The organism is Nonomuraea sp. NPDC004702 (genome assembly GCF_053601695.1).
On record NZ_JBSGCE010000003.1, the window covers coordinates 387,212 to 434,538 of the forward strand.

A 47,327-nucleotide genomic window follows, 5' to 3' on the forward strand; every position below is an offset into this window, starting at 1 on the left:
GGCTACCTGCTCACCGCGATGATGCTCGGCGTCGTCCTCACCTCCTACGCCTCCACCAGGCTGATCACCCGCACCGGCGCCTACCGCCGCCATCCAGCCGCCAGCATGGTCCTGTTCGCACTGGCGGGGCTGCTGTGCGCGGTCGTCGACGCCGGTCCGGTGCTCGCGGCCGTCTTCCTGCTGCTGTTCGGCATCGCCGCCGGGCTCAACTCCCAGGCCCTGAGCCTGGCCGCCCGCGACGCCGCCCGTCGTGACGACCTCGGCGCCGTCCAGGGCACCGCCGCCATGGCCCGGCAGACGGGCACCGCGCTCGGCACGTCCTTCTTCGCCGCGCTCGTGACCGGCAGGCTGCCGGTCCACCCCGGCCCGGCCGACTACGCCGACGCGCTGCACCTGGTCTTCCTCGCCGTCATCCCGATCGCGCTGATCGGGCTGGCCCTGTCCCTGCTGCTCCCTGACGTCAAGCTCTCCCGTTCCTGAACCACGCGGAAAGGACCCTTCATGTTCCTCATCACCGGTGCCACCGGCACTGTCGGCTCCGAACTCCTCGCCCTGCTCGCCGGCCGGAACGTGCCTGTCCGGGCCATGACCCGCGATCCCGCCAAGGCCGCGTTCCCGGCCGGCGTCGAGGTCGCCACCGGCGCCCTCGACCGGCCGGACACTCTCGACGCCGCCCTCGACGGCGTCGAGAAGGTCTTCGTCCTGCCGCCCGGGTACGGCCCGGACGGCCCCGTCCAGGAACGCGACCTGGTCGCCGCGGCGGCCCGGGCCGGGGTCTCCCACCTGGTCAAGCTGTCCACCAGCGGCGTCACCTTCGACGCCACCGATCCCATCAGCACCGGCCATCGGCTCGGCGAACAGGTCGTCATGGACTCCGGCCTGCCGTGGACGATGCTGCGCCCCGGCACCTTCATGACCTACCTGCACGGCTACGCCCCCACCATCGCCGCCGAGCACACCATGTACGTCACCGAAGGCGACCCCGTCTCCGCGATGATCCATCCGCGGGACATCGCCGCCGTCGCCGCGCACGTCCTGACCACGCCCGGCCACGACGGCCGGGTCTACACCCTCACCGGTGGCCAGGCCCTCTCACCCCGTGACCAGGCCGACGTCATCGGGCAGATCCTGGACCGGCCGATCAAGCTCGTCGAACGCAGTGCAGCCGAGACCCGGGCGGAGTTCGACCGTCTCGGCTGGTCGGGGCCTCGTCTGGAGGCGCTGCTGGAGCTCAAGCGCCAATCGGCGGCCTGGGACCGGAGGGTCTTCGACACCGTCGAAAGGCTCACCGGCCGGGCTCCGCTGACCCTCCACGACTGGGTCCGCGAGAACGTCCACGTCTTCCGGTGACGGAACCGTCCCGGCGCGGGCCGTGGCGTGCCTCACACGCCCTTCAGCACACGATCGAGCGCCGCCCGGCCCGCAGGCCCCCAGTGCGGCTTGCCGCCGGGCAGGCCGCGATCTCCGTTCTGCCCCATGAGCAGCAGGAAGAGGCTCTTCATGGCGGCCAGCCCGCGGGCGCGCCGGATCGTCGCCTCGTCCGCCTGTCCGTACGCGTCGAAGAAGCGTGCGGCCGCGCCCGCGGGGAGCAGCACCCATGCGGCGGCCAGGTCCCACGCCGGATCGCCGGCGAACAAGGAACCGAAGTCGACAACGCCCGCGAGCGTTCCGTCCGAGACGACCACGTTCGCGGGATGCAGGTCGCCGTGCACCCACACCGGCGGCCCCGCCCACTCGGGGGCGGCGACCGCATCGGCCCACACGTCACGGACGGCGCCGACATCACCGACGGCGCCGGGGTCGACGGCCTGCAAGAAGTGTTCGAAGCCGCTCGTGCACCTCTTGGGGTGAGCGCCGAGGTCCGCGCTGGCGGGGGCCTCGGCGGGCGCCTCCACATGAAGCGCCCGCAGGAAGCCCGCCAGCGTGTCGGCCGCGTGGGCGCCCCTGCTGATCGAGCCGTGGTCCAGCGGCTCGCCGGCGACCCACGTCATCACGGTCCAGTGCTTGGGGAAGCGCCCGGACGGTTCGCCGAACCGCACAGGGGTCGGCACCGGCAGCGGCAGGCGCGGGGCCAGCACAGGCAGCCACCGCCGCTCCTTGAGCTGGAGCTCCGGAGTGGGGTCCATGCGCTGCATGCGCACGGCCAACTCGTCCCCGAGGCGCCACATCTGGTTGCCCCAACCCCCCGCCACCTCCCGGACGGCCAGCCCGGCGAGGTCTGGATGTTGCTCCCGCAGCAAGTCACGGACCAGGTCAGCGGTGATCTCGATCTCGGTCATGCGAAGCCACAGTACCGAGGCGGCAGGCGTCGGACGTCAATCGAGCGCTCCAGGAAGAGCGTCAGGGGCGCTGGGGCCTCTGCGAGTGCCTCAAGGCGGCGGCGCCTGCCTTGCGCGTCCTTCCAGAACGTGACCGCCCGATCGATGTCGGCCGGGGAACCGGCCGGTCAGCACCCACTCGATGGTCATCGTGTGCGCGGCCGCCGAGCCGCTCGAACACGATGGCTGTGCGGCAGGCCGTCAGTCGATGCGCTGGCAGATCGTCACCGGCAGACGCGGCGACCAGGTACGGGTGGCCTCGTCGTAGGCCTGCGCGTAGCCGTTCTTGCTGCCGGAGCAGGGGGCGGCGATGGTCGTCTCCACGTAGACGGCGCCGCCGGGGGTGACGGGGTGGGTGCGGGCGATCACCCACCTGGAGAACTTCGTGACGCCGTTGTTGAACTTGACGGTCACGAAGACGCGGCGGTCGACGGTGAAATTGCCGCCGGCGACCTTGAGGTGGTTGTTGAAGGTGTAGGTGAACAGGAAGGAACGCGCCTGTGCGAGATCCCGGGCGTGGCTGGTGTTGCCGAGGCCGGAAGGCGAGGCCGGCGACGCGTTCGCGGCGCTGCTCATGGCCGGGACGGTCAGGGCGATGGTCGCGGCGGTGGCGGTCAGGCCGAATAGGGCGCGCAAGCTGCGGTTCATCGGAACCTCCTGTTGTATGGGGACTTGAGCACCATTGAGCGGCCGACCGCCTGCAACGCGCTTTCAAGCCCCCGGACATCCGCCGACCGGCGCGGGCTGACCCCGCTGTTCTGGTTTACGGGTGGTGGTGCGCAGGTGGTGCTGAAAGGTGGGATGACGGCCGGTCCCCATGTGACACATCATCACGGGGGCGAGGTCGTCGCGCAGTTCGGCCTGCCGGAGCATGAGCTCGCACGTCAGCACGGCGAGGGCGCGCAGGCTCGGCCGCCGGCCGAGACCGTCGGGCACCCGCAGATCGGCGTGGACGTGATCGACCATGAGCTCCGGCAGGCCGTCCTTGCCGGACACGTGACCGCAGGGCGCCATGGGGGCGACGCCCAGGTGGGTGGCCAGGCGGCGCATGGTGATCGCCCCGGGTCCGCCCGGGAGCGGCTGTCGTCACTGAGCCGGGTGGCCGAGATATCGGTGCAGGGCTTGTCGTCCGGCTGGGACGAAAGGCCCTCGATCGACCACCTTGCGCAGTTCGGGCTTCGTGACCCAGGCATGCCAAGCGATCTCGGACGGGTCCGGAGCCAACGCCTCGGCGACCAAGGCCTCGTGCACCCCGAACCAGACAGGGCTGATCCCCGCCTGGCACAGGAACCTGAACAGAAGACGGACCGGAACGCCGACGCTCAGTTCCTCGACCAGTTCCCGGGCCGCCGCGTCCTCATACGATTCCCCTACGCCCACGGCGCCGCCGACCAGCACGTCATAGTGGCCGGGAAAGCGAACATGCTCCTCGGCCCGGCGCAGCACGAGGATGCGCCCCGTCGGATCGCGGCAGATCGTCGTCGCGATCCGATGCATCCACCGCCGGCGCACCGCCTCTGCGCGCTCCACGACCTCCAGCACGCGGTCCTGTTCATCCACCCGCTCGACCAGCTCACCCACGCGGCACACCGTCGCAGACGCCACTGACAATCCTTACCGAGGTGCGCTGTCGGAGAAGTCGACGGCCGGGACGAGCCGTCAGCGGACGCTCGCCGACTGCTCGGCCTCCTGACTGTTCGCCCGGACGCCGCTCGGCGTCCGGGCCGCGGCCAGCCACAGGCCGGTGAAGACGGCGCAGGCCAGCGTCACGGCACCCGCCACGAGGAAGGCGCTGTTGAGGCCGGACTCGAACGAGGCTCCGCCAACCTCCCGCGTGTGCACGATCGCCCCGAGCACCGCCACGCCGAGCACCGCGCCGATCTGCCGGGTGGTGCTGGCGACGCCCGAGGCGAGGCCGCCCTCCTGCGGGCTGACCGCCTGGATGGCGGCCCCGGTCAGCGGTGACATGGTGAGAGCGAACCCGATGCCGACGACCGCCAGCCGCCACCACACGTTCCCGTAGCCGGTGTCGGCGTGGACGAAGCCCAGCGCCAGCAGCCCCAGCCCGGCCAGCGCCAGGCCGGTGCCGGCGACGACGCGGAAGCCGTACCTGGCCGCGAGCCGGCCCGCGTACGGGCTGACGATCACCATGGCCAGCGAGACGGGCAGCGTCTGCAGGCCGGCGACCAGGATCGAAGTGCCCTGGACGTACACGAAGAACTGGGAGAAGAAGAACGACGACCCCATCAGCGCGAACCCGACCACGACCATCGCCGTGTTGGACACCGTGAACAGCCGCTGACGGAACAGCCGCAGCGGCAGCATCGGCGTCGCCACCCGACCCTCGACCACGACGAACGCGGCCAGGAGCACCAGCCCGGCGGCGAAGCTGCCCAGGATCACCGGCGAGGTCCAGCCTCGGGAACCGCCCTCGATCAGGCCGTACGTCACAGCGCCCACGCCCGCGGCGGACAGGACCGTGCCGGGGACGTCGATCGGCGGCGCGCTCGGGTTGCGGGACTCCCCAAGCACGCGCAGCCCGGCCAGCAGCAGGACCGCCCCGATGGGCACGTTGACCAGGAAGATGGCGGGCCAGCCGAAGGACTCCACCAGGATCCCGCCCGCCAGCGGTCCGGCGGCCAGGCCGAGGCCGCTGAACCCGGCCCACAGCCCGATCGCCCTGACGCGTTCCTTCGGGGCGGGATACGCGGCGGTGAGCAGCGCCAAAGAGGCGGGGCTCAGCGCCGCGGCCCCGACGCCCTGCAGCACCCGTCCGGCGATCAGCCAGCCGATCGAGGGCGCGAGCGCGCACACCACCGAGGCGGCCGTGAACACCACCACCCCGGCCAGGAACACCCGCCGGCGGCCGAACCGGTCGGCGAAGACGCCGCCCGACAGCAGCAGCATGGCCACCAGCAGCACGTAGGCATCGACGATCCACTGCAGACCGGTCAGCCCGATGTGCAGCCGCTGCTGCATGTCAGGGAGGGCCGCGCCGACGATCGTGTTGTCAAGCAGCACCATGAACTGGCCTGCGCAGGTCAGGGTGAGCAACGCTCTCACGTACATCTCTCCTAAAAGCAGTTGGTGACTGCGTTAACGTAGACCCTCTGAAGCTCTAACGCAAGTCCCAACTGCGTTAAGGTGGGACGCATGGATGAGCAGGGGCGGGCCAAGCGGCCCGGCGGGCGCAGCGCCCGGGTCCGCGCGGCAGTGCATCAAGCCGTGACCGAGCTGGTCAGGGAGCGCGGCTACGGACATTTCACGATCGGCGACATCGCGGCCCGCGCGGGCGTGGCCGACACCAGCCTCTACCGCCGGTGGGGCAACCTCCAGGCCCTGCTCAGCGATGTGCTGCTGACCCGGCTCAACGCGCAGTCGCCGATGCCCGACACCGGCAGCCTGGCCGGCGACCTGCGCACCCACGCCGCCAACGTGGCCCGGGAGGTCACCGGCCCCGACGGCCTGGCGCTGGTGCGGCTGACCCTCGCGCTGTCCGGCGAGGGCCAGCAGGGCCTGCAGGCGCGCGACGAGCTTCTGGCCGACCGCACCAGCCAGCTGCAGGCCGTGCTCGACCGCGCCCGCGCCCGCGGCGAGAACCCGCCCGACGTGCTGGAGGTGCTGGACCACCTCCTGGCGCCGATCTACATGCGCGTTTTGTTCAACGCGGGGCCGCTCACCTCTGACTACCTCGACGGGCTGGTCGACCGGTTGCTCGCCTGATCCGGTCCGTCGCGCTGTGGAACCGGCGACCGAAGGACCGATGCGTGGCCCCGGCCAGCCCCGACCGGCGACCTGCCCGAGCACTACTGGCGACCGAGCCCCTGCCCCGGTGACGCCGCCGCCGGAATGCATGAAGACTCTTCATGCATTCCGCCTCATCCACAAATCCCGCCCGCTACCTGCGCAACCGCCCGGCTCCTAGCGTTGACGGCATGAGAGCGATGGTTGCAGAACGCCTCGGCGAACCCGATGTCCTGACCCCCGCCGACCTTCCCGACCCGACGCCGGGCCCCGGCCAGATCCTCCTTGACGTCGAGGCCGCCGGTCTCAACTTCGCCGACGCCGAGCGCCTGCGCGGCACCTACCTGCCGCCGCAACTGCCGTTCATCCCGGGCGGCGAGGTCGTCGGCCGGGCCCCGGACGGTCGCCGCATGCTTGCCTTCGCCGGCAGCGCGTTCGCCACCAAGGCGCTGGTGCAGGATCCGGTCGAGATCCCCGAGGACCTTTCCGCGGGCGCCGCGCTCGCCCTCCTGGTCCAGGGGTTGACCGCCTGGCACCTGCTGCGTACGGCCGCGCGGGTCCGCCCCGGCGAAACCGTCGTCGTCAACGCCGCAGCGGGAGGGGTCGGCCACCTGGCGATCCAGCTGGCCAAGGAGTTCGGCGCCGGACGGGTCATCGGCACCGCTTCCAATCCCGACAAGCGCGCCCTGGTCCGCCGGCTCGGCGCCGACGCCGCGATCCCCGGCGACGCCGACGGCTACGCCGAGCGCGTCCGCGAAGCCAACGACGGCGCCCTGGCCGACGTGATCCTCGACGCCGTCGGCGGCCCCGTCTTCGAGGCAGCCCCCTCTGCGCTGGCGCCCTTCGGGCGCCTGATCACCTACGGCACCTCCGGCGGGATCGACGCCGCCCCCATCGACCCCGGCGTCCTGAGCGAGCGCAACATCACCGTCGGCGGCTACTGGCTGGGCGCCCACCTGCGCCTCCCCGGCAGCCGTGCCGCGGAGCCACTGCACGACCTGCTCGCCCTGGCCGCCTCGGGACGCGTCCACCCCACGGTGGGCGCCGAATACCCGCTCGACCAGGCCGCCGCCGCCCTCACCGCCCTGACCACCCGCCGCACCACCGGCAAGGTCATCCTCCGCATGACGTGAAGCCCTGCCGCGGCGGAAGCCCTTCAGGGCACTCCTGGACGCTCAGTCGCGGACGGCTCGTTGCAGGACGGCCTGGATGTGGTCAGGGTCGGCGGGCGCGTTGTCGAGGAGGATCGCGGTGCACAGGCCGTCGGAGGCCGCGACGAGGGCGGCGATGGCCGCGGGGTCGTCGGTCAGCGTGGTGGCGAGTTCGGCGATGTTCTGCCGCCAGCGTCGTGCCACGGGGCGCAGGGCGGGGCGGCGGGCGGCCAGGGTCGCCAGCTCGCGTTCGGCCAGGGCGCGTTCGCGTCCGGTGCCGGCGGACTCGGCGATGAGGTGGGCCAGGCCGCTGAGCTTGTCGCCGGGGGTGTCGATGATGTCGCGGATGCGGGCGGTGTAGGCGTCGGCGACGGTCGTGAGGGCGGCGACGAGCAGGTCGTCGAGGGTGGCGAAGTAGTAGGTGCTCAGGGACGTCGTGGTGCCGGCCTGCTTGGCGACCGTGCGATGGGTGACGCCGGCCGCGCCGTCGCGGGTGACCACGGCGAGGGTGGCCTCGATGATCTCCGCGCGTCGCCTCTCGCCGCGTGCGCGGCGTCCGTCGACGTGCTCGCCGTCGTCGGCGGTGTCGTCCTTGCTGCTCCTCGGCACGAGCCCCAGGATAGTCGGACCATCGTTCAAACGTCGGTGTCGCGAGGCCGCTCCGCCCCGAGCGGGGGCACGTGGCGCAGCATCGCGAGGCACAGCGCCGTGGCGGCGGCGATGGCGACCCCCGCGACCAGGGAGGCGACGTTGAGCCCGGTGGTGAAGGCGTGCCGGGCCGCCTCGACGGTCCCGGGCGGAAGGCTGTCGGTGATCGCCACGGTCGCGTTCAGGCTGTCGGTGAGGGGGCCGGAGCTCTCCGGCGTCAGACCTTCGGGCACCGTCACCTGGGCGCGGTAGACGGCGGTGGTGAGGCTGCCGAGCAGGGCGACGCCGATGGCGATGCCGAGTTCCTGGACCGTCTCGGAGATCGACGCCGCCGACCCTGACCGCGCGGCCGGCACCGCGCCCACCACCATGTCGGTGCCCAGGGCGGCGAGGGCGCCCAGCCCGAGGTAGACGAACGTGAAGCCGGCCGCCACGGGGACCGCGTCGTCGAGCCCCGCGGTGGCGAGCAGCGCGTAGCCGGCGAGGGACGCCCCCAGGGCGGCGCCCATGACCGAGCCGGGACGGAAGCGCCGGGCGACCAGCGGAGCACCGATGGCGGCGGCGAACATGGCCAGCGCCGGCGGTCCCATCCAGAGCCCCGCGTCGAAGGGGGTGAGCCCTTCGACGAGCTGGAGGTACTGCGTGACCAGGTACATCGAGCCCCCGACCCCGGCCAGGCCGATGAGCAGCACGCCCAGGGCCACGACGAAGGCCCGGTTGCCGAACAGCGTCACGTCCAGCAGCGGGTCGGGCAGGCGGCGTTGGCGGCGTACGAACACGATCGCGGCCAGAACGCCCGCTCCGGCGCAGGCGAGGACCGGGCCGCCGGGCCCCTCGGAGGCGATGTGCTTGACGGCGTAGATGACCGGCAGGATCGCCGCCAGGGACAGGCCCACGCTGACCAGGTCGAGCCGCCCGCCGGACGGGGCCGCGTACTCGGGAAGCAGGGCGCGCGCCCCGGCCAGGACGACGAACGCGACGGGCACCGCCGCCAGGAACGGCGCTCCCCACCAGAAGGAGTCCACCAGGGCGCCGCCCACGATCGGCCCGGCGGCCATGCCGAGCGCGAACATCGTGGCCCAGACCCCGATCGCGACCGCGCGCTGACGCGCGTCGGGGAACATGTTCGAGATCAGCGACAGCGTGGAGGGCATGAGCGTCGCCCCGGCCACCCCCAGCAGGGCTCGCGCGAGGATCAGCAGCTCGGCCGTGGGGGCGAACGCGGCGAGCACCGAGACCGCCGCGAAGGCGATCATCCCGGCCCGCAGCAGCCGGCGCCGTCCGATCCGGTCGCCCAGCGTGCCCATGGTGACGAGGAACCCGGCGACGAGGAACCCGTAGGCGTCCATGATCCACAGCAGCTGGATGGCTGACGGTGACAGGTCGGCCGCCATGCTCGGCGCCACCAGGTACAGGACGGTCACGTCCAGCCCCAGCAGCACCGTCGGCATGGCCAGCAGGCCCAGGCCCGCCCACTGGCGCGCCCCCGCCCGCGTGAACTGTCGCTGCGTCATCGGGTCCCCCTCGTTCTCATCATGTTGAACGCTAGTACAACTTGTACGCACGTTCAACATGATGGTCGTTTCACGAAGGGATCAGGCCGAGCTGTTTCAGCTGGGCCAGGACGTCGACGATCCCCCATGTCTCGACGATCCGGCCGTCCGCGAAACGGACGATCATGATCTCTCTGTAGGTGATGGATCTGCCGGTCGGCGGGACGCCCATGTACTCGCCCCGGTGAGTCCCGGTGACCGTGTTGCGGAGGACGACCTTGTCGCCCTCAGCGATCACGTCCTCGACCTCGATGTGCAGGTCGGGGAACGCGTGCAGGAGCATCGCGCCCACCTGTTTGAGGGCTTCCGCCCCCGTTGCGGCGATCGGCAGCGGAGTGCGGATCAGCACGTCCGGATGCACGACCTCGTCGACCGCCCTGCCGAAGGCCTCGACGTCGCCGCTGCTCTGGGCGTCGTGCAGCCGGGCGAACGCCGCCTTGTTGCGTGCCACCTGATCCATTGACATGTCGCTCCTGTTCGGGTCAGTGGGAAACGGTTCGCGGGAGCCGCCTGGCCGCGGTCGCCCGGCCGGCGGCGCGGGCCGCGGTCAGGGCCTGGACGTGGAGGCCGGCGGCGAGGTCGCGCAGGTGTTCCATGCCTGGGCTGGTGGCGGCGAGGGTGAGCTCGCGTTCGACGATGGTCAGGTCGGCCTGCCACATGTCGGCGAGGACGCGCCGGAGGTACGGGGTGGAGTGGTCCCAGCCCTCGCGCGGCGTGCCGGGGGCGTAGCCGCCGCCGCGCACGGTGGCCAGGACGGTCGGCTTGCCCTTGAGCACCGGGCTGCCCAGGGGCGCCCCGGCGATGACCAGATCGACCCAGGCCTTGAAGTGCTGGGAGACGCCGAAGTTGTACAGCGGCACGGCGAGGAGGACCGTCTCGGCGGCCGCCAGTTCCGCGACGAGCGAGACGGCGAACGCCAGCGCCTCGCGCTGGGCGGGCGAGCGGTCGGGCTCGGGCGTCAACGCGCCGAGGTGGGCCTGGGCCCAGGCGTCGGCCGGCAGTGGATCGGTGCCCAGGTGCCGGCGCACCACCGGCTCGTCCGGGTGGGCGGCGGTCCATTCGGCTTCCACGATGTCGGCGAGTTCGGCGCTGGCCGAGGTGCCGGGAAGGATGCTGGCGTCAAGCCGGAACAGACTCAAAGTGGCTCCCGAGGTGGGGCCGCGACGACGCGGCGTGGTCGAACGAGGTCCGGACGTGCTGACCCGTATGCGGCGGCGGCGCTTGGTGCGCCTCCCGTGGTGGTCAGGACGTCCGCGTGCAGTTCGACAACACAGCCCCCGGAAACGTCAGGTGACGGCATCGGCCTCACATTCCGGCACGCTGTCTTGTCGAGCAGGAAGAAGGCAGACACGACCGAGGGAGCCGTCACGATGACCAGCCAGAACAGGCCGGATGCCGTTGGGTCAGCAGGAGGGTGGCTCGATCCGGGCCTGGACGTGGTCATCAGTGAGCGGCGTCACCTGATCAACCTCGCCTACCGGCTGCTGGGCTCGCTGGCCGAGGCCGAGGACGCCGTGCAGGAGACCTACACCCGCTGGTACGCCATGTCCCGGCGGGAGCAGGAGGCCATCGAGTCGCCCGGCGCCTGGCTGACGACGGTCGCCAGCCGCATCTGCCTGAACCTGCTCGCCTCGGCACGGGTCCGGCGGGAGACCTACGTGGGCGAATGGCTCCCCGAGCCGCTGCCCGAACCTGCGGACGGCGGGACGGTCTCCGATCCGGCCGACCGGGTCACCCTGGACGAATCGGTCAACCTGGCCTTCCTGGTCGTCCTCGAATCGATGACGCCGGCCGAACGCGTCTCGTTCGTCCTGCACGACGTCTTCCGCTACTCCTTCGCCGAAGTCGCCGAGATCGTCGGCCGCACCCCCGCGGCATGCCGCCAGCTGGCCTCCTCGGCCCGCCGCCGCATCCGCGCCGCCCAGCCCGCCGCGGCCCCGGCGACCCGGCAGGCCGGCATCGTCCGGGACTTCAAGCGGGCGTGGGAGGCCAAGGACATCAACGCCCTGATCGGACTGCTCGACCCCGACGCCGTGGCGATCGGCGACGGCGGCGGCCTCGCCGTCACCTTCCTGGACCCCATCGAGGGCGGCGAACAGATCGCGCACGCCTGGATCGAGATCGCCCACCGCCGGCCCGGCAACATGACGTACCTGGAACGCACCGTCAACGGGCGGCCCGGGGTGGTGGCCGAGCAGGACGGCGTCATCGTGACGGTGTTCGCGTTCGAGGTCGCAGGCGACAGGATCAAGCGCATCTGGGTCGTGCGCAACCCCGAGAAGCTCCGTCACTGGACGACGGGCTGAGACGTGCCTTCAGGAATGACGTGGGCGATGGAGGGCGAGATCGTCGGCGGCATCGACGCCGCGGCCCAGTACTGACGCCGGCGCCGGGTCGGCACGTGACCGTGAACGTCGGGCCGGTCAGCGCGGTGGTGCCGCCGGCGACCACGCGTTCTTCGCGCGTCGCCCGGCGACCTCACGTACCGCTTGTCAGGCGCTTCGCTGGCCCGGAGGCGGGAGCGCCGGTCCTGGCCAGCCGCGCCGTGACGGCCAGCAGGGCCACCGTGGTCGCAGCCACCGCTGGAAGGTTCGCCGGATCCCCCACCCAACGCAGCCAGTTGAGGGTGACGGTCATGAGCGGCAACACGATGAACGCCGCCCGCCGCCCGACAGGCGAGCGCACTGCCATGACCGCCGCCACCGCGAGCACGAGAAGGAGGAGGTGGTCCCCCTCGGGCGAGGGGGGAAGCCGACTGCTCGCCACCGCGCCGACGAGCGAGACGGCGGCCCATCCGGCCATCCGCCGGGCTCCCAACGGAGCAGGACCGGATGAGGGAGCGAACGTCAGCATCACAGCGACCAGGCAGGCGGGCAGGACGAACCGCACCACGCTGCCGAATCCCGACCCCACGAGGAGCACGCCGTCCCACGCCACGTAGACGGGAGAAAGGCCGAGATCGGGCGGACTGGCGACGAGCCCGGCGTACAGTACGGCCCAGCCCCATGCCACGGCGGCCGCGACCCTTCGCGAGTTCCGCCATGCCAGGAAAACGATCAACCCGTACGGCAGGGCGATCACCAGGGGCCTCAAGGTCAGCATCGGACCCGCCACTCCGGACCGAAGCGACATCTCCATGAGAGCGCCGGCTTGACCGACTTCGAGGACGAGCAGCCAGATCGGCGCCAGAAGCGCCGCAACGTTGAAGGCGGCACGCCAGTGCCCGCGGGAGACGGGCCCCACGGCACGCCACAACCGGATGGCGAAGGCTCCTCGCAGCAGGTCGAAGGTCTCGCGGACGGTCGGTCGGTCTCGGCCGGGTGCGGCTGTCGCGAGGAGGACCGCGACCATTTCCTCCTCGTGCAGCGCGCGGTGCTCCTTCGGGTACCACGCCAGTAACCGCCGGTAACGGTCCTCCAGATTCACGATGCACTCCCGAGGAACTCGCGGCCAGGCGTCGCGACCTTGAGGCTGTACGCCGAGCGCAGTCTGGCGCGCAGGCGCGAGGAGGCGGTGTCGACGTTGCGACGCAGGTGCTCCGCTTCGGCGGCCAGCCGGGCTTCGCCCGCGGAGGTGAGACGGTAGTAACGCCGCGCGCGGCCGTCGACGACCTCCTCGCGGTCGGCCTCGACCAGCCCTTCCCCCTGGAGGCGGTCGAGCGCGGCGTACAGCGTGCCGGCTTGCAGCCGTACCCGTTCACCTGAGATCTGCACGACGTCCGTGATGATGCCGTAGCCGTGCTGGGGCCCGGCTGCGAGCGCCGTGAGGATCAGGAACGTCGGCTCCTGCATAGATCTTCGACTCATGTGATCTATATATAAAGATAAGTTGAGCGTCTTGCAAATCAGGCCTGGAAGCCGGGTCCCGGCCTTCTCGATGTGCCGCCCTGGCTGGATCGCGCCACGAGACAGAGACCCGCCGAACGCGATGAACTGTCGTCCGTTCGGCCGACGCGGCAGGCCGAAAGGCCGATGACGGAGGCTGGCGAGCGGGGGACGATCCAAATCATGAAATGGACCCCCCTCGTCACGGGCTTGGCGCTGATCGCGATATCGGTCCCGGCGGCCCCGGCCGCTGCGACCCCATCAGCGAATGTGACCAGCACAGACGCGATCGACTGGCGAGCCTGCGGGAAGGAGCCCGGGGCCGAGTGCGGCGCCCTTGCCGTGCCGGTGGACTGGGCGACGCCGGACGGGCCGCAGGTCTCGCTGACCATGACGCGACGCAAGGCCACCGGGCAACGGATCGGGACGCTGTTCTACAACCCGGGCGGGCCGGGGACGGGTGCGGCCGACCTGGTGCGGGACTGGGCGCCGTACTTCTTCTCCGACGAGCTGCGCGAGCGGTTCGACATCGTCGGGATCGATCCGCGCGGGGTCGGCGGCAGCGAGCAGATCCCATGCGGGAAGGCGGTGCACGATCCGGCCGTCACGCAGTTCCCCGAGACGCGGCGGGAGTATGACCGGCTCCTCGCGCACAACCGGGCCGTGGGCGAGAGTTGCGGGCCGTTGATCCGGCACATGGACACCGGGAGCGTGGCACGGGACTTCGACGCGGTGCGGGCCGCGCTGGGCGAGGAGCAGATCAGCTACCTGGGACGCTCCTACGGGAGCATGCTCGGCACAGAGTACGCGCGGCGGTTCCCCGACCGGGTACGGGCGATGGCGCTGGACGGGATCGTCGATCACGGGATGAGCTCGCGCCGGATGGTGCGCGATGCCGCGGCGGCGGTGGAGGACGGGTTCGACAGGTTCGCCGGGTGGTGCGAGCGGACCGAGGAATGTGAGCTGCACGGCCGGTCCGTACCGCAGGTGTGGGACGCGCTGGTGCGCAAGGCGGAGGAGACGCCGATCCCGGTGACCGGCGGGCGTCCGCTGACGGCGGACGAACTGTGCTACGTCGCGTACGCGATGCTCACGATGGCCCCCGACTTCAACGGCGGTCTGGCCCGGGGCATCGTCCAGGCGGAGCAGGGCGATGCGGTGCTCTTCGGGCAGATGCGGGCCGAGGCGCTGGACAACCCTGCGACGACCTCGGCCTACCGGGCGGTCCTCTGCCAGGACATCGACCCTGACATCAACGGATTCCCGCAGCTCAGGACGCGGGCCCGGGACGTCACGCGGAGGGCCCCGCACATGCGCGGGACGTCGGAGTTCTGGGACATGACGACCGGATGCGTGGGATGGCCCGTCCCGCCGTCCAATCCGCAGCGGCCGGTGCACATCACCCAGGCGCCGCCCGTTCTGCTGGTCGGGAACACGCATGATCCCGCGACGCCGCTCGCCTGGGCCAAGAGCCTGGCCAGGGGCATCAAGGGGGCGCAGGTGCTGACCTATGACGGCGACGGGCACACCTCATACCTGCGTAACGCCTGCGCGACCGCGAGCATCGACCGTTACCTGATCTCCGGGACGCTTCCCGTGCCCGGCACGGTCTGCCGCTGACCCCTGTGCGGCTTGCGATCAGTTTCCGGCCGGGACTTCACCGGCAACCTCGACGCGCTGGCCGGCGGTCCCGTGCGGCTGGCCGGATACAGCGCCGGGGCGATGGTGGCGCTGTGGACCGCCGTGCGCCACCCGCACCTCGTCGAACGGCTCGTCCCGACCAGCGGCCGCTTCCACCCGGACGGGATGATCCTGCGGCCGAGCACCGACGCGCCGCCTCCGCCGCCAATGGTCTCCGCCTACGCCGAGGTGTCGCCGGACGGGGCCGGCCACTTCCCCGTCGTGATCGCCAAGGCGGCCCGGTCGGTCACCGAGGACCGGCCGCTGACGCCGGACGACCTGGCCACCGTCACCTGCCCCGTGCTGGTCATGACCGCCGACGACGACATCGTCACCCTGGAGCACACCCTGCGGATGTACCGGGCGCTGCCCGCGGCCCGGCTGGCCGTCGTCCCGCGGACCTCGCACCTGCTGCTGCACGAGAGGCCCGAGCTGTGCGTCCGGCTGGTCGGCGACTTCCTGACCGGCACCCCGGCTCCCACCTGGATGCCGATCCGCCGCGCCGCGGGCTGGTAAAGGACCGCCCCAACCGGACAGAAGCGTCGAGTGACCGCTTACGTGTCCTCGGATCAGACGGCGGTGCCGGGCGGGGACTTGAGCAGCGGCGCGGCCTCGTCGAGGTAGCCGCCACGGTGCTGCCGCAACGCGCTGGCCGCCATGCGGATGAGGTCGATGTTGACCCCGGCGGCGCCGCTGGGATCGTGCACCTTCAACTTCACGTCCAGGGACACCGTGGTCTCGCCCCAGCCCTGTGCCTCGATGTTGATGTGCGCCACCTTGTGCGACTTCAGGTGCGGAAGGTATCCCAGCGGAGCGACCTCCACCCGGTCAGGCGCTTCGCTCTCCGAGGCCAGGGCGTTGAGCTTGGAGCGCATCTTGGTCTCGCCGTTCTCGGCCAGGTTGCGGAAGTCGTCCGTGCCGCCCAGATTGACTTGGTAGGAGCTGGTGAGGGAGAGCCCGCGCTCCTCCAGCAGCCGCAGCAGGGCGTGGTGCACGACCGAGGTGCCGAACTGGCTGGTCAGGTCGTCGCCCAGCAGCGGCAGTCCGGCCGTGACAAAGCGGTCCAGCAGTCGCGGATCGCGGGCCACCGGGTCGGAGGTGGTGTTGACGAACGCCGCCCCCGCCCGCAGCGCCGCCTCCGCATAGGCGCGCGCCGTCTCCGGCCGGCCACTGGGAGCGGCATACAGCACGACCTCCGCTCCGGCGAGCTCCCCGGCCACCCGGTCCACCTCGGCGTCGTCGGCGGCGTCGGTGATTCCCCTGGACACCGTGACGCCGGTGGGCGGCAGCTCACCGGTGATCTTCGGATAGTTGTTGGGCGGCAGGAAGATCACCTCGGACAGGTCCCGCCCGATCTTCTCCGGCGAGGTGGCGAAGGCCGCCACGAAGTCGACGTCGCCCACGCCCAGCCCCTCCAGCACCGGCCTCCGGAGCCCGGCCACACTCCCCGAGGCCCGGTACAGCGCTATCCCCTGCACCAGCGCCGACACGTTGTTACCGACGCCGACCACCGCGACCCGCACTCGTTCGACCATGAACGCCAGGCTACGGCCGCCCGCCCGCCTGACGGCGCTCGGCGGAGGCGGTCACCAGGGCACCACGCCGTCGTCGTCGAAGAACCCTCCGGTCGGGCCGTCCGCGTCCAGGGTGGCCAGCCGGACCACGATCGCGGCGCCGTCGTCGGCCGTGCGGGTGACGGGGAGGCCGAGGTGCCGGGTGAAGTCCGTCGCGCAGGGACCAGGGGTGCAGGCGTTGACGAGGATGCCTCGTTCCCGAAGGTCCTTGGCGTACTGCACGGTCAAGGAGTTGAGCGCCGTCTTCGAGGGCGGGTACACCGCGTGCCCCGCCAGCCGGGACATGTAGTGATCCGGATCGGTCATGCGGGCGAGCGACCCGACACCGCTGGACACGTTGACGATGCGGGCCGCCGCCGACCGCGACAGCAGCGGCAGCATGGCGTTGGTCACCGCGATCACACCGAAGAAGTTGGTCTCGAACACCCGCCTGACCAGGTCGAGGTCGGCGGCCGCCGGCTCCGTGGGCCCGGGGCCGCCGGAGATTCCGGCGTTGTTGACCAGCACGTCGAGCCGGCCGAAGCGGTCGCCGATCCGGTCGGCGGCCGCCGCGATCGTCGCCGCGTCGGTGACGTCGAGCACGAGGGCGTGCACGTCACCGCCGCCGGACCTGAGCGCCTCGGCCGCCTCCTCGCCACGCGCGAGATCCCTGGAGCCGAGAAGGACCGTCGCGCCGCGGTCCGCGAGCCGGCGGGCGACGGCCCGCCCCACCCCTCTGTTCGCGCCCGTGATCAGGGCGATCGTGCTGTCCGTCATGGGGACGACCTCACCACCGGGGGCCACGGCAGGACAATGCCCGGCTGAGTCTCGGCCGATACCCTCAGGGTATGGATCGCTTACAGACCCGCGAACTCGCGTTCTTCGTGGCGGTCGCCGAAGAACTGCACTTCGGACGGGCGGCCGAGCGTCTCGGCATCGCGCAGCCGCCGCTGTCTCGGGCGATCGGCCGGCTGGAACGCCGGATGGGCGTCACCCTGCTGGAACGCAGCAGCCGAAGGGTCGCGCTCACCCCGGCCGGCGAGGTGTTCCTCACCGAGAGCCGCCGGGCCCTGGACGCGGTCGACGCAGCCGTGCGACGCGCCCAGCGGGCGGCCCGGCCCGTCTCGCGGCTGGTCGTGGCGATGAAACCCGGCGGTGACTGCGGCCTGATGCCCGGCATCCTGGCCGCCTACGATGCCGAGCCGGACGCGGTCCCGGTCGACATCGTCCTGTGCTCGGCCCACGAGCGCGCCGGGATGATCCGCGACGGCCGCGCCGACGTCGGCCTGCTGCACCGCTCGAACAGCGACCTGACCGGTCTGGACTTCGCGGAACTCCTGACCGAGGACCAGGTCGTCGTCCTCCCCCGGAGTCACCGCCTGGCCGGCCGGGCGAGCGTGCGCCTCGCCGACCTGACCGGTGAGACGATGCCCCACTGGTCGGCCGACACCTCGAACGAGCTGTCCGTACGGGACGTCGGCCAGCTCCTGCAGCTCATCGCGCTCGGCCGCGCGGTCGCCGTGGTGCCCGCATCCGTACGCGGCCAGCTCCGCGACGACCTGGTCTGCGTACCGGTCACCGACGCCGAGCCCACCACCCTCGTCCTCGCCTGGCCACAAGGAGGCCGGGCACCCGCACTCGCGGCATTCGTCCGCACCGCAACCATCGTCGCATCACGATGAGGAGGAGAGCGCCGTCAGGCCCCGACCCTGCCGAAGATCATTGCTCGGCCAGGTCGAGGAAAGCCCGGACGGCGGGTCCGCAGTCGCTCGGCGACAGGACGGCCAGGGCGAGCGTCCGGGTGAGGCGCGGTTCGAGCGGCCTGGTCGTGACCGGTCCGAGCCGGGCCGGCAGGCCGAGCGTGGGCACGATGCTGACCCCCAGGCCCGCGGCCACCATTTCGAGGATGGCCGATTGGCCGCCGGCCTCGTAGGCGACGTCGAGCTGCACGTCCGCCTGGCGTGCCGCGTCGGTGATGAGCGGACGGCAGCCCGCCGTGGTGAGGATGAACGGCTGCCCGGCCAGGTCGGTGATGTGGACGGTCTCCTGCCCCGCCAGGCGATGGCCGGCCGGCACCACGGCGACCATCTCGTGCGTGCTGAGCGGGATCGTGTGCAGGCCGGGGGCGGGGAGCGTGACCACCCCGACCTCGGCCGCGCCCGCCTGCAGCCAGCCGCGGACGTCGTCGTCGGCCCCCTCGAACAGGCGTACCTGGACCTGGGGGTGGCGATCGGTGAAGGTCCGCAACCGGTGGGCGATGAGGGTGCCGGTGGCGCTGGGCAGGCTGGCCAGCCGGAGCGGCCCGGTGACCTCACCGGCGGCGGCCGCCACCTCCGCGCGGATCAGGTCGAAGTGGCGAAGAGCCTCACGGGCGCGAAGATGGGCGCGCCGCCCGGCCTCGGTGAGGGCGATGCCGTCGGTGTGACGGACGAACAGGGGGGCGCCGAGCTCGCGTTCGAGAGCGGCGACAGCGCGGCTGACCGCGGGCTGGGACATGCCGAGCAGGTCCGCCGCCGCGGTGAACCCGCCTTGCTCGGCCACCGCGATCAGCGCTCGGAGCTGCGTCAACGTCATAGGGCCATACCCTAAGTGGTATTTGACCGGCGGTGATCCATTCCCCGATGGTTATGGCCATGTCCACACGCATGACGATCGACGTCGACGGCCGTACGGCCAGCTATCTGACGGCGGGCGAGCACGGCCCGCAGGTCCTGTTGCTCCACGGCACGTATTGGAGCCGCGTCTGGCTGCCGGTGCTCGACGACCTGGCCGCGGCCGGGTTGCGGCCGGTCGCCGTCGACCTCCCCGGCCTGGGCCGCTCGGAAGGGGAGCTGACGCTGGAGACGGCCACCGTGCCCGCGCTGGCCGCCTGGGTGACGCGGTTCGCGGCGGCGCTCGGCATGGACGAGCCCGCGGGCGTGGCCGGGCACGACATCGGCGGCGCGGTCGCCCAGCAGCTGCTGACCGGCGGCGAGCTGGCGGTTCCCCGGCTGGCACTGGTCAACTCGGTGAGCTACGACTCCTGGCCGGTGCCCGGCGTGGCGCGCTACCGCGACCCCGCCGTGGTCGCCGCCACCACCGTGGAGGACCTGCTCGCCGCCCGGCGCGTGGCCGTCACCACCGCCTTGGCCCGGCCTGCCACCGAAGAAGAACTGGACGACTACCTCGACCCGTGGCGCGAACCACGCGTGGGACGGTCCTGGATGGCGCTGGCCGGCGCCGCCGACAGCCGCTACACCCTCGGCCTGATGCCTGCCCTGCTCGCCTGCGACGCGCCGAAGCTGCTGGTGTGGGGCGAGGACGACACCTTCCAGCAGGTCGGCTACGCGCAGCGGTTCGCCGACGAGGTGCCGAACACCACGCTGGTGCGGGTGCCCGAGGCCGGCCACATCCCCATGGAGAACGACCCCGCACTGGTCGCCCGCACGCTGGCCACGTTCTTCCTGGCTTGACGGGCCTCTCCCGTGACGCCTTCCGCGGCAGTCAGGCGCCGGACCAGAGGGCGGTGAGCAGCGCGTTCAGCCGCTCCGGCGCCTCGACGTGGGGGTAGTGGGCGCTGCCCGGCACCTGCTCGTGCCGGGCACCGATCCGCTCGGCCGTGACCCGTGCGCAGGCCACGAGAGGGACGCCGCCGCGCTCCCGGTACGGCCCCGGCGCGCCCTCCCAGGTGCCCGACACGACCAGCTTGGGAAAGGACGCCGCCCGCAGCGCCGGCAGCGGGAGGCCCGCCTCCCAGCAGACGCGTTCGCGCAGTGCCGTGGCGGCCGCGCGCAACCGCCGCTCGCCCGTGCCTGGCTCGGGCATGCCGGTCGAGCCGGCGGCGGCGCGCAGCCACTCCTCCGGCGTCAGGTCGGGGAGGTCGGCGTAGGCGGCGCGGTTGGCGCGCAACGCCTCGGCCACCGCGGGGTGGTCGGCGGCCGCCTGGTAGCTGCCCGGCTCGACCAAGGTGAGCGAGCGCACCGCCTCGGGCCGCCGCGCCGCCGCGATCATGGCTCCGACGGCGCCGTAGGAGTGGCCGACCAGGTGCGCGCCCGCGCCGAGGAGTTCGGCGACGTCGTCCGCGTCGGCCAGGTAGTCGCCGGGGAACCTGTCCCCGGCGTCCGGGCTGCCGCCGTAGCCCCGGCGGTCCATCAGCAGCAGCCGGAACCGGGCGGCCAGCGGGCGTTGCGCCGCGAACCCGTACACCGGGTCGTCGCCCCAGCTCGTGGAGCCGTGCACGAAGATCACCGGCGGCCCGGACTCGGGGCCGAGCGCGGTCACGTGCACGTCGCCCGGCAGCTGGCCGTTCGGGCGGAACATCAAGGCCGGCATCCGGCTCCTCCTTGAACAGTGTTTAATAGTCTTGAACGTTGTATAAGGGAATGGAAGGCGACGTCAAGGCGGGTAGGGTGATCGCGTGCCGTCGTCAGAGTCCTCCGGCGGGTCCGTGTGGCTGCGTCCCGAGCGGCCGCCGCGCGACCGTCAGCTCACCCGCGAGCGGATCGTCGAAGTGGCGGTCGCCGTCCTCGACGCCGAGGGTCATCGCGGGCTGTCGATGCGCCGCGTCGCCGCCGAGCTGGGGGTTACCGCCGGGTCGCTGTACTGGTACGTCCACACCAAGGACGACCTGCTGGAGCTGGCCCTCGACCGCGTGCTGGGCGAGGTGCGCGCCGGCCCCGGCCCGTCCGGCTGGCGGGACGGCCTGGCGGCGCTGGCCCGCAGCAACCGCGCCATGCTGCTGCGCCACCGGTGGGCCCTGTCCGAGCTGACCGTGCGGCCCAACCTCGGCCCGAACGCGCTCGCCCTGGCCGAGACCGGGCTGGGCCTGCTGGAGAGCGCCGGGTTCGCCGGCTCCGACCTCGACGCCGCCATGGCCGCCGTCAACGACCACGTGGTCGGCGCGGTCATCGCGGAGGTCGCCTGGCGCGACACGCTGGCCCGGATGAGCGGGACCGGGTCCGGCTGGGACGAGCAGGCGGCCGATTACCTGCGCCAGGTCGCCGAACGCCACCCGACGCTGGCCGGCCGGATGGCCGCCACGGGCGAGATCGACGTCGAACGCGAGAGCGAGCGCCGCTTCACGTTCGGCCTCGACTGCCTCCTGGACGGCCTCGCCACCCGCTGCGCGGCCCCGTCCCCGTCATAGCGCCGGGGCCCGGTCCCGTCGCGGACCCGGCGTCACCAGTTGCGCACCTCGTGCGCCCACGCGATCAGCCCCGCCACGAACCCCTGCCGGTCCGACGGCGAGAGGTTGTCCAGAACGCGCAGCAGCGGCGCGGCGCGCAGGGCGACGAACCCCTCGACCATGGCCCGATGGTCAGGGGCCAGCGACACCAGGGTGCGGCGGCGGTCGGCCGGATCCTCCCGGCGTTCGACCAGGCCGGCCCGGCTGAGGTCGCCCACCAGCTCGCTCGCGGTCGGCAGCGACACGCCCATCCTGTCGGCCAGCTCGCTCACGCTGAGCGACGACTCGACGGTCAGCTGCGGGATGACCGCGCCGTGCCTCCCGGTGAGCCCGTGGTTGCGGAAGATCTCCCGCATCCGGTCCGGCATCTCGGCCTGGGCCCGCCGGAAGTACGCCTCCACCAGGGGTACGAAGCCGAGGGCTTCCCTGACCTCCTCGGGGCGTGGCAGTCGCGGGGGCGAAACGGGGTCCGTCACGGTCACAGGTTACAGTGCCCATATCCAAACAGTTCGGATATCCGAAGTGAGGTAGACGTGATTCTGGTGACAGGCGCCACGGGAAACGTCGGACGTCAGCTGGTGGATCTGCTGCTCGGGGCGGGCGAGCAGGTCCGGGCGATCAGCCGCGACCCCGAGCGGGCCGGGCTGCCCGACGGCGTGGAGGTCATCAAGGCCGACATGTCGCAGGCAGAGGACCTGCGAGTCGCGTTGCGGGGCGCGGACCGCGCGTTCCTGCTCCCGGCCGCCGGCCAGGTGGACGGCTTCCTGCGCGAGGCCGCGAGGGCCGGCCTCGGGCACGTGGTGCTGCTGTCCGCGCTGGCGGTGACCATGAAGCAGGCCGGCGTGCTGGGCAGCGCCCACGCCGAGTACGAGAGGGCCGTGGCCGGTTCGGGGCTGCCGTGGACGTTCCTGCGTCCCGGCGCGTTCATGGCGAACGACCTGCGGTGGGCGCCCGGCGTCAAGAACGGCGGCGTGGTGCGCGCCCCGTTCGCCGAGGCCGCCACCGCGCCGATCGACGAACGCGACATCGCCGCGGTGGCCGCGCGGACGCTGCTCGACGACGGGCACGCGGGCAAGGCGTACGAGCTGAGCGGGCCCGCCTCGCTGACGACCGCTGAGCGGGTCCGGATCCTCGGCGAGGTCCTGGGCCGCGACCTGCGCCTGGAGGAGCTGTCTCCCGAGCAGGCGCGCGAGCAGATGATCGCGCATACCCCCGCGCCGGTCGTGGACTCGATGCTCACGCTGTTCGCCTCATTCGTCGGCAGGGCCGCGGACGTGTCACCGGCCGTGCGCGAACTGACCGGCGACGAGCCCCACACCTACGCCGACTGGGCGGCCCGCAACGCCGCTGCGTTCAGCTAAGAAGAGCAGTACGGCCCGCCCGCGCGGGGACGGGCAGCGTCGGATTCCGAATGGTTCGCATCCGCAGTTGCTTCGTGATTGTCACGCTCTTTGCGGAATTACCCCGTCAGTGAGCAAGCTCTTCGCGCAAGAAGGTCAGAGCTTGTTCGCAATGGGCGACGACGGTGCTGCACTGGCCGGACCGAATCCAGGCGACAACCGCCACGCGGATCGTCCCGGTGACGGCGTGGGTGATGACACGCGCGCGGAGCTCGGCCTCGGGAGTCCGAGGCACTCCCGTCAGCAGGGCTTCGACAACGTGCTCCTGGTCGCGCCACACCAACTGGTGGATGCGAGCTTGAAGTGCCGGTGTGGCGTCGAGCAGGTGATATGCGCCGCGGGCGCGTTCGGGGCGACGGGCAGCCAGTGCAGTGATCATGGACCGCGCCACGAGGTCCGCGTCTGATTCGTGGGGGCGGCGCTCGGCGAGGGCCGCCCGCATCGCGGCCTCCACCTCGTCGCCGTCATTCGCTCCAGGCAGTCCCGCGCTCGAACGCTTGCGTGAGAGGCGGAGGCCTCATCCGTGGACCCGCTTGGATTGCGACGTTCGAACTAGGCCGCCGACCATAGGCGTGTCGCGGTGCGGACGAGGTCGGCGACGGCCTTGGATCTGCTGTGTGGCGGCCAGGCGATGACGGTCGTGACGGCCGGCGCGTCCGGCACCGGCACGATGGCGTAGTCGTCGCGCAGCTGCTCTCGGAGCGACTCGGGGACGACGGCGCAGGCCAGCCCGAGCGCGATCAGTTGGAACAGTTGGGTATGGTCGCGCACCTGCGGGCCGGGGCCGTCCGGATGGCCGCCGTCCCGTCCGGGCCAGCGCGGCAGGGGCAGGTCCGTCTGGGCCTTGACCTCGGCCAACGACAGATACGCCCGGTTGGCGAGCGGATGCCCCTTGGGCAGGACCACGACCTGCTGTTCGGTGTGCAGATCCTCGGTGTCGAGTCCGGCCGTCGTGTCGTAAGGCCGGTGGAGCAGGGCGACGTCGGTACGTCCGGTGCGCAGCAGACCCTCCGGCTCGCCCGGCCCGCACAGCATCACCTCGACCGGCACTGAGCCCGGTTCGGCGGCGTAGGCGTGCAGCAGCTTCGCCAGCAGTTCCCTGGACGCTCCGGCCTTGGTGGCCAGGACCACACCGGGCTGGTCAGCCGCGGCGCGGCGGGTGCGGCGCTCGGCGGCTTCGACCGCGTCGAGCGCGAGCCGGGCCTCCCGTAGCAGCACCGACCCGGCCTCGGTCAGGGCGACGGCGCGAGCGGTGCGGTGCAGCAGAACGACTCCGAGCCGCCGTTCCAATTGCTGGATCGCCCGCGACAGTGGTGGTTGCGCCATCGAGAGCCGTTGCGCCGCCCGTCCGAAGTGCAACTCCTCGGCCACGGCGACGAAGTATCGCAACTCCCGGGTCTCCACCGGCTCATCGTACCCAGCGCTGACCACGGCCGATACCCGTGCGGTATCGCCGTCCACCTGACCGGTCTTGGACGCCCCGCCCGAGTCCGCAACATGATCGACGGCATGAGCGAACGGACGATCGCGCTGGTGACCGGCGCGAACAAGGGAATCGGATACGAGATCGCCGCAGGGCTGGGCGCCCTGGGCTGGCGAATCGGTGTGGGCGCGAGGGACGGACATCGCCGCGACACCGCGGTCGAGAAGCTGCGCGCGGACGGGATCGATGCGTTCGGCGTGCCCCTCGACGTCACCGACGACGAAAGTGTCGCCGCCGCGGCCGAGCTGATCGCCGTCCAGGCCGGAGGGCTCGACGTCCTGGTCAACAATGCCGCGATCACCGGCGGTATGCCACAGACACCGACCACGGTCGAGCCCGCGACCGTGCGAGCCGTCGTGGAAACCAACGTGATCGGCGTCATCCGGGTCACCAACGCGATGCTGCCGATGCTGCGCGACTCGGCGGCACCGCGGATCGTCAACATGTCCAGCAGCGTCGGCTCACTCGCCCTGCAAACCACACCGGGCATCGACATGGGCCCGGTTCCCGCCGCCTACCTGGCCTCCAAGACCTTCCTCAACGCCCTCACCATCCAATACGTCAAGGAACTGAGCGGCACCAACATCCTGATCAACTCCGGCTGCCCCGGCTACACCGCCACCGACCTCAACGGCTTCCAAGGCGTCCGCACGCCACAACAGGGTGCGGCCATCGCGATTCACCTCGCGACCCTGCCCGACGACGGACCGACCGGCGGGTTCTTCGACGACGCCGGAAGCGTGCCCTGGTAACACCTTCCCGTTCTCGACGCCGGAAGCGCATCGCGCGACAGGAGAAGCAAGACAATGACCAAGGCAGTCAGATACGACGAGTTCGGTGGAATCGAGGTGTTGCGGGTCGACGAGGTCGACCGGCCGGCACCCGGGAGCGGGCAGGTCCTCGTGCGGGTCAAGGCCGCAGGCATCAACCCCGGTGAGGCGGCCATACGCACCGGCGCGATGGCCGACATCTTTCCCTCGACCTTTCCGTCCGGGCAGGGCAGCGACCTCGCCGGGATCGTCGCCGAGGTCGGCGCCGGAGTCGACCGATTCGCGGTCGGCGACGAGGTGATCGGGTTCTCCGAGCGGCGGGCAGCACAGGCCGAGCTGGTCCTGGTCGACGTCGACAACCTCACCCCCAAGCCGGACGGCGTCTCATGGGAGGTTGCGGGCGGCCTGTACGTCGCCGGAGTGACCGCGTGGCGAGCAGTGCATTCCGTACAACTCGACATCGGGGAGACCGTCGTCGTCTCCGCGGCAGCCGGAGGAGTCGGCTCGCTCGCCGTTCAGCTCGCGCGCCGCGCCGGAGCCACGGTCATCGGCCTGGCGAGCGAGCACAACCATGGGTGGCTGCGAACACACGGCGTGATCCCGGTTGCCTACGGTGACGGTGTCATCGACCGGATCAAGGCCGCCGCACCGAGCGGCATCGACACCTTCATCGACGCCTACGGCGGCGGGTACGTCGAAATGGCCCTTGCCCTCGGCGTCGCCGCCGAGCGGATCGACACCATCGCCGATTTCGCGGCGGCCGCGAGGTACGGGGTCAAGACCGAACCCGGAACCAACGCCAGGCCGGGTGCTGAGGTACTCGCCGAACTGGCCGCCCTGATCGCCGACGGACACCTCGAAGTCCCGATCGCCAACGTCTACCCGCTGACGCAGGTCCGCCAGGCCTACACCGAACTCGAACGCCGACACACCCACGGCAAGATCGTGCTCAGCCCCTGACCGGCACCATGCGACGCAGCCCGCTCAAGGCTCTGCTCAACCTACTGGCGCTGCATGAGCGATTTGACAACGATTCGGCGAGAAGGAGCCCTCCGCTCCGTGGGCACCCGTAGCGGGGCTTATGTGGCCAGAGGGACAGTGGTCTCTCTCTCGAATACAGAACGGAGTTGAACGAATACTCAAAGAGACGCATCGATGCGAGTGCGACCCGCGCCCGTTCAGCGGCTCGTCCCCCAGCGAAGGGCGGAAGGCCCTCATCCGGAAGGTGTGCCAGATATGACAACACCCAACACCGCGCCTCCCCAGCAGGGAGCCTCGAAAGTATGGCTCCAGACGGGCCCGCTCGCCTTCGGCCACCCGCTCAGGGGTGCCGACCGTGTCCACGAGAAGGTCTCTGAGGTTCCGGACCTGCAGATCCCCTTCCCCGGTGTGTGGGAGGTCTCCTATCACGCCCTCCACGCGGTGGCCGTGGTGTCGCCGCATCTGTATGTCCACACAGCGTTGTTCATCAATGGCGTGCTCCTTCCCGGCAGTGAGGCACAGAGCGGCCTGGCCGGTGTCAATGCAACACTGCGAGCCACGGCCGGGCAGACGCTCCTGCAGACCTTCGCCGCCGGAGACGTCGTGACACTTCACGCCTACCGCATCGGGACCGGCGAGGCCGTCATCGAGAGTGGTGGCGATGGGCGCACCGGGATCATGGCGCACTGGGTGGGCGCGGTCTGAGCGCCGACGCCCGCAGGCGAAACGGCTGGGGACCGTACTGCTCGGCGGCGAACGTCCCCGCCATGTCATCGCGGCGGGAAGCGTCGGACTTCTCCCCGAACGCCCGGACCGAGCCCGGCGGCGGGAACTGTCGCCCGCTGTGGCCAGCGGGACTGCCTGGCCGCGGGCGACGCCCGCACGGGGGTGAGCCTACGGAGGCAGGCATTCCTCACTGCCGCGACACATCACACACAGTGTTCAAATATGTACGTTCAGTAGCGAACATCGGGATTCTGATCACCTAGCGCGAAACCCGGAGCCGTACTCTCACCACAAGGAGCCCCCGCATGAGCATGATCCAAACCGGCATCCTCGACCTGGACTCCACCCACCCCGTGGCCACCACCGGCGGCGACACCTCCACCTTCACCCACGTGACGTTCCCGACCCCGTTCCCCGCCGGGGCACGCGTGATCGTCATCCCCTTCGTCCAGACCTTCAACGGACCCGAGACCCCCGGCCTCAGAATCGCGGACGTGACGCCGCAGGGCTTCCGGATCCGCATCAACGAGATCCTCGCCGGCGCCACCAAGAGCGACGGACACCACGCCCGCGAAACCATCGGCTGGCTGGCCACCACCGTCTGACTCCGACCAAGCCCCAAGAGGTCAGCCCCTCCAGACCTGGAGGGGCTGACCTGAAGCCGGAAACACAGCCGCCGGCCACCGCGGTCATCCGGGCATGCCGTGCAGGTGTGGCCGGATATCGCGGGCGCGCGTCGGGGCCTGTCCGCGAAGTCCGCGAATCGCCGGGGGCTGCTGAAGGCTGTCGGCGCCTTGGAGACCGGCCCGTAGCGAGCCGGCGCCGACAGCTTGCCCGCCGGCACCGGGTCGGCGCCCGGCGAACCTCACTGTCAGTCGATGCCTTCGATGATGCGGAAGTCGCGCTGGACGCCGTCGGGGAATGCCACCAGCGCCTTCTGGTAAGCCTCGCTCTCGTATGCCGCGACGGCCTGTTCAAAGCTGTCGAACTCGATCAGAACGACACGTTGCGTGATTCCGGCCTCGTGGGCGACGACTCGACCGCCACGGGACGGGAGGAGGGCCAGGTTGCGCCCGCCCCCAGCCTGGACAGCCGGACCGGCCAGCTTGTCGTAGGCAGTCAGGGCCTCAGGATCGGAAATGGCGGGGTAGACACTGACCCAGTAGCCCTTAGCCATGGAAACCTCCTGTGTTCGGCCGGACACGTCCGACTTCGAATTGACACCCAAGTCGATCGATCCCGGCGACGGGTGCTGTGGCCGGTTGAATCGTCATATGCGCAGGTTAGGGCCCGACGTATGGCCGAGGGAAAGATCGATTCTGGATAGACTCAGAACGGATCGTTATCAATCGGCAGGGAGGGCACGTGGCGCCGGACACGGTGAGCCTGCGGTACTTCCTGGTGCTGGCGCAGGAGTTGAACTTCACCCGCGCGGCCGCACGGATCGGTATCGCACAGCCCGCCCTCAGCGCCCGGATGCGCCGATTGGAGGCGGAACTCGGCACGGCCCTGCTGGTCCGCAACACGCGTAGCGTCGTGTTGACCACGGCCGGTGCGGCCTTGGCGGAGTCCGCGCCGCCCGCGCTGGCGGCGCTGGACCGGGCCTGGGACACCGCCCGGAGCGCGGCGGCCGGCGAACTGGGCACGCTGCGCATCGGTTACAGCCTCAGCGCCGGGTCCGAGACGGTACCGGCGCTGGTGGACAGGCTGATTCGCGGCAACAGCGGACTTGAGGTCAGCGCGGTCCCGATGGCGACACCGGAGATCTCCCCCGCGGTCGCCGACGGCCGCATCGAGGCCGGGATCACCCGCGGTGAACAGCCGGGCCGTGGCGTGCGCCGGTTCCTGCTGCGGCGTATGCGCGTCGGGGTCCAGTTGGCGCAGCACCATCCGCTGGCCGAACACCCGGAGATCGAGATCGCCGACGCGGCCGCGTATCCGCTGCGGCTCCCTGACCGTGCGGCCAACCCCGTGATCCACGATCAGCTGTCCGGACTGTTCCGAGACGCCCGACCACACCCGCGATTCCACACGCCCGCGGTCTCCTTCGACATGTCTCAACGTGACCTACGCGACGGGGTCACCCTCGCCCCGGCCGGGGAAGCCGCGGTCACGACACAATCGGCCGGTCTCACCTGGCGACCGCTGCGGGGCGCGCCCAGCCTGACGATCCACCTGGTCCTCCCGCGCGAGCAGTCGCCGCTTCACCGCCGCATCCGTGCCGTCGCAAAAACCCTGGCGCACGAGCTGCGCTGGCTGTCGGACTGACGCCTGCGGTAGCGAAGTAGGGCTTCACACGGACCCCTACTGTCGAAGGTCGGTCGTCGCGGGACCGGCCGGGACGGCGGGGGTTCGAGGCCATGTCCAGGCGGAGCGCACGATGAAGGCCAGGAGCAGCACTTCGATTCCGATGGAAAGGCCGTAGAAGGGGGCCCAGTCCCAGGACTCCCCTACCGCGTTGAACACCGAGTAGGGGATGTAGAGCGATGCGACGACGAGGTTCGTGGCGCGGTTCACCCGGGCGGGCAGCGTCATGGAGAGCATCACCATCAGGGCCGGGATCGCCACGGACGCGAGCATCATGGTCAACAACGTCGGGCTGATGTCGAACTCGAAGACGACGCCGGCACGGAGGTTGTCGATGACGCCGGGCTTGTGGAGGTGGAAGTAGTCGACGTAGATGTAGAGGAACATGAAGCTGGTCCATGCGGCGGCGAGCTTGGCGTGCACGGGGACCGGCCGGTTGTCGAGCAGGTTCGCGGCTTTCGTTCGGGTGGTCATCGGTTCTTCTTTCGAGAGGAGCGGTCCCTCCGCCGGAGTGGCGGCAGGGATGTACCGAGGCCGCGCCCACCTGGACGAGCACATCGCCTCGACCGGCAGCGGTAGCGCGGACCTCGGACGACTCGAAGGCTCAGGGCAGGCCGTAACGGTGCTGGTCGGCGGCCCGCATCGTCGTCGCCCCGGCCGGACTCGCCCCCGGCGCCAGGCGTGCTCCGGCACTCGACCGCTGTTCGATTCCCACAAGCCTCCTCACGTCCGAGCTACGGCTCCGGTCGGTTCGTACACCGTACGTCGTACGCTGTACTACAAGTAGTACGCTGTACCATGACGGTGCGCTGGACGATTGTCAAGCCGTTCGAGCGAGGGAGAGGAGACCCGTGTCTGCGAGGGAACAACGCCAGGGGGCGTCAGACGCGGCGTTGAGCAGGCAACGGGTGGTGGTCGAGGCGGTCCGGCTCGCCGACCGCGAGGGGGTCGACGGGCTGAGCATGCGCCGGCTGGCCGGCGCGCTCGGCGCGGGCGCGATGTCGCTCTACTACTACGTGGCGAACAAGGAAGAGTTGCTGGACGCCATGATCGACGTCGTGTTCGAGGAGATCGAGCTCCCGCCCGAAGAGGCCGACTGGCAGTCAGCGATGCGCTGCCGGGCGGTATCCGCCCGGCAGGTTCTCGCACGCCACCCGTGGGCGATCGGCCTGATGGAGTCGCGGACATCGCCGGGGCCCGCGAACCTCCGCCACCGCGAAGCGGTCACCGCCTGCCTGCGGAGGGCCGGCTTCCCGGTCTTGATGGCGACGCACGCCAACTGGTTGCTCGACAGCTATGTCTACGGTTTCGCCCTGCAGGAAGCCAGCCTGCCGTTCGACACCGCCGATGAGTTCGCGGACATGACCGAGGACGTCTTCCTGCCCCAGCTTCCTCCTGACGAGTTCCCCTACCTCAACGAGTCCGCCGCGGTGCTCGCCGCTGCCGGCTACGACCCGGCGGAGGAGTTCACCTTCGGCCTCGACCTCGTCCTGGCCGCCCTGGAGCCCCTGAGAGTGCCTACGTGAGCCTCCATCTGTGATGTCGTCATGTGATCGTGCGGGTTTGTAGTGTTACCGGTCCTCACGGCCTGGAAGGCCGCGCCCCCTCGGTCAGCGACCACGAAGGCGACTCTCGCACGATCTGCCGCCCAAGGGCGCGACGTCCTACTACTTCGTCAAATGGCGCGACGACGGCACCGACAAGACGATCCACGACCTGCTGCGCCGGCCGCGAGAAGAAGGGCCGATTGGCGCGACCCGAGCCTGGTCATGCTGGACACCCGAAGCGTCCACGTCGCGGCCGGCGTCCCCGCCCGTGCTGGGCCTGGTCATCGCGGTCGTCGTGCTCGCGGCCTCGGCCCACGGGAACACGGTCATCGCTCATGGCACCGGCCTGGGATCGCCATGGACATCGTCGAACGCAACCCTGCCGACAGGCTGCAGGCCGCGGGCGTTGTAGCGCGGACAGGGCCGCGACCAGCTGTTTGTAATGACTTTGTAGCGACTGTGTAGGGGATCTCTGGCAGCGGCTCCCACTCTTGATCGCAGAGGGCGCGATCGGTGCGCCCCCTGAAGAACTGGGAGTTCGTCATGGTCAAGACCGCCCGTCGTTACGCGAAGTACGCCGTCAGCACCCTGTCCAGCGCCATCTTCGGGCTGCAGGTCTGACGAACAGCGAGTGATCCCCCGGGAGCCTTCTCCCGGGGGACACCACGACGGGAGGAAAGCGGCGTGTTCGGCACCGCGGTACGCCAGCTCGGCTACGCCTGGTCGATGATGTCGGGGCGCAGGTTCCGGCTGCGGGACGTCTACACGCTGGTCGACGACATGCGCGAGACGCTGGAGACGTTCGGCTCGCCCGGCGAGGGCGCCGACGACCTGATCGCGGGCAACGACCCCGAGCTCCAGGAGGACCTCACCCGGCGGCGGCTGCGGCGCACGGTGGCCCACGCGGCGGCGGAGAGCCCCTACTACCGGCGCTGGTTCGCGGAGCACGGCGTGGACCCGGCCTCGATCACCCCGCAAACCCTGTCCTCGATCGCCCCCACCTCCAAGGCGGACCTGCGCGGCAGGCCGGCGGCGTTCGTCTCCGACCTGGCCAAGCCATCCGTGCTCGCGCACACGACGGGCACGACGGGCACGCCCACGCTGGTGTGGTTCTCCGCCTACGAGATCGAGCTGCTGTCGTGTCTGTCGGCGCTCTCGCTCATGATGTCCGGGAACGTGCGCACGGACGACGTGTGGGCCAACGCGAGCAGCTCGCGGTCCGTCGCGCAGATCCTCACCGAACGGGCAGTCACCCGTACCGGGGCCGTGTTCGCCCACCTGGGCACCATCGACCCGGCCGCCACGCTCGACCGGCTGGCCACTCCGCTGCACGTACCGGGCAAGCGCGCGCAGATGTCCCATCTCAACGTGCCGGCCTCCCACCTCGCGGCGCTCGTGCAGGAGGCCGAGCGGGGCGGCTGGCGGGCCGCCGACTTCGCGCTGACCACCATCTGGTCCGGCGGCGAGGTCCTCACCGACGCGCTGCGCGAGCGGGCGGAGCACGCGTTCGGGGCCGAGGTCCGCGACGGGTACGGCATGACCGAGATCGCCCCGGTGTCCGGCCGCGTCTGCCCCGACGGTCATCTGCACCTGTCCGCCGACCAGGGCCTGGTCGAGATACTCGACCCCGAGACCCTGACCCCCGCCGCTCCCGGCGAGGTCGGCACGATCGTCGTGACGCCGTACTCCACGTTTCGCGACACCACGCTCCTGCTCAGGTACGTCACCGGCGACCTCGTCCGGGTTCTGGCCGAGCCCCCGACGTGCGCCCTCGCCGCCCTGCCCGCCACCTCGCGGGTGCTCGGCCGCAGGTCGCCCGGCGGGCTGACCACGCGTGACGTGCTGGACCTGCTGCAGGCCGAGCACGCGCTGCCGCTGCCCACCCGGTACGCCCTGGAGGACAGCGTCCTGTACGTCGTCGCGGGCAAGGCCGAGCAGGGTTTGCTCGGCCGGCTGGAGGAGCGCGCCCACGGGCTGCCCCTGACCGGCATCGTCCTGGTCGAGACCGCCGAGGACCTGCCCACGCCCTGCCGGCTGCGCACGGACCTGCTGGAGATCAGCTTCGAGCGAGGACTGTGATGACCCCGTACGTGCTCGCCCTGTACGCCCTCGTCGCTGCGGCCGTCGCGCTCACCGCCGCGTACCTGCGCCGTTACGTCATGCCCAGACCGCCGGTCGGCCGGATGGTGGGCGCGGACATCGCGGTCATGGTGGTGACGCTGGTCGTGATGCCGTTCGCGTACCTGCACCTGCCCACGGGCGTCGTCGTGTCGATCTTCGGGCTCGTGGTGCTGACGTTGACCCAGCTCACCCTCGCCCCCGTGCTGGGCGGACGGTGGGGCATGATCGCCGCACTGCTCCTGTGCGCCGCCGACGTCACCGCCTTCGCGCTGGGATGGCCGGCCGCGCTCCTTGTGATCAACGACGTCCTGCTGATCCTGCTCGTCGTCGGCGTGGTGAACATGTGGGTGCAGGCGGCGATCACGCCCGCGCAGGTGGCCGCGCTGGCCGCCGCCCTCACCCTGTACGACACGCTGGCCACCGGGCTGACGTCGCTCACCGCCGAGTTCGTCCAGCGGATGCAGGGGCTGCCGTTCGCGCCCGTGCTGGCCTCCTCCTATGGCGACGATCCCGCCCTCATCGGGCTCGGCGACTGCCTGATGTTGTCGATCTGGCCGGTGGTGGCGCTGCGGGCGTACGGGAAGGCGGCCGCGTGGTGTGCCGCCGGACTGGAGGCCGTCCTGCTGGCTCTGTCCATCGCCTTCGTCCTGTCCCATGGCCGGCTGCTGCCGCTGCTGACCGTGCTCGGGCCGTTGATCGTCGTGCAGTGGCTGTACTGGCGGCGGTGGCAGGCCCGCCGGACGCCCGCCCCGGCCCGGCCGGAGGTGAACCGGGCGCTGGAGGTGAACCGGGCCCTGGAGGCGGCCGACGCGTCCGCCGGGATGTGGGCCGCCCTGTCGCCCGAGGGCGTGCTGGTCGCCGAGGGCGCCACACCGGGGCTGGCGCGCAAGGAGGCCAGGCTGGCGGGAACGCAGGGCGTGCCGGTCGTGTGGCGGCTCGGCGAATAGCGTCGGTCAGGGCGCCAGGAACGCGGCCACCTCTCGCCCCTCCGCCGCGTCGCCGAACAGGACGAGGGAGCCGCGCCACGCCGCCGCGGCCTCCTCGTGCCGCCCCAGCAGGGCGTAGGCCCGGCCCAGCTCCCTGAGAACGCGGGCTCGCCACACCGGAGGCCCGTCGCCGCCGAGCCGTTCCAGCGCGGCCCGCAGGTCCGCCACCGCCCGGCGGGGCTCGCCCTGGCGCAGGTGCACGACGCCGAGCGTGTGCCCGGCCAGCGCCTCGCCCAGGGTGTCGCCGCTCACCACGAACAGCCGCAGGCTCGCCGCCAGTGTCTCGGCCGCCTCGTCGAAGCGGCCCAGCGCACCCAGTGCCTCCCCCAGCCGGCGCAGCGCCTTGCTCGTCTCGGCGCGATCGCCGAGCGCCTGCGCCGCCAGCAGGCCCTCCCGGTAGCGGACGACGGCCTCCGCCGTCTCGCCCCGCTGGTAGAGGGCGGTGCCGAGGCCGCGCAGCAGGTTGCCGCGGATGGCGTAGTCGTCCTTCTCTGTCACCTCCAGCCGCGCTCTGGCGATCTCCACGGCCCGCCCGTGCTCACCGCGCTCGACGTGGATCCAGACAGGCCAGGTCCACGCGTACGCCAGCCCGGCGGCGTCGCCGTGCGCCGCCATCAGGTCGAGGCAGGCGTACGCGTCGGCCAGCGCCTCGTCCAGACGGCCCATGCCGTGCCGCGCGGCGGCCCTGACGATCAGCGCGTACGCCGCTCCATGCCTGTCGCCGGCGCGGCCGAACTCCGCCAGAAGCACGCCGCACATTGTCTCGGCCGATGGGAACCGACCCCATTCGATCTCCACCGTGGCCAGCAGCAGCCGGGCCCGCAGCGCGGCGCGATCGTCGCCCAGCCCGATCACGATCCGCTGGACCCGCTCGGCGTCGGCCAGGAAACGATCCATGATCAAATAGCTGGTGAGGTGGTGCCCCAGCTCGGCCGCCACGTCGTTCAGGCCCAGCTCGGCGGCGGTGCTGAGGGCGAGCATCAGCGTACGCCGCTCGGCCGCCAGCCACATCTCGCTCACCCGTACGTCGGGCGCCGGTCCCTCCTCCGGCTCCCGCTCGTACGGCGGGGCCAGCAGGATCGGCAGGCGGCGCGTGGCGGCCCGGGTACGCCGCAGGCATTCCAGCACGTGCCCGGTGAGCGCCGCACGCCGCCCCTCGGGGGTCTCCTCCGCCTGCGCCCGTTCCCGCGCGTACACCCGCAGCAGGTCGTGCAGCCGGTAGCGGGGCTGTCCGGCCCCGTCCACCTCGGTCGAGGTGAGCATGCCCCGCGCGACCAGCGTCTCCAGCGCCGCATCGGCCTCCAGCGCGAGCTTGTCCGCATCCGCCGCCGGCGGGGCCGCCCCCAGCCTGTCCGCATCCGCCGCCGGCGGGGCCGCCCTCCACTTGTCCGCGTCCTCGTCCGAGCCAGGCGGGCTGGCGGGCGCCGCGTCCGGTTCCGTGGCGGGTCCTCTGAGGAGGGCCGCGACCGACCACTCCGCCACGCTGTCCAGCCCGGCCAGGCCCAGCAGCCGGAACACGCGCCTGGCCGGGTCCGGCAGCGCCGCGTAGCTCGGCTCGAACGTCGCGCGCACGTCCAGCCCGCCGACGACCAGCTCGTCCAGGCCCCGTCCGGCCAGCCGGGTGGCGAACTCGCTGACCGGCCAGACCGGCCGCGTGGCCAGGCGGGCTCCCGCGACCCGGATGGCCAGCGGCAACCGGCCGCAGGAACGCAGGATCTGCTCGGCCGCGCCGGGCGCCGAACCGATGCGGTCCGGGCCCGCCACGCGTTCCAGCAGGAGCCTGGCGTCCTTCTCGTCAGGGAGGTCGAGCGTGAGACGTACGGCACCTTCCAGGGCGGGCAGCGGAGAGCGGGAGGTCACCAGGACGGCGCCGCGTGCGGTGCCCGGCAGCAGGTGGCGGAGCTGGTCCTCCTCGACGGCGTCGTCCAGCACGAGGAGCACCGCCCGGTCGGCCAGCCGCTGACGCAGCAGTCCCGCGCGTTCCTCGACCGGGACGGGGATGAGCGCGCCGTCGAGGCCGAGCGAGCGCAGCAGCACGTCCAGCAGCTCGCCGGGCTCCCGGGGGCCGCGCGCGTCCCGTCCGAGCCGGACGAAGAGCTGCCCGTCGGGATAATCGGCTCGCAACAGGTGCGCCAGTCGTACGGCGAGCGTGGTCTTGCCCACGCCGGGCAGACCGGACACGACCACGATGGGCGGACCGAGCCGATCCGCGCCCGCCCGCAGCAGCCCCAGCAGCTCGGCGATCTCTCCCGCACGCCCGACGAAGTCCGCGGTGTCGCCGGGTAACTGGCACAGCCCCCGGAACGCCATCGGCCGCGCGCCCGCTTCGACGTCCGCGGAAGGCGGCACGCCGTGCCGGTCGACGTCCGCGGAAGGCGGCATGCCGTGCCGGTCGGCGTCCGCGGAAGGCGGCATTCTGTGCCGGTCGGCGTCCGCGGTCGGCGGCGGCGAATGACGGCCGCCCTCTCCTTCCGACTTCGGTGGCGGCGAGTGGCGCCCGGTCTCTCCGGCCGATGGCGAGTGAAGATCGGTCTCGCCGGGGAGCAGCGGCGAACGGCGATCGGCGTCGCCGGAGAGCAGCGCGGCGTGCAGGCGGCGCAGCTCCGGGCCCGGTTCGATGCCCAGCTCGGCCACCAGCAGCTCACGCGCCTCGCGGAAGGCGTCGAGGGCCTCGTCCCGCCGCCCGCTGCGGTGCAGGGCGACCACGAGCTGCTCGCGCAACCGCTCACGCAGCGGGTGGGCGGCGACGAGGGTACGCAGTTCGGCGGCAAGGCCGTCGTGGCCGAGCGCGAGCCGTACGTCGATCCACTCCGATCTGGCCACCGCCAGCTGCTCCTCCAGCTCGGTGATCCGCGGCGTCACGGCCCCGCTGAGCGGTACGTCCTCGGCCGGGGTTCCGCGCCACAACGCGACCGCGGCCGCGTACTCCCGCTCGGCCGCCACCAGGTCGCCGCTCGCCCGTTCCCTGCGCGCCCGGCGTACGCCCTCCTCGAACACCAACAGGTCCAGACGCTCCGGCGGGACCTCGCAGGCGTACCCCGACCCCTCGGTCCCCAGCCACAGGCCGCTGCCCTCCAGGGAGCGGCGGAGCTGATGGACGTAGGTCTGGACGTTGGACAGTGCCGAGCGGGGCGGGTCGTCCCAGAGGGCGCCGATCAGGCGTTCGGTGGAAACGGTCGCGTTCGGGTGGAGCAGCAGGACCGCGATCACGGCCCGCTGCTTGCGGCTGAGACGGATCCGGCCGCCGGGACCATTGAGGCGAATGGTGCCCAGGATCGCGAAGTCCACCGGTCCTCCCTCGTGCCTGATCGGATGATCAGCTTTCCGGAAGGCAGTACATCTCTGGTGACACCCATTTGACAAACGCGGCAAGCCGGACGGTCAGCGATGGCCGGTGTCGGGCGCCAGTAGCCGTGATCGGCCCCGGGGCTGGTGGCGGTGTTCAGATGGGGCCGTTCGTCGGCCAGTTGGAGCGGAAGGCTTGCGAAGGGCTCGGGGACTGGCATGGGAGGGTCTCCAAGTCGCACGTGGAGTTCGCCATCGAGCGAGATGAGGTCGTCGAGCGTGCGGCGAACGATCCGTGTGATCGGCTGAGCGAAGAGGAGCCTGAGCCAGGCCGAGACCCGGATGGGGGGCCAGCCTCTCGTCGCTGAGCGCACGTCGGAGAAGTTCCAGGCGGCGGCGCTGAGACGAGGGCGGAGCCTCAGTAGTGCCTTTAGGTTGGCGTGTCGTAGGGCGGCTGTGCCGATGCGGGTAGCCACTGCTGCTCGCGACCTGGTCCGGCGCATGCCCCACCTGCGATCGAAGGCTGGAACCGTCGCGCCGCAACAGCCACCGACAGACCTGACAAAGCACTACTGGCTCGCGCGGGGGAGGCGATTGACCCTCACAGGTGATCGATCGTTCTCGGGGCCAGGAGAAGGTACAGGTATGGCGATCAAGCTCTTGCATGCGGCCCCGGCCAGCGGTGACACCGCACAACCTGCCTCACGCTGGGCCCTCCGTACCGCCTACGCGCTTCCCTGGCTGCTGCTTCCCACGTGCCTGTGGAGGTTGCCGTTCGCCTTTCACTTCGACATGGGCCAGCTCAACGACGCGCCTGTGTCACCGTTGTGGATCAGCATCCCCTATGTCTTCGGGCTCAGCGTGCTCACCGAGTTGGCGGCGCTGCTCAGCATCGGTCTGGTGCGCGGCTGGGGCGAGGTGGTGCCGAGCTGGATCCCGGTCATCGGCGGCAGACGTGTGCCGCCCATGGCAGCGGTCGTCCCTGCCGTGGCCGGTGGGCTGCTCTTGACCGCGGTCTCGGTCTGGATGGTGCTCTCCTGGGTCGGCGTCGCCGGCAGCGTGGCGTACGAGAATGGCTGGTGGCAGGCGCTGGCGATGGTGTCCATCACCCCGACGGCGCTGTGGGGCCCGATATTGCTCGCCCTGGCCTGCGCCTACCACCTGCGCCGCCACCCCGCCCGCGGTTGAGGGGTCCCAACAGAATGATCTTTGCTGTGCTTTGATCTCTCGCTGTAGCCGAGAGAGGAGCATGGGCGGCCAAGCCGAAGCCGTGGGAGGTCAGTGACGCGCTGTGGGTCGGTGATGAGCCGCTGTTGCCACAGCGTCAGCGGCGTTTCCGCCATCGAGGGAACAGGCGGCCGGATGACCGGCCGGCCTTGCAGGGCACTTGGCCGCTGCGTCCGATCGCTTGCCAGGCCGCCCTGCTCCGGATGGCCAACAATTCGTCGATCGGAAAGACTCAAGTGCCTAGAGGCGGCGCTAACCCGTTATCAGGGTTCTGGCCTTCCTGAGTGGCTCGAAGAGGGCGAGGTCCTGGTTGGTGAGGATGACGATGGTGTAGCCCTTGGTGGGAAACATGTCCAGCTCACTCCAGTAGCCGGGGATGCCGCCGTTGTGGCCGACCACGCGCACGCCGTTGCGCAGCTCGTCGCTGAAGCCGTAGGCGTACTTGCTGTCCTTGTTCAGGCCTTGCACCTTGCCCTCCATGACGGTCCGGGTGAGCTTGGCATTGAGCAGCCGGTGTCCCCGCAGGGCCTGGGCGAACTTGAGCATGTCGCCCACGGTGGAGATGGCGCCACCAGCGGGCGACGCCCCGTCGGGCTGGTCGCCGAGGTCGCGTAGCTCGCCCTCCGGTGTGGTGCCGTCCCTCGTCGGCATGCCGACCCACTGGCCGTTCGTGTCGAACAGTGCGTAGGGATGAGCCATGCGCTTGACCTTGACGGGCGTCCAGGGGCCGAGGAAGGTGTCGTGCATCCGCGCGGGCGTCAGGATGTGCTTGCGGACGTAGTCGGCGTAGTCCTGCTTGCCCACCTGCTCGATGATCGCGCCCAGGACGATGTAGCCGGCATTGCTGTACTGCATCTTCGCGCCCGGCTCGGAGGTCAGCGGCTGCTTGACGATCTCCTTCATCAGGACGTCGACGTCGGTCTGCGCATGGTCGTTCCCGGGAACCTCGCCCATGCCCGAGGTGTGGGTGAGGAGGTGATGAACGGTTACCGTGTCGGCGATCTCGTTCGGGAACCCCTTGACGTACGTGCCGATCGTGTCCTGGAAGGAGACCTTGCCTCTCTGGACGAGCTGGGCGACGGCGACGCCGGTGATCATCTTGCCCATGGAGCCGATGCAGAACCGCGTCTGCAGCGTGTTGACCTCGTTCCCGGCCTTGTCGGCCATGCCGTAGGCGTTGTTCAATACCGGCCGACCGTCCTTGGCCACCAGGACCGCTCCCGAGAACTTCCCGGCAGCAGCCAGGTCCTTCAGATAGGCATGAAAGGCACGCCAATCTTCTCGTGAGGGAACAGCGGCCGCGGCCGCCGCTCGCGCGACCGGCCGTCCGGTGGCGGCAAGCGCCATCAGCAGTGCTCCGCCGACAACGGCCCTACGGCTGACAACCATGGAGATGTTCCTTTCAAGAGTGCATGGACAGGAGGCTGCATCACGCTGTTGCCGCCGAGGCCCGAGCTACCGGGCGCCACGTCGATGCCGTTGATCGGTTCGCGGGGTCCGGAGGCTCGTGGACGCAGGTCGCGGTGGATGGACGCCTCCGGTCATCGGCTGGGGCAGAGCACGGTCGCGGCGGCCTTGTTCATGGCGTCATTGACGGGCATGGCCTGTTGGTTGTCGATCTTCAGCGTGGTGGATACCACGAACTGGCGGCGGCCGTCGGAGGAGGTGTAGGTCACCGCCAGGAAGCCGGGGCCACTGCCCGCGGCCGCCGCGACCGTCCCGCCACACAGATCGGGCCGCGGCCGTCCTACCGCCTGCTGCAGGTCCGCCGGCAGCAGCCGGCCCTGGTTGAGCGCGCGGTAGAAGGCGCTGAGATCGCCGGAGGTGGAGACCACTCCTCCGGCCGCGCCGCCGAAGCTCGCGTTCTGCCGGTCGACGTCGCGCGGCCTGCCCTCGGCGTCGGGGTGGTAGCCGTGCCCGTGCGGGCCCTTGACGCCCTGAGGAGGCCTGGTGGTCAAATAGGTGTGCTTCATCCCCAGAGGTACGAAGAGACGCCGCTCCAGCTCGGCGGACAGGCTGCGGCCGGTTACCTTCTCGACGATCAGGCCGAGGAGAACGTAGTTGGTGTTCGAGTAGGCGAACCCCGCGCCCGGCTCCCCGGTGCGGGGGACCTCGCGGGATGCCTTCACCAGGTCGATCGGGGAGTAGTAGGTCGTGAAGTCGAAGGCGTCGTCGAACTTCCCCGAAGCGAAGAAGTCAGGGATGCCGGAGCTGTGGCGGAGCAGCTGCTGGACGGTGATCTCGCCGGCCCGCTCGACCAGATCCTGCTGCCCCACCTGCGGCAGAAGGGCGGCCAGCGTGTCCCCCAGGCCGAGCTTGCCCTCCTTGACCAGTTGCAGGACCACCGTGGCCGTCATCAGCTTGGTCTGCGACCCCACCCGGTAACGGGAAGCCGCAGGAATGTGCCCACCCTTGCCGCCGAGCAGGCGCGTCCCCGCGCTCCCCTGCCCCTTGCGCCGGCCGTCGACGTACAGCTCGCCGATGGCACCCACCACGCCGTCCGTCTTCGCCAGGTCCTTCATCGCCTGCTGGACGTCTCCCGGCTTGACCTCGACGGCGGCGGTGGCGGATGTGTGGAGACTCAACGCCAGCATGGCCGATGCCAACCCGGTCATGCCGGCCGCTCGTGCACGGCTCATCTCGTCATGATCCTTTCCATGGGGATTTCGAGGTGATCACATCTACCGGCCGGCGCATATCGGCGGGCGATCGGCGGACCATATGTGTTCCATATGCGGGTGTTGCGATACTGCCCGGATGCGTGTGCTCCTGGTGGAAGACGAGCAGCCCCTCGCCGGCTACATCGAGGCCGGGCTGCGCAAGCACGGCTTCACCGTGGACCTCGCTCTCGACGGCCGCAGCGCGCTGGACAAATGCGAGCTCACCCCGTACGAGGTGGTGGTCCTGGACCGGGACCTGCCGGAGGTGCACGGCGACCAGGTCTGCCGCCGGCTCGTCCAGCGGGGCGTGTCGCGGGTGCTGATGCTGACCGCGTCCGACGCGGTGGAGGACCGGGTCGGTGGGCTGATGCTGGGCGCCGACGACTATCTCGGCAAGCCGTTCGCCTTCTCCGAGCTGGTCGCCCGCGTGCACGCCCTGGTGCGGCGTAGCGCACCGGCCCGTCCACCGGTGCTGCGCACCGGCGGGGTGAGTCTGGATCCGGCCCGGCGCAGCGCCGAGCGGGACGGCAGGCTGCTGCACCTGACCCCCAAGGAGTTCGGCGTGCTGGAGCAGCTGCTGGCCGCCGGCGGTGACGTCATCAGCGCGGAGACGCTGCTGGAGAAGGTGTGGGACGAGCACGCCGACCCGTTCACCAACGCGGTCCGGATCACCATCGGCACGCTGCGCCGCAAGCTCGGCGACCCGCCGCTGATCGGGACCGTCATCGGCGCCGGCTACCGGATCGGCCCGTGAGGCTGACCGCCCGCGCCCGGCTCGCCATCTTGCAGACCGCCCTCGTACTGGCCGCGGGGGCCGCGCTGACCGGGCTGACCTACCTGCTGATGAAGCGGCGCCCGGCGCTCGTCACCCACCTGGACCCGGACGGCCCCGACCTACAGGGCACGCTCCAGCCGATGCCACCCCAGACGCAGGACCTGCACGATCTCGCCGACCAGGTACAGGCCGACACCCTGGCCGCGCTCGTGCCCCAGGCCGGTCTGGCGCTCATCATGGTGACCGTCCTGGCCGCCCTACTGGCCTGGCTGGTCGCCGGCCGGGTGCTGCGGCCGATCCGCGTCATCTCCGCCGCCGCCCGCCGGCTGTCGGCCGAGAACCTCACCGAGCGGGTCCCGGTCACCACCCCGGCCGACGAACTGTCGACGCTGGCGGGCACGGTCAACGACATGCTGGACCGCATCCAACGCGGCGTCGCCGAGCGCGACCGGATCCTGGACAGCCAGCGGCTGTTCACCGCCAACGCCGCCCACGAGCTGCGCACCCCGCTGACCACCGCCCGCACCGCGATCGACGTCACCCTGGACGGAGACCCCAGCCGCAACGAGCTGCTCGCGATGGCCGGCGACGTGCGCGACGCCGTCACCCACATGCAGCGCGTCCTGAACGGGTTGCTGCTGCTGGCCCGCAGTCAGGCCGAAGCCGGCACACGGCAGGCGGCCGATCTGGCCGCCATCACGGCGGCCGCCCTGGGCACGGCCGAGGAGCAAGCGGCAGCCGCCGGCATAGCCGTACACGCAAGGCTGCGGCCCGCGCTGGTCACCGGCGAGCCCGTCCTGCTGGAACGCCTGGTCGGTAACCTGGTCGACAACGCGCTCCGCTACAACCACGCCGACGGGCACCTCATCGTCGAGACGCGCACAGCGGGCGCACGCGCCGTGCTGCGGATCTGCAACACCGGCCGCGAGATCGCGCCCGAGGAAGCCCAGACGCTGCTGGAACCGTTCGTGCACGGGCAGGGCACCCGCGTCCGCACCGACGGCCAGGGCCTGGGCCTGGGACTGTCCATCGTGCGCGCGATCACCCATGCCCACCATGGACACATCGCGATCACAGTCCGCCCGGGCGGCGGCCTCGACATCACCATCGAGCTCCCGCATCACTCACGGGCCGCAGAGCGGCCGGCACGACGACCCGCTGCGGTCACCGCACAGCCGGCGTCCGTGATGCCTGCGGCACCACCGAGGAGCCGTCCCGCTGAATGAACGCATCCGACGCCTACGGGTCACCGGTCCCGAGCTGTTGGGAATCGGAATCCATTCGCCTGCCTTCGGCGTCAAGCGGCTGTGCTGGGTGCTGAAGGTGTCTCGTTCGGGGTTCTACCAGTGGATCAAGGCGGCGCAGGCGCAAGCTCGCCACTGACGACCGCCCCGACCTATTGAACGCGCTGTCTTATATCCGCGACGGCGACCTGCTGACCGTCCAGGAGGTCGACCGCCTCGGCCGCAACCTCCTGGAAGGGCTGATCGTCCTCAACGACCTGTTCCAGCGCGGTGTCGACGTCAAGGTGCTGGAGGGCATCGCAGCCGGCGAGCACACCGAACGCTCCCTCATCCTCGACCTTGCCCTCGCTCTAGCCGAAGACCGCCGCCGCGACATCACGCGCAAGACCAAGAACGGCCTGGAAGCCGCCCGCAAACGCGGCCGGGTCGGCGGCCGCCGTCCTGTGGTCGACGACGACAAACGCGCTGCCATCCTCGCCCGGCGCCAACGCGGCGAATCCATCCGTATCGTCGCCGCCGGAGTCAAAGCCTCCGTCGGCGTCGTCCACAAGACCCTCGCGGAGTCCGGCGGTGATGGCGACTCCAGGTAGTTGCGGGCATCGGGCAGCGAGTACTTCCGCTCCTTGTCGGTCAGCTGCTCCCCGGTTGAACAGAGAATTCCCTCGTAGGCGAGCTGCTGGAGGGCCTTGGCCGAGGCCAGGGCGCGCTGGTCGCCGAGCGGGATCCGAAGCAGCAACACGACGATCTTCTCCAGAGGACGTTAGGACTGGTCAGCGGGGTTTGTCCGCGGCGGTTGTGGCGGCGCCCTGAGCATCGGATCCTCGCAGCGAAGCTGATCCACAAGGGGCCCCTCGCGACCCACGCCACATCAACCGAGAGACCGAGCGGCAGGCCACCACCATGGCCACCGCGGCCGCCTACCTCCCGCTGCTGCTCTACCGGTTCCGCACTTGCACCGGTAACCCAGCCCCGACGGCTCGCCAACGCTACTGGCGCGGTTGCCGCTCAAGGGCCTGCGCATGGGTCAACGACAGAGTCGCCGACGGCGGGATCGGGCAACGCGCGTATGAATCTTCGTCATCAATGAACAGTCTTCGCTCACTGCGATCAAGATCCTTCTCAGCGCCAACGGCTGTCCGCAGGTTCCAACTGATCGCTATTGCATCTGATGAGATCTCAGATCGTTCGACACGCGGGCGCGTGGCAGAGCCACAAGGCCGGTCAGCGAGCCAAGCCCGCCTCACGTTCGGCAAGGTATTCGTCGAGCAGGTCGAAGAGTACGTCGATGACGAGTCGTTCTTGTTCTTGGGGTAGGTCCCAGTGATCCCAACCGTCAGGAAGGGCGATGTGGCGAACATGTCCTGACCAGCCGTGATTGCAGGTTTGGCCGCGCTTGGCGATGAGCCAGTCCGTCCAGTCGCGCAGGCCTGGGCCGCCATGGCGCAGGGCGTGCTGGTCATAGCCGTCGAGGAACGCTTCCAGTCGATCAAGTCGGCCACCGATCACATACATCGGTAGCCGGCGTCTGACGTTCGCGAAGTACTCACGCTCGCTCATATCGGCCAGGCTCTTGGTCACCGGATCATGCTTTCACCTGCACGCTTGCCAAGTCGATTACTTCTGATGAAAGATCCTTTCGTTTGATGTAATCGGTTGGAGGGTGGCGGAGAGTGAGCCGGGACGGGATGGCGCCGGGTGCTGCGGGCCTGCATCTGGTCGGTGGAACGGTGTTGCTCCGGCCTGAGGAACAGGTGGCCGAGGCGATGCTGGCGGGGTGGCGGAATCAGCAGCCGGCCCGGAATCTGGCGTTCTCCACGATCGAGGGCCGCGAGAACGCGGTGAAGGCGTTCTCCCGCCACGCTGATGCGTTCCCGTGGCAGTGGATGCCACAGATGGTGGACGAGTGGCTGGGCGACCTGCGGGCGATCCAGCATCTAAGGCAGTCGACGCTGCGGAACTACGCCGAGGCGGTCCGGTCGTTCTGCGCGTTCCTCACCGATCCTGCCCATGGGTGGGCGGCGGAGTGCGAGCGGCGCTTCGGGTCGCATCCGATCCAGGTCTGCCACGAGTGGAACACCGCGGTTCACCTCCAGGACAACGAGGCCGACCCCGCCAAGCGGGCGTTCACCCGCGATGAGCTCCAGGCGTTCTTCGACTACGCCGACGAGCAGGTCCACCGGGTCAGTGGCGCGGGTCGCAAGGGCTGGCTGCCGGCATTCCGCGACGCGACGTTGGTTCAAGACCGGCCTATGCCTACGGGCTGCGCCGCCGTGAGGATCGGATGCTGGACCTGGTCGACTTCGGCCCCAACCCGCACGCGCCGATCTTCGGAGACTTCGGCGTCTGCTACGTCCGCTGGGGCAAGGCGATGAAGGGTTCACCGCCCAAGCGCCGCAGTGTCCTGACAGTTGGCCCACGCGACGGTGTCGGCGGGATGGACTGGATCGTCGACATCCTCGACCAGTGGGTCACCGAAGTCCGGCCTGGGTTCGCCCAGGCGGCCGTCTCGCCGGCGTTCTGGCCTTCAGAGCGCAGCTCGCGGATCGGGTTCTCCCAGATCAACACGCGCTTCGCCACCTACCGCGACGCGCTCGGCCTCGACCCAGGCCTGGACTTCCACTCCTTCCGCCGCTCCTACGTCACCCACCTCATCGAGGACGGCTGGGATCCCCGGTTCGTCCAGGAGCAAGTCGGTCACGAGCACGCCTCCACCACCTCGATCTATACCTGTGTCTCCTCCGACTTCCGCACCCGCACCCCGCGGCAGGCGATGGAATCGACCCTGAACGCCGCTCTGGGCACCGGGAGGAAGAACCGATGAAACGCCAGGTCAGCTACCAGTGGCGGCTCCGCGAGACCATGGCCGCGCATGGCATGTTCACCGCCACCGACCTCGCCCAGCCTCTCGCCGACCGCGGCATCACCCTGTCCTCGGTTCAGATCTGGCGGCTGGTCACCCACATCCCCGAGCGGCTCTCCATGTCGGTTCTCGCCGCGCTCTGCGACATCTTCGACTGCACCCCCGCCGACCTCATCGCCACCAAAGCCGAAAGTGCCGCACCCCGCCGCACCGCCACCGGCGACACCGGCCCGGCGGCCCAGATCGCGCCGATCAGGCCCAAGCGCGCCCGGATCCGCCCCGACCAATGAGCCCCCTCTCCCCGGAGCACTACGAACGCTGGCATCTGCGCGACTGCGCCCGCTGCGGCCGCCGCGCCGCCAAGGCCGCGAACTGGTCCGACGGGCCGATTTGCCGGACTTGCCTGCACAAGGCCGAGAACAGCCACGGCACCTGCCCCGCCTGCGGGATCGACCGTCTCCTGCCCGGCCGCAGCGATGACGGCGAGGCGATCTGCCGGGATTGCGCTGGTATCACCCGCTCGTTCTCCCGCTCCCGCTGCGGACATGAAGGCCAGCTCTATACAGGTCGTCTCTGCACCAGATGCACCCTGACCGACCTGGTCCACACCGTCTTCGACGACGGCACGGGCTCCATCAGCCCAGCCTTGCGCCCACTCGCCGATCGGCTGATCGCCTCACCCAACCCCAAGTCCACCTGGATGTGGTTGCGGCGCCCCTACATCCGGGACCTCGTCAGCGATCTCGCGGACGGCACCCTTCCCCTCACTCACGAAGCCCTCCACCCGCTTCCGAACTGGAGAACCGTCGCCCACCTGCGCGACCTGCTCATGGCCAGCGGGGCCCTGCCCTTGGTCGATAAGCAGATCCTTCACCACGAGACCTGGCTCGCCCACCGCTACGCCGAGCTCGCCGACGACCCCCACCTGCGGGTCCTGCGCGCCTTCGCCACCTGGCATCAACTGCCACGCATGCGCGCCCGCGCTGCGGCCAGTCCTCTGACCTCAGGCTCCCGCAGTTCCGCCGGCGAACAGTTCAAGGCCGCCCACGGCTTTCTGACCTGGTTCGATGACTCCGCTCACAATCTCGGATCCTGCACGCAGGGCCTCCTCGACGCCTGGCACGCCACAAACCCCAGCATCACCACAACACCTTGCGGGTCTTTCTGCGCTGGGCCATCAGCGACGGTCGCATGCCCAAGCTCCGGATCCCGACTCCAGCCACCACTAAGAGCCTGCTGACAAAGGCTTAAGTGCTGGCGGGCATGGGCCCGTAGAGAGCTGGTCCGATCTTGTTGATGTAGCCCTGGTGGGACCATTGA

General features: G+C 70.7%; 50 protein-coding genes and 1 pseudogene (1 of these 51 cut by a window edge). 27 read left to right on the top strand and 24 right to left on the bottom strand.

The window, feature by feature from the left end; genetic code table 11:
* Together ACWEJ6_RS06765 and ACWEJ6_RS06770 are read left to right on the top strand one after the other, a co-directional pair.
* Nucleotides 1–480: the final stretch of an MFS transporter gene (locus ACWEJ6_RS06765; protein ID WP_452421892.1), read on the top strand. Its footprint begins 924 nt before the window's first position; the window shows 480 of its 1,404 coding nt (coding positions 925–1,404); its start codon lies off the left edge, out of view; the stop codon is at nt 478–480.
* Nucleotides 481–501: 21 nt separating this feature from the next.
* Nucleotides 502–1,350: an SDR family oxidoreductase gene (locus tag ACWEJ6_RS06770; protein ID WP_452421894.1), complete on the top strand. Its 849-nt coding sequence runs from the start codon at nt 502–504 to the stop codon at nt 1,348–1,350.
* A gap of 32 nt (nt 1,351–1,382) precedes the next feature.
* On the opposite strand, the gene ACWEJ6_RS06775 is transcribed toward ACWEJ6_RS06770, so the two are convergent.
* The 5 genes from ACWEJ6_RS06775 to ACWEJ6_RS06795 all read right to left on the bottom strand — a co-directional run bounded on the left by ACWEJ6_RS06775 (nt 1,383) and on the right by ACWEJ6_RS06795 (nt 5,381).
* Entirely contained in the window at nt 1,383–2,279 is an 897-nt protein-coding gene (locus tag ACWEJ6_RS06775; RefSeq protein ID WP_452421896.1) for an aminoglycoside phosphotransferase family protein, read from the bottom strand.
* A 240-nt stretch (nt 2,280–2,519) separates the two neighbouring features.
* The gene (locus ACWEJ6_RS06780) at nt 2,520–2,966 is read right to left on the bottom strand and encodes a hypothetical protein (protein ID WP_452421898.1); all 447 of its coding nucleotides are present in this window, start codon (nt 2,964–2,966) and stop codon (nt 2,520–2,522) included.
* A 63-nt stretch (nt 2,967–3,029) separates the two neighbouring features.
* Nucleotides 3,030–3,368 carry a hypothetical protein gene (locus ACWEJ6_RS06785; RefSeq protein WP_452421900.1) on the bottom strand — a complete coding sequence of 113 codons (339 nt, stop codon included), beginning with the start codon at nt 3,366–3,368 and terminating at the stop codon, nt 3,030–3,032.
* A 36-nt stretch (nt 3,369–3,404) separates the two neighbouring features.
* Nucleotides 3,405–3,899 carry an NUDIX domain-containing protein gene (locus ACWEJ6_RS06790; protein WP_452421902.1) on the bottom strand — a complete coding sequence of 165 codons (495 nt, stop codon included), beginning with the start codon at nt 3,897–3,899 and terminating at the stop codon, nt 3,405–3,407.
* Nucleotides 3,900–3,977: 78 nt separating this feature from the next.
* Nucleotides 3,978–5,381 (bottom strand): MFS transporter, encoded by a 1,404-nt coding sequence (locus ACWEJ6_RS06795; RefSeq protein WP_452421904.1) that lies wholly within the window; start codon nt 5,379–5,381, stop codon nt 3,978–3,980.
* A gap of 90 nt (nt 5,382–5,471) precedes the next feature.
* On the opposite strand from ACWEJ6_RS06795, the gene ACWEJ6_RS06800 reads away from it, so the two are divergent.
* Both ACWEJ6_RS06800 and ACWEJ6_RS06805 read left to right on the top strand, forming a co-directional pair.
* The gene (locus ACWEJ6_RS06800) at nt 5,472–6,041 is read left to right on the top strand and encodes a TetR/AcrR family transcriptional regulator (protein ID WP_387674493.1); all 570 of its coding nucleotides are present in this window, start codon (nt 5,472–5,474) and stop codon (nt 6,039–6,041) included.
* Nucleotides 6,042–6,253: 212 nt separating this feature from the next.
* Complete coding sequence (locus tag ACWEJ6_RS06805; RefSeq protein WP_452421906.1) at nt 6,254–7,195, top strand: quinone oxidoreductase family protein; 942 nt, start codon at nt 6,254–6,256, stop codon at nt 7,193–7,195.
* A 42-nt stretch (nt 7,196–7,237) separates the two neighbouring features.
* On the opposite strand, the gene ACWEJ6_RS06810 is transcribed toward ACWEJ6_RS06805, so the two are convergent.
* The 4 genes from ACWEJ6_RS06810 to ACWEJ6_RS06825 all read right to left on the bottom strand — a co-directional run bounded on the left by ACWEJ6_RS06810 (nt 7,238) and on the right by ACWEJ6_RS06825 (nt 10,553).
* Complete coding sequence (locus tag ACWEJ6_RS06810; RefSeq protein ID WP_452421908.1) at nt 7,238–7,822, bottom strand: TetR/AcrR family transcriptional regulator; 585 nt, start codon at nt 7,820–7,822, stop codon at nt 7,238–7,240.
* Nucleotides 7,823–7,848: 26 nt separating this feature from the next.
* Nucleotides 7,849–9,375 (bottom strand): MFS transporter, encoded by a 1,527-nt coding sequence (locus tag ACWEJ6_RS06815; RefSeq protein ID WP_452421910.1) that lies wholly within the window; start codon nt 9,373–9,375, stop codon nt 7,849–7,851.
* Between the two features lie 70 nt (nt 9,376–9,445).
* The gene (locus ACWEJ6_RS06820) at nt 9,446–9,874 is read right to left on the bottom strand and encodes an ester cyclase (RefSeq protein ID WP_452421912.1); all 429 of its coding nucleotides are present in this window, start codon (nt 9,872–9,874) and stop codon (nt 9,446–9,448) included.
* 22 nt (nt 9,875–9,896) lie between these two features.
* A complete protein-coding gene (locus ACWEJ6_RS06825; protein ID WP_452421914.1) occupies nt 9,897–10,553 on the bottom strand; it encodes an FMN-dependent NADH-azoreductase in 657 nt (218 codons plus the stop codon).
* A gap of 231 nt (nt 10,554–10,784) precedes the next feature.
* On the opposite strand from ACWEJ6_RS06825, the gene sigJ reads away from it, so the two are divergent.
* A complete protein-coding gene (gene sigJ, locus ACWEJ6_RS06830) occupies nt 10,785–11,720 on the top strand; it encodes an RNA polymerase sigma factor SigJ (protein ID WP_452421916.1) in 936 nt (311 codons plus the stop codon).
* Nucleotides 11,721–11,892: 172 nt separating this feature from the next.
* Here sigJ and ACWEJ6_RS06835 read toward each other — a convergent pair whose 3' ends face one another.
* Complete coding sequence (locus ACWEJ6_RS06835) at nt 11,893–12,840, bottom strand: hypothetical protein (protein ID WP_452421918.1); 948 nt, start codon at nt 12,838–12,840, stop codon at nt 11,893–11,895.
* Nucleotides 12,837–13,220, bottom strand: a complete 384-nt coding sequence (locus tag ACWEJ6_RS06840) for a PadR family transcriptional regulator (RefSeq protein ID WP_452421920.1) — start codon at nt 13,218–13,220, stop codon at nt 12,837–12,839. Before ACWEJ6_RS06840 ends, ACWEJ6_RS06835 begins: the two co-directional genes overlap by 4 nt.
* A gap of 288 nt (nt 13,221–13,508) precedes the next feature.
* On the opposite strand from ACWEJ6_RS06840, the gene ACWEJ6_RS06845 reads away from it, so the two are divergent.
* The gene (locus ACWEJ6_RS06845; RefSeq protein ID WP_452421922.1) at nt 13,509–14,858 is read left to right on the top strand and encodes an alpha/beta hydrolase; all 1,350 of its coding nucleotides are present in this window, start codon (nt 13,509–13,511) and stop codon (nt 14,856–14,858) included.
* Nucleotides 14,859–14,870: 12 nt separating this feature from the next.
* Nucleotides 14,871–15,434, top strand: a complete 564-nt coding sequence (locus ACWEJ6_RS06850; RefSeq protein ID WP_452421924.1) for an alpha/beta fold hydrolase — start codon at nt 14,871–14,873, stop codon at nt 15,432–15,434.
* Nucleotides 15,435–15,487: 53 nt separating this feature from the next.
* Here ACWEJ6_RS06850 and ACWEJ6_RS06855 read toward each other — a convergent pair whose 3' ends face one another.
* Entirely contained in the window at nt 15,488–16,453 is a 966-nt protein-coding gene (locus tag ACWEJ6_RS06855; protein WP_452421926.1) for a hypothetical protein, read from the bottom strand.
* Between the two features lie 51 nt (nt 16,454–16,504).
* Nucleotides 16,505–17,248 (bottom strand): SDR family oxidoreductase, encoded by a 744-nt coding sequence (locus ACWEJ6_RS06860; RefSeq protein WP_452421928.1) that lies wholly within the window; start codon nt 17,246–17,248, stop codon nt 16,505–16,507.
* A 71-nt stretch (nt 17,249–17,319) separates the two neighbouring features.
* On the opposite strand from ACWEJ6_RS06860, the gene ACWEJ6_RS06865 reads away from it, so the two are divergent.
* The gene (locus tag ACWEJ6_RS06865) at nt 17,320–18,153 is read left to right on the top strand and encodes a LysR family transcriptional regulator (protein WP_452421930.1); all 834 of its coding nucleotides are present in this window, start codon (nt 17,320–17,322) and stop codon (nt 18,151–18,153) included.
* 37 nt (nt 18,154–18,190) lie between these two features.
* On the opposite strand, the gene ACWEJ6_RS06870 is transcribed toward ACWEJ6_RS06865, so the two are convergent.
* Nucleotides 18,191–19,045, bottom strand: coding sequence for a LysR family transcriptional regulator (locus tag ACWEJ6_RS06870; RefSeq protein ID WP_452421932.1), 855 nt, complete (start codon nt 19,043–19,045; stop codon nt 18,191–18,193).
* A gap of 59 nt (nt 19,046–19,104) precedes the next feature.
* Here ACWEJ6_RS06870 and ACWEJ6_RS06875 point away from each other — a divergent pair, with 59 nt between their 5' ends.
* Nucleotides 19,105–19,923: an alpha/beta fold hydrolase gene (locus ACWEJ6_RS06875; protein WP_452421934.1), complete on the top strand. Its 819-nt coding sequence runs from the start codon at nt 19,105–19,107 to the stop codon at nt 19,921–19,923.
* Nucleotides 19,924–19,954: 31 nt separating this feature from the next.
* Here ACWEJ6_RS06875 and ACWEJ6_RS06880 read toward each other — a convergent pair whose 3' ends face one another.
* Nucleotides 19,955–20,782: an alpha/beta fold hydrolase gene (locus tag ACWEJ6_RS06880; protein WP_452421936.1), complete on the bottom strand. Its 828-nt coding sequence runs from the start codon at nt 20,780–20,782 to the stop codon at nt 19,955–19,957.
* A gap of 85 nt (nt 20,783–20,867) precedes the next feature.
* Between ACWEJ6_RS06880 and ACWEJ6_RS06885 the strand changes: the two genes are divergently transcribed.
* Complete coding sequence (locus ACWEJ6_RS06885) at nt 20,868–21,596, top strand: TetR/AcrR family transcriptional regulator C-terminal domain-containing protein (protein ID WP_452421938.1); 729 nt, start codon at nt 20,868–20,870, stop codon at nt 21,594–21,596.
* Between the two features lie 32 nt (nt 21,597–21,628).
* Here the strand turns inward: ACWEJ6_RS06885 and ACWEJ6_RS06890 are convergent, their stop codons facing one another.
* Nucleotides 21,629–22,111, bottom strand: coding sequence for a MarR family winged helix-turn-helix transcriptional regulator (locus ACWEJ6_RS06890; RefSeq protein WP_364344704.1), 483 nt, complete (start codon nt 22,109–22,111; stop codon nt 21,629–21,631).
* A 57-nt stretch (nt 22,112–22,168) separates the two neighbouring features.
* Between ACWEJ6_RS06890 and ACWEJ6_RS06895 the strand changes: the two genes are divergently transcribed.
* The gene (locus ACWEJ6_RS06895) at nt 22,169–22,996 is read left to right on the top strand and encodes an SDR family oxidoreductase (RefSeq protein ID WP_452421940.1); all 828 of its coding nucleotides are present in this window, start codon (nt 22,169–22,171) and stop codon (nt 22,994–22,996) included.
* A gap of 106 nt (nt 22,997–23,102) precedes the next feature.
* Here the strand turns inward: ACWEJ6_RS06895 and ACWEJ6_RS06900 are convergent, their stop codons facing one another.
* Nucleotides 23,103–23,414 (bottom strand): hypothetical protein, encoded by a 312-nt coding sequence (locus ACWEJ6_RS06900; protein ID WP_452421942.1) that lies wholly within the window; start codon nt 23,412–23,414, stop codon nt 23,103–23,105.
* 173 nt (nt 23,415–23,587) lie between these two features.
* Nucleotides 23,588–24,439: a LysR family transcriptional regulator gene (locus tag ACWEJ6_RS06905; RefSeq protein WP_387674435.1), complete on the bottom strand. Its 852-nt coding sequence runs from the start codon at nt 24,437–24,439 to the stop codon at nt 23,588–23,590.
* Between the two features lie 93 nt (nt 24,440–24,532).
* On the opposite strand from ACWEJ6_RS06905, the gene ACWEJ6_RS06910 reads away from it, so the two are divergent.
* From ACWEJ6_RS06910 to ACWEJ6_RS06925, 4 genes are all read left to right on the top strand, one after another.
* Entirely contained in the window at nt 24,533–25,270 is a 738-nt protein-coding gene (locus tag ACWEJ6_RS06910) for an SDR family oxidoreductase (RefSeq protein ID WP_452421944.1), read from the top strand.
* 54 nt (nt 25,271–25,324) lie between these two features.
* Nucleotides 25,325–26,248: an NADP-dependent oxidoreductase gene (locus ACWEJ6_RS06915; RefSeq protein ID WP_452421946.1), complete on the top strand. Its 924-nt coding sequence runs from the start codon at nt 25,325–25,327 to the stop codon at nt 26,246–26,248.
* A 276-nt stretch (nt 26,249–26,524) separates the two neighbouring features.
* Nucleotides 26,525–26,974, top strand: coding sequence for a hypothetical protein (locus ACWEJ6_RS06920; protein WP_452421948.1), 450 nt, complete (start codon nt 26,525–26,527; stop codon nt 26,972–26,974).
* Nucleotides 26,975–27,300: 326 nt separating this feature from the next.
* Nucleotides 27,301–27,600 carry a hypothetical protein gene (locus tag ACWEJ6_RS06925; RefSeq protein ID WP_387674426.1) on the top strand — a complete coding sequence of 100 codons (300 nt, stop codon included), beginning with the start codon at nt 27,301–27,303 and terminating at the stop codon, nt 27,598–27,600.
* A gap of 266 nt (nt 27,601–27,866) precedes the next feature.
* Here ACWEJ6_RS06925 and ACWEJ6_RS06930 read toward each other — a convergent pair whose 3' ends face one another.
* Nucleotides 27,867–28,172 carry a DUF1330 domain-containing protein gene (locus tag ACWEJ6_RS06930; protein WP_387674423.1) on the bottom strand — a complete coding sequence of 102 codons (306 nt, stop codon included), beginning with the start codon at nt 28,170–28,172 and terminating at the stop codon, nt 27,867–27,869.
* A gap of 188 nt (nt 28,173–28,360) precedes the next feature.
* On the opposite strand from ACWEJ6_RS06930, the gene ACWEJ6_RS06935 reads away from it, so the two are divergent.
* Nucleotides 28,361–29,263, top strand: coding sequence for a LysR substrate-binding domain-containing protein (locus ACWEJ6_RS06935; protein ID WP_452421951.1), 903 nt, complete (start codon nt 28,361–28,363; stop codon nt 29,261–29,263).
* A gap of 36 nt (nt 29,264–29,299) precedes the next feature.
* On the opposite strand, the gene ACWEJ6_RS06940 is transcribed toward ACWEJ6_RS06935, so the two are convergent.
* Entirely contained in the window at nt 29,300–29,776 is a 477-nt protein-coding gene (locus ACWEJ6_RS06940) for a DUF6326 family protein (RefSeq protein ID WP_452421953.1), read from the bottom strand.
* Nucleotides 29,777–30,210: 434 nt separating this feature from the next.
* Between ACWEJ6_RS06940 and ACWEJ6_RS06945 the strand changes: the two genes are divergently transcribed.
* The 3 genes from ACWEJ6_RS06945 (at nt 30,211) to ACWEJ6_RS06955 (ending at nt 33,917) form a co-directional block, all read left to right on the top strand.
* Nucleotides 30,211–30,828: a TetR/AcrR family transcriptional regulator C-terminal domain-containing protein gene (locus ACWEJ6_RS06945; RefSeq protein ID WP_452421955.1), complete on the top strand. Its 618-nt coding sequence runs from the start codon at nt 30,211–30,213 to the stop codon at nt 30,826–30,828.
* Between the two features lie 705 nt (nt 30,829–31,533).
* On the top strand, nt 31,534–32,928 hold the full coding sequence (locus ACWEJ6_RS06950) for a phenylacetate--CoA ligase family protein (RefSeq protein ID WP_452421957.1): 1,395 nt from the start codon (nt 31,534–31,536) through the stop codon (nt 32,926–32,928).
* Nucleotides 32,928–33,917, top strand: coding sequence for a hypothetical protein (locus tag ACWEJ6_RS06955; RefSeq protein WP_452421959.1), 990 nt, complete (start codon nt 32,928–32,930; stop codon nt 33,915–33,917). The genes ACWEJ6_RS06950 and ACWEJ6_RS06955 overlap by 1 nt, the downstream gene beginning before the upstream one ends.
* Nucleotides 33,918–33,923: 6 nt before the next feature.
* On the opposite strand, the gene ACWEJ6_RS06960 is transcribed toward ACWEJ6_RS06955, so the two are convergent.
* Nucleotides 33,924–37,244, bottom strand: a complete 3,321-nt coding sequence (locus ACWEJ6_RS06960) for an AfsR/SARP family transcriptional regulator (RefSeq protein WP_452421961.1) — start codon at nt 37,242–37,244, stop codon at nt 33,924–33,926.
* Between the two features lie 642 nt (nt 37,245–37,886).
* On the opposite strand from ACWEJ6_RS06960, the gene ACWEJ6_RS06965 reads away from it, so the two are divergent.
* A complete protein-coding gene (locus tag ACWEJ6_RS06965) occupies nt 37,887–38,429 on the top strand; it encodes a hypothetical protein (RefSeq protein ID WP_452421963.1) in 543 nt (180 codons plus the stop codon).
* Between the two features lie 291 nt (nt 38,430–38,720).
* On the opposite strand, the gene ACWEJ6_RS06970 is transcribed toward ACWEJ6_RS06965, so the two are convergent.
* Together ACWEJ6_RS06970 and ACWEJ6_RS06975 are read right to left on the bottom strand one after the other, a co-directional pair.
* Nucleotides 38,721–39,815 carry a serine hydrolase domain-containing protein gene (locus ACWEJ6_RS06970; RefSeq protein WP_452421965.1) on the bottom strand — a complete coding sequence of 365 codons (1,095 nt, stop codon included), beginning with the start codon at nt 39,813–39,815 and terminating at the stop codon, nt 38,721–38,723.
* A 194-nt stretch (nt 39,816–40,009) separates the two neighbouring features.
* On the bottom strand, nt 40,010–41,107 hold the full coding sequence (locus ACWEJ6_RS06975; RefSeq protein WP_452421967.1) for a serine hydrolase domain-containing protein: 1,098 nt from the start codon (nt 41,105–41,107) through the stop codon (nt 40,010–40,012).
* Between the two features lie 118 nt (nt 41,108–41,225).
* On the opposite strand from ACWEJ6_RS06975, the gene ACWEJ6_RS06980 reads away from it, so the two are divergent.
* From ACWEJ6_RS06980 to ACWEJ6_RS06990, 3 genes and pseudogenes are all read left to right on the top strand, one after another.
* On the top strand, nt 41,226–41,882 hold the full coding sequence (locus ACWEJ6_RS06980) for a response regulator transcription factor (protein WP_452421969.1): 657 nt from the start codon (nt 41,226–41,228) through the stop codon (nt 41,880–41,882).
* Nucleotides 41,879–43,129: a sensor histidine kinase gene (locus tag ACWEJ6_RS06985; protein ID WP_452421971.1), complete on the top strand. Its 1,251-nt coding sequence runs from the start codon at nt 41,879–41,881 to the stop codon at nt 43,127–43,129. The genes ACWEJ6_RS06980 and ACWEJ6_RS06985 overlap by 4 nt, the downstream gene beginning before the upstream one ends.
* Nucleotides 43,130–43,293: 164 nt before the next feature.
* A pseudogene (locus ACWEJ6_RS06990) lies at nt 43,294–43,737 on the top strand (recombinase family protein); the annotation flags it as partial.
* Between the two features lie 631 nt (nt 43,738–44,368).
* Here the strand turns inward: ACWEJ6_RS06990 and ACWEJ6_RS06995 are convergent.
* Nucleotides 44,369–44,725 carry a hypothetical protein gene (locus ACWEJ6_RS06995; protein ID WP_449938173.1) on the bottom strand — a complete coding sequence of 119 codons (357 nt, stop codon included), beginning with the start codon at nt 44,723–44,725 and terminating at the stop codon, nt 44,369–44,371.
* Nucleotides 44,726–44,817: 92 nt separating this feature from the next.
* Here ACWEJ6_RS06995 and ACWEJ6_RS07000 point away from each other — a divergent pair, with 92 nt between their 5' ends.
* The 4 genes from ACWEJ6_RS07000 to ACWEJ6_RS07015 all read left to right on the top strand — a co-directional run bounded on the left by ACWEJ6_RS07000 (nt 44,818) and on the right by ACWEJ6_RS07015 (nt 47,247).
* Nucleotides 44,818–45,519 (top strand): hypothetical protein, encoded by a 702-nt coding sequence (locus ACWEJ6_RS07000; RefSeq protein WP_452421973.1) that lies wholly within the window; start codon nt 44,818–44,820, stop codon nt 45,517–45,519.
* Nucleotides 45,520–45,581: 62 nt separating this feature from the next.
* A complete protein-coding gene (locus ACWEJ6_RS07005; RefSeq protein WP_452421975.1) occupies nt 45,582–45,968 on the top strand; it encodes a tyrosine-type recombinase/integrase in 387 nt (128 codons plus the stop codon).
* Entirely contained in the window at nt 45,965–46,297 is a 333-nt protein-coding gene (locus tag ACWEJ6_RS07010) for a helix-turn-helix domain-containing protein (RefSeq protein WP_452421977.1), read from the top strand. The genes ACWEJ6_RS07005 and ACWEJ6_RS07010 overlap by 4 nt, the downstream gene beginning before the upstream one ends.
* Nucleotides 46,294–47,247 (top strand): hypothetical protein, encoded by a 954-nt coding sequence (locus tag ACWEJ6_RS07015; RefSeq protein ID WP_452421979.1) that lies wholly within the window; start codon nt 46,294–46,296, stop codon nt 47,245–47,247. Before ACWEJ6_RS07010 ends, ACWEJ6_RS07015 begins: the two co-directional genes overlap by 4 nt.
* Nucleotides 47,248–47,327: the final 80 nt, after the last annotated feature.

Bases quoted from the DNA above. Each gene is read 5' to 3' on its own strand.
- ACWEJ6_RS06770 (WP_452421894.1), top strand. From the start codon at position 502: ATGTTCCTCATCACCGGTGCCACCGGCACTGTCGGCTCCGAACTCCTC.
- ACWEJ6_RS06775 (WP_452421896.1), bottom strand. From the start codon at position 2,279: ATGACCGAGATCGAGATCACCGCTGACCTGGTCCGTGACTTGCTGCGG.
- ACWEJ6_RS06780 (WP_452421898.1), bottom strand. From the start codon at position 2,966: ATGAACCGCAGCTTGCGCGCCCTATTCGGCCTGACCGCCACCGCCGCG.
- ACWEJ6_RS06785 (WP_452421900.1), bottom strand. From the start codon at position 3,368: ATGCGCCGCCTGGCCACCCACCTGGGCGTCGCCCCCATGGCGCCCTGC.
- ACWEJ6_RS06800 (WP_387674493.1), top strand. From the start codon at position 5,472: ATGGATGAGCAGGGGCGGGCCAAGCGGCCCGGCGGGCGCAGCGCCCGG.
- ACWEJ6_RS06805 (WP_452421906.1), top strand. From the start codon at position 6,254: ATGAGAGCGATGGTTGCAGAACGCCTCGGCGAACCCGATGTCCTGACC.
- ACWEJ6_RS06815 (WP_452421910.1), bottom strand. From the start codon at position 9,375: ATGACGCAGCGACAGTTCACGCGGGCGGGGGCGCGCCAGTGGGCGGGC.
- ACWEJ6_RS06820 (WP_452421912.1), bottom strand. From the start codon at position 9,874: ATGGATCAGGTGGCACGCAACAAGGCGGCGTTCGCCCGGCTGCACGAC.
- sigJ (WP_452421916.1), top strand. From the start codon at position 10,785: ATGACCAGCCAGAACAGGCCGGATGCCGTTGGGTCAGCAGGAGGGTGG.
- ACWEJ6_RS06840 (WP_452421920.1), bottom strand. From the start codon at position 13,220: ATGAGTCGAAGATCTATGCAGGAGCCGACGTTCCTGATCCTCACGGCG.
- ACWEJ6_RS06855 (WP_452421926.1), bottom strand. From the start codon at position 16,453: ATGGTCGAACGAGTGCGGGTCGCGGTGGTCGGCGTCGGTAACAACGTG.
- ACWEJ6_RS06860 (WP_452421928.1), bottom strand. From the start codon at position 17,248: ATGACGGACAGCACGATCGCCCTGATCACGGGCGCGAACAGAGGGGTG.
- ACWEJ6_RS06865 (WP_452421930.1), top strand. From the start codon at position 17,320: ATGGATCGCTTACAGACCCGCGAACTCGCGTTCTTCGTGGCGGTCGCC.
- ACWEJ6_RS06870 (WP_452421932.1), bottom strand. From the start codon at position 19,045: ATGACGTTGACGCAGCTCCGAGCGCTGATCGCGGTGGCCGAGCAAGGC.
- ACWEJ6_RS06875 (WP_452421934.1), top strand. From the start codon at position 19,105: ATGTCCACACGCATGACGATCGACGTCGACGGCCGTACGGCCAGCTAT.
- ACWEJ6_RS06880 (WP_452421936.1), bottom strand. From the start codon at position 20,782: ATGCCGGCCTTGATGTTCCGCCCGAACGGCCAGCTGCCGGGCGACGTG.
- ACWEJ6_RS06900 (WP_452421942.1), bottom strand. From the start codon at position 23,414: ATGATCACTGCACTGGCTGCCCGTCGCCCCGAACGCGCCCGCGGCGCA.
- ACWEJ6_RS06910 (WP_452421944.1), top strand. From the start codon at position 24,533: ATGATCGACGGCATGAGCGAACGGACGATCGCGCTGGTGACCGGCGCG.
- ACWEJ6_RS06915 (WP_452421946.1), top strand. From the start codon at position 25,325: ATGACCAAGGCAGTCAGATACGACGAGTTCGGTGGAATCGAGGTGTTG.
- ACWEJ6_RS06920 (WP_452421948.1), top strand. From the start codon at position 26,525: ATGACAACACCCAACACCGCGCCTCCCCAGCAGGGAGCCTCGAAAGTA.
- ACWEJ6_RS06925 (WP_387674426.1), top strand. From the start codon at position 27,301: ATGAGCATGATCCAAACCGGCATCCTCGACCTGGACTCCACCCACCCC.
- ACWEJ6_RS06930 (WP_387674423.1), bottom strand. From the start codon at position 28,172: ATGGCTAAGGGCTACTGGGTCAGTGTCTACCCCGCCATTTCCGATCCT.
- ACWEJ6_RS06940 (WP_452421953.1), bottom strand. From the start codon at position 29,776: ATGACCACCCGAACGAAAGCCGCGAACCTGCTCGACAACCGGCCGGTC.
- ACWEJ6_RS06955 (WP_452421959.1), top strand. From the start codon at position 32,928: ATGACCCCGTACGTGCTCGCCCTGTACGCCCTCGTCGCTGCGGCCGTC.
- ACWEJ6_RS06965 (WP_452421963.1), top strand. From the start codon at position 37,887: ATGGCGATCAAGCTCTTGCATGCGGCCCCGGCCAGCGGTGACACCGCA.
- ACWEJ6_RS06970 (WP_452421965.1), bottom strand. From the start codon at position 39,815: ATGGCGCTTGCCGCCACCGGACGGCCGGTCGCGCGAGCGGCGGCCGCG.
- ACWEJ6_RS06975 (WP_452421967.1), bottom strand. From the start codon at position 41,107: ATGAGCCGTGCACGAGCGGCCGGCATGACCGGGTTGGCATCGGCCATG.
- ACWEJ6_RS06980 (WP_452421969.1), top strand. From the start codon at position 41,226: ATGCGTGTGCTCCTGGTGGAAGACGAGCAGCCCCTCGCCGGCTACATC.
- ACWEJ6_RS07005 (WP_452421975.1), top strand. From the start codon at position 45,582: ATGGACTGGATCGTCGACATCCTCGACCAGTGGGTCACCGAAGTCCGG.
- ACWEJ6_RS07010 (WP_452421977.1), top strand. From the start codon at position 45,965: ATGAAACGCCAGGTCAGCTACCAGTGGCGGCTCCGCGAGACCATGGCC.
- ACWEJ6_RS07015 (WP_452421979.1), top strand. From the start codon at position 46,294: ATGAGCCCCCTCTCCCCGGAGCACTACGAACGCTGGCATCTGCGCGAC.